At 33.4% G+C, this 56,471-nt stretch carries 38 protein-coding genes (1 of these 38 only partly in view); 28 read left to right on the top strand and 10 right to left on the bottom strand.

Features of this window, described 5'->3' with window-relative positions:
* Together BKM63_RS11570 and BKM63_RS11565 are read right to left on the bottom strand one after the other, a co-directional pair.
* Window positions 1–671, bottom strand: a 671-nt coding sequence (locus BKM63_RS11570; RefSeq protein WP_071636730.1) for a HEPN domain-containing protein, incomplete at its 3' end; no start/stop codon positions are given.
* Window positions 668–1,780, bottom strand: a complete 1,113-nt coding sequence (locus tag BKM63_RS11565) for a DUF262 domain-containing protein (RefSeq protein WP_071636729.1) — start codon at window positions 1,778–1,780, stop codon at window positions 668–670. The genes BKM63_RS11565 and BKM63_RS11570, both read right to left, overlap by 4 nt.
* Before the next feature lie 238 nt (window positions 1,781–2,018).
* Between BKM63_RS11565 and BKM63_RS11560 the strand changes: the two genes are divergently transcribed.
* From BKM63_RS11560 to BKM63_RS11550, 3 genes are read left to right on the top strand one after another with little or no spacing between them, the layout of a single operon-like run.
* Window positions 2,019–3,587 (top strand): Eco57I restriction-modification methylase domain-containing protein, encoded by a 1,569-nt coding sequence (locus BKM63_RS11560; RefSeq protein ID WP_071636728.1) that lies wholly within the window; start codon window positions 2,019–2,021, stop codon window positions 3,585–3,587.
* A gap of 6 nt (window positions 3,588–3,593) precedes the next feature.
* Window positions 3,594–4,715 carry a DUF262 domain-containing protein gene (locus BKM63_RS11555; protein WP_083572222.1) on the top strand — a complete coding sequence of 374 codons (1,122 nt, stop codon included), beginning with the start codon at window positions 3,594–3,596 and terminating at the stop codon, window positions 4,713–4,715.
* Window positions 4,712–5,503 (top strand): MAE_28990/MAE_18760 family HEPN-like nuclease, encoded by a 792-nt coding sequence (locus BKM63_RS11550; RefSeq protein ID WP_071636727.1) that lies wholly within the window; start codon window positions 4,712–4,714, stop codon window positions 5,501–5,503. The genes BKM63_RS11555 and BKM63_RS11550 overlap by 4 nt, the downstream gene beginning before the upstream one ends.
* Window positions 5,504–6,015: 512 nt before the next feature.
* Here BKM63_RS11550 and BKM63_RS11545 read toward each other — a convergent pair.
* From BKM63_RS11545 to BKM63_RS11510, 8 genes are all read right to left on the bottom strand, one after another.
* Window positions 6,016–7,818, bottom strand: a complete 1,803-nt coding sequence (locus BKM63_RS11545; RefSeq protein WP_071636726.1) for a glycoside hydrolase family 2 protein — start codon at window positions 7,816–7,818, stop codon at window positions 6,016–6,018.
* Between the two features lie 187 nt (window positions 7,819–8,005).
* Window positions 8,006–9,415, bottom strand: coding sequence for a hypothetical protein (locus tag BKM63_RS11540; RefSeq protein WP_071636725.1), 1,410 nt, complete (start codon window positions 9,413–9,415; stop codon window positions 8,006–8,008).
* A 91-nt stretch (window positions 9,416–9,506) separates the two neighbouring features.
* A complete protein-coding gene (locus BKM63_RS11535) occupies window positions 9,507–10,409 on the bottom strand; it encodes a PKD domain-containing protein (RefSeq protein WP_071636724.1) in 903 nt (300 codons plus the stop codon).
* A 201-nt stretch (window positions 10,410–10,610) separates the two neighbouring features.
* Complete coding sequence (locus BKM63_RS11530) at window positions 10,611–11,705, bottom strand: endo-1,4-beta-xylanase (protein WP_071636723.1); 1,095 nt, start codon at window positions 11,703–11,705, stop codon at window positions 10,611–10,613.
* 82 nt (window positions 11,706–11,787) lie between these two features.
* The gene (locus BKM63_RS11525) at window positions 11,788–13,380 is read right to left on the bottom strand and encodes a RagB/SusD family nutrient uptake outer membrane protein (RefSeq protein ID WP_071636722.1); all 1,593 of its coding nucleotides are present in this window, start codon (window positions 13,378–13,380) and stop codon (window positions 11,788–11,790) included.
* Between the two features lie 41 nt (window positions 13,381–13,421).
* Window positions 13,422–16,448 carry a SusC/RagA family TonB-linked outer membrane protein gene (locus BKM63_RS11520; protein WP_071636721.1) on the bottom strand — a complete coding sequence of 1,009 codons (3,027 nt, stop codon included), beginning with the start codon at window positions 16,446–16,448 and terminating at the stop codon, window positions 13,422–13,424.
* Window positions 16,449–16,932: 484 nt separating this feature from the next.
* Entirely contained in the window at window positions 16,933–21,063 is a 4,131-nt protein-coding gene (locus tag BKM63_RS11515; protein WP_071636720.1) for a hybrid sensor histidine kinase/response regulator transcription factor, read from the bottom strand.
* A gap of 231 nt (window positions 21,064–21,294) precedes the next feature.
* The gene (locus BKM63_RS11510; RefSeq protein WP_071636719.1) at window positions 21,295–21,978 is read right to left on the bottom strand and encodes a S24 family peptidase; all 684 of its coding nucleotides are present in this window, start codon (window positions 21,976–21,978) and stop codon (window positions 21,295–21,297) included.
* Between the two features lie 305 nt (window positions 21,979–22,283).
* Here BKM63_RS11510 and BKM63_RS23635 point away from each other — a divergent pair, with 305 nt between their 5' ends.
* The 25 genes from BKM63_RS23635 to BKM63_RS11390 form a co-directional block, all read left to right on the top strand.
* On the top strand, window positions 22,284–22,421 hold the full coding sequence (locus tag BKM63_RS23635) for a hypothetical protein (protein ID WP_159436657.1): 138 nt from the start codon (window positions 22,284–22,286) through the stop codon (window positions 22,419–22,421).
* Window positions 22,414–22,692, top strand: coding sequence for a hypothetical protein (locus BKM63_RS11505; protein WP_071636718.1), 279 nt, complete (start codon window positions 22,414–22,416; stop codon window positions 22,690–22,692). The genes BKM63_RS23635 and BKM63_RS11505 overlap by 8 nt, the downstream gene beginning before the upstream one ends.
* A 28-nt stretch (window positions 22,693–22,720) precedes the next feature.
* Window positions 22,721–23,437: a DUF3164 family protein gene (locus tag BKM63_RS11500; RefSeq protein WP_083572221.1), complete on the top strand. Its 717-nt coding sequence runs from the start codon at window positions 22,721–22,723 to the stop codon at window positions 23,435–23,437.
* Between the two features lie 122 nt (window positions 23,438–23,559).
* Window positions 23,560–23,760, top strand: a complete 201-nt coding sequence (locus tag BKM63_RS11495; RefSeq protein WP_053471136.1) for a hypothetical protein — start codon at window positions 23,560–23,562, stop codon at window positions 23,758–23,760.
* 429 nt (window positions 23,761–24,189) lie between these two features.
* Complete coding sequence (locus BKM63_RS11490) at window positions 24,190–24,435, top strand: hypothetical protein (RefSeq protein WP_071636717.1); 246 nt, start codon at window positions 24,190–24,192, stop codon at window positions 24,433–24,435.
* Between the two features lie 320 nt (window positions 24,436–24,755).
* Complete coding sequence (locus BKM63_RS11485; RefSeq protein ID WP_071636716.1) at window positions 24,756–25,043, top strand: methyl-accepting chemotaxis protein; 288 nt, start codon at window positions 24,756–24,758, stop codon at window positions 25,041–25,043.
* Entirely contained in the window at window positions 25,040–25,498 is a 459-nt protein-coding gene (locus tag BKM63_RS11480) for a CHAP domain-containing protein (protein WP_071636715.1), read from the top strand. Before BKM63_RS11485 ends, BKM63_RS11480 begins: the two co-directional genes overlap by 4 nt.
* Before the next feature lie 21 nt (window positions 25,499–25,519).
* A complete protein-coding gene (locus tag BKM63_RS11475) occupies window positions 25,520–26,020 on the top strand; it encodes a hypothetical protein (protein ID WP_071636714.1) in 501 nt (166 codons plus the stop codon).
* Between the two features lie 25 nt (window positions 26,021–26,045).
* Window positions 26,046–28,214, top strand: a complete 2,169-nt coding sequence (locus BKM63_RS11470) for a hypothetical protein (protein ID WP_071636713.1) — start codon at window positions 26,046–26,048, stop codon at window positions 28,212–28,214.
* Window position 28,215: 1 nt separating this feature from the next.
* Window positions 28,216–31,476: a hypothetical protein gene (locus BKM63_RS11465; protein WP_071636712.1), complete on the top strand. Its 3,261-nt coding sequence runs from the start codon at window positions 28,216–28,218 to the stop codon at window positions 31,474–31,476.
* A 5-nt stretch (window positions 31,477–31,481) separates the two neighbouring features.
* Window positions 31,482–31,943, top strand: coding sequence for a hypothetical protein (locus tag BKM63_RS11460; RefSeq protein WP_071636711.1), 462 nt, complete (start codon window positions 31,482–31,484; stop codon window positions 31,941–31,943).
* 283 nt (window positions 31,944–32,226) lie between these two features.
* Window positions 32,227–32,571: a hypothetical protein gene (locus BKM63_RS11455; RefSeq protein ID WP_071636710.1), complete on the top strand. Its 345-nt coding sequence runs from the start codon at window positions 32,227–32,229 to the stop codon at window positions 32,569–32,571.
* Window positions 32,572–32,920: 349 nt separating this feature from the next.
* Window positions 32,921–33,262 carry a hypothetical protein gene (locus BKM63_RS11450; RefSeq protein ID WP_071636709.1) on the top strand — a complete coding sequence of 114 codons (342 nt, stop codon included), beginning with the start codon at window positions 32,921–32,923 and terminating at the stop codon, window positions 33,260–33,262.
* A gap of 238 nt (window positions 33,263–33,500) precedes the next feature.
* The gene (locus BKM63_RS11445; protein ID WP_071636708.1) at window positions 33,501–33,977 is read left to right on the top strand and encodes a hypothetical protein; all 477 of its coding nucleotides are present in this window, start codon (window positions 33,501–33,503) and stop codon (window positions 33,975–33,977) included.
* Between the two features lie 469 nt (window positions 33,978–34,446).
* Window positions 34,447–35,589, top strand: coding sequence for a hypothetical protein (locus BKM63_RS11440; protein WP_071636707.1), 1,143 nt, complete (start codon window positions 34,447–34,449; stop codon window positions 35,587–35,589).
* A gap of 515 nt (window positions 35,590–36,104) precedes the next feature.
* Window positions 36,105–43,544, top strand: coding sequence for a hypothetical protein (locus BKM63_RS11435; protein WP_071636706.1), 7,440 nt, complete (start codon window positions 36,105–36,107; stop codon window positions 43,542–43,544).
* Window positions 43,545–43,558: 14 nt separating this feature from the next.
* On the top strand, window positions 43,559–50,290 hold the full coding sequence (locus BKM63_RS11430) for a VWA domain-containing protein (protein ID WP_071636705.1): 6,732 nt from the start codon (window positions 43,559–43,561) through the stop codon (window positions 50,288–50,290).
* Between the two features lie 88 nt (window positions 50,291–50,378).
* Entirely contained in the window at window positions 50,379–51,527 is a 1,149-nt protein-coding gene (locus BKM63_RS11425) for a gp53-like domain-containing protein (RefSeq protein WP_071636704.1), read from the top strand.
* A gap of 26 nt (window positions 51,528–51,553) precedes the next feature.
* Entirely contained in the window at window positions 51,554–51,922 is a 369-nt protein-coding gene (locus BKM63_RS23440; RefSeq protein ID WP_083572220.1) for a phage tail assembly chaperone, read from the top strand.
* A 78-nt stretch (window positions 51,923–52,000) separates the two neighbouring features.
* The gene (locus BKM63_RS11415) at window positions 52,001–52,861 is read left to right on the top strand and encodes a DUF5977 domain-containing protein (RefSeq protein ID WP_071636703.1); all 861 of its coding nucleotides are present in this window, start codon (window positions 52,001–52,003) and stop codon (window positions 52,859–52,861) included.
* A gap of 4 nt (window positions 52,862–52,865) precedes the next feature.
* Window positions 52,866–54,044: a DUF5977 domain-containing protein gene (locus BKM63_RS11410; protein ID WP_071636702.1), complete on the top strand. Its 1,179-nt coding sequence runs from the start codon at window positions 52,866–52,868 to the stop codon at window positions 54,042–54,044.
* A gap of 13 nt (window positions 54,045–54,057) precedes the next feature.
* Window positions 54,058–54,525 (top strand): hypothetical protein, encoded by a 468-nt coding sequence (locus BKM63_RS11405; RefSeq protein WP_071636701.1) that lies wholly within the window; start codon window positions 54,058–54,060, stop codon window positions 54,523–54,525.
* An 89-nt stretch (window positions 54,526–54,614) separates the two neighbouring features.
* A complete protein-coding gene (locus BKM63_RS11400; RefSeq protein ID WP_123907066.1) occupies window positions 54,615–55,334 on the top strand; it encodes a YncE family protein in 720 nt (239 codons plus the stop codon).
* 208 nt (window positions 55,335–55,542) lie between these two features.
* Entirely contained in the window at window positions 55,543–56,418 is an 876-nt protein-coding gene (locus tag BKM63_RS11395; RefSeq protein ID WP_071636699.1) for a hypothetical protein, read from the top strand.
* 2 nt (window positions 56,419–56,420) lie between these two features.
* Window positions 56,421–56,471 carry the 5' portion of a leucine-rich repeat protein gene (locus BKM63_RS11390; RefSeq protein WP_071636698.1) on the top strand. Its footprint extends 1,581 nt past the window's final position, so 51 of the gene's 1,632 nt are visible here — the first part of the coding sequence; it begins with the start codon at window positions 56,421–56,423; the stop codon falls past the right edge of the window.

Below are 56,471 nucleotides of genomic sequence, written 5' to 3'. Positions count from 1 at the left end.
CCATGAATTATATTATGTCTCTCCTTTAAAAAATTATTTATAAAATCTTCCCATAGAGTTCTCTTTTTTTCATTTGTTTTCGTCACCGGATTGTAAATGCTTACATCAACAGTATATGGAAACGTTTGAGTAGATTTTTTTGTGTACTTTAATAACTTATTCCTAATTTTTAACATTTTTGTTTTCTGATCCTCAAAAACAACATCTAATTCTGATCCATCTAGCGATGAAAAAAAATTTTTAATTCCAAATTTTTCTAAAATAGTTTCAAGTATTTGTGGTGTCGGATTTTTATTATCCACAAATAAAAAAGGAAGAGATACTAATTCACACTTATATTCCTTAAAAGCATCCCAAAGTCGATTCCTCAGAGTTTCAGACGACTTATCAGATTCATTTTGATGAATAAAATATCCACAATGAGTCCGAAATATTGCTTTTTTTATTTCATAAAATTTACAATTAGCATTTAAATCATCAATAACATCTTTAGCAATATCTTTATACAATCCTTCAAAATGACTTACAAGCATAACATGAGCTGAGCGACATAGAGATTGATACATTTCGATATCATCTTGATTAAGATAAGCTAATCTTAATAATCTTTCAACTTCATCAAACCTCCTTTCAATTTGCTCAAACCGCAAATTTATATATGTTTGGGTCATCTCAAGATTTCTTTAACTTTTTCAATTCTATATTTAAGTTTTGTTATATCTAGATAACTACCAGAAATAGATTCATAAAATTGTTCCTGCAAAAAAAGGTTTGCAAAATCTTCTTTATGAGAGCTAAATTCTTTGATATTTTCATTAAAAATAAGATCGTGACAACTAATTGCAAGAGCGTCAAAAACAGCAACATTATATTTGGATTGTAATTTTAATTTTCCTTGATCGTTTTTAAATTTCGCAAAAGCCGTTGGTCCAAAGTCGCGATTAATTATTTCAAAAGTTACTTCAAATTTTTCCTTAAGTATTGCCAATTCGATGTCATTAATAGTGGCATAATTTTTCATGGTTTCAGATAAGAAATCAGTAAAACCTCTATCTTTACTTTTCTTATAATTTTCATAGTTATTATTTATTAAAGTAAAAAATCGCAATACAATTTCAACATCTTCCATTTTTTTTACCCTATTATTTTCATCTGGATAAGCTGGATCAATCTGCAAAAGAGTTCTAAAATTGCTGTTGGTACAAAGTCTTTTGCAAAGTTCATTAAACTTTCCACTAAAAACAGCGTTACGTAGTTCTTGAGCTTCTAATTTAACGGATCCGGAATTTAGTCTTTCAAAAATATCAAATTTCACTTGCGAATCAATTGTTGAATCTATTCTCAAGCATTTAACACTTCTTTCCTCTAGTCTTCTAACTAAAAATGGAGGCAAATCTTTGTAATAACAACCATTAAGTTCCTCTAATGCTTCCAATCCAATTAATGCAAATTTATTTTTTAAATAATTAAACATTGCTGTGAGTCGTTGTTGACCATCAATTACAGAAAATCTAAATTCTTCTGTCTCTGAATCAACATCAACGTCTTGCGATATATATATTGTTGGAATTGGTATGTTTAAAATGAGACTCTCTATTAATCTTGATGAAGTTTTTTCATCCCATCTATGTCTTCTTTGATAATCAGGATCTAACTTTATGATTCCTCGCTCAATTTTTTTAATTAATGTTTCTATATCGTATTCAATACTTTGAGTCTTGACAGTACGTTCTTTTGCCTTTTCTTGCAATGAGCTAAGGCTATATTTTAAATTTTCCATAATCAAATATTTAAATTCAAAGATAATTTATTTCTGTAATCCTCGATGAACCAAAATTACAGTATTTAAATTACAACTGTTGGAAGTACATACTATTGTATATGATTCTTATTCTCCCAATCTACCAAGTATATTTTTACAGAATTTTGATATTTTTATAATGTGCTTAAAATCTAAACTATATCACGCCTTTTAGTTCTACATATACTATTTCCCAATTTTACTATATTTGCAAGTAATGAAAGAACACATAAGTACAGAAACTTTAAACCTGGAATCTCCAAGTGACTATTCCGATCGACTTGCAATTCAATATGCAAAATTTGTATCACTAAAGCATAAAAAAGAAAATGGTCAATTTTTTACACCTTCCTCCGTTGCAAATCTCATGGCATCATATTGTGATTACGACGAGAAAACTGTAACAGTATTAGATCCTGGATTTGGTTTGGGAATTTTAACCTGTGCGCTGATCGAAAATCTTATTGCAAAATGTAATCAGATTCGTAATATATCAGTAACTGCATACGAGACTGATTCCAATCTAATTTTCTACTCAGAGCTTGTCCTTAATTACCTAAAAATTTGGCTAAACAAAAAGAATATATCTTTTGAATATAAACTTTGTAATAATGACTTCATATTACATAATCTTACAATTATAAAAAATAATGATTACGAAAAATTCGATGTCATTATTTCCAATCCACCATACTTTAAATTGGGTAAAATGGATGAAAGAGCATTAGCTTCAAAGGGATTTATAAGTGGCGAATCCAATATATATTCGTTATTTATGTCTCTGTCTGTAAAATTATTAAAAAATAACGGAAAATTCATATCCATTACTCCAAGAAGCTTCGCTTCTGGAAAATATTTCAGAGGGTTTAGAGATAGTTTTTTTAATTCAGTCCAAATTGATAATATCCATTTATTTAAATCTCGCAGAGATACTTTTAATAGAGATAAAGTTTTGCAAGAAACTGTCATCATTAAAGCGACTAAAACCAACATATTATTGGATAAAAGAATATCGCTAACTTCAAGTAAGGGTATAAAAGACATTACAGAAAATAAAATAAAAAACTATTTTACTAAAGATTTAATTAACTTAGAATCTGCCGAAAAGATTCTTTATTTGCCAAGTAATAATTGTGAAATCTCCGTATTACAACTTGTAAATTCATGGACAAATCGATTATCTAACCACGATATTCAAATTTCAACAGGTCCTGTTGTATATTTCCGTAACCTAGATCATATCCGATATGAATCTAAAAAACAGACTGATGATATTGCACCTTTATTTTGGCTCCAGAATGTCGAAAAAATGAGTTTAAATTGGCCTAAAATTTTAAAAGAGAAAGGTCAATATATCATCGTCAATAAAGGTTCACAAGCTTCATTGTTGCAAAACAAAAATTATATACTTTTAAGAAGATTTAGCACCAAGGATGACAAAAGTAGATTGATAGCTGCTCCTTATTTTAGTAATTTTATCGAGACACAGTACATTGGAGTTGAAAACAGGGTAAATTACATATACCGGAAAGACGGACATTTAGAAGAAAACGAAGTTTCAGGTTTATGTGGTTTATTAAACAGTGAATTATTTGATACTTATTTTCAAATTTTTAATGGAAATGTAAATGTAAGTGCCACAGAACTTAGAGAAATGAAATTTCCAAGTTTATTTCAAATTAAAGAAATTGGGAACAAAATAATAGAATCGAATGATTATTCTATTTACAATATAAATACCATTGTAAATGAATTTTTTAAATTAGAAAACATATTTCAAAACTAAAAACTTATGCAAAATATTAATCTTTTAATAGAAGAATTGAATACAGGACGTAAAGAAATCAAAACAGATAGTTTTAGTATGTCGATTGGAGAAATTATCAATCTTTACAAAGATGGTGATTTAGAATTAGCACCGGCTTATCAACGCCTATTTAGATGGGATGACCAACAAAAATCGAAATTCATCGAATCTATTTTATTAGGTATACCGTTACCTCCTATTTTCGTTGCACAAAAAGAAAATAGTAAATGGAGTGTTGTCGATGGCCTTCAGCGATTGTCGACGATTTTGCAACTAACTGGAGAACTTCAATATAAAGACCAAGCAACAGGAGAAACTAAAAAAAAAGAACCTCTAAAATTAACCACGACCAAGAAGCTTCCTTCATTAGAAAACTTTACGTGGGAAACTTTAACAGACGATATAAAGAGAACATTAAAAAGAGCTAAGTTTAGTATCAATATAATCCTTACCGAAAATAGCATACAAGCACAGTACGAACTTTTTCAAAGATTAAACACTGGAGGATTACATCTTGAAGCGCAAGAAATTAGAAATTGCTTAATAATAATGCTAGATGAAGATTTCTACAATAAATTGGACGAACTAAAAAGCTATCCAGCATTTAAAAATTCTCTCAATTTACAAGAAGGAAAGTTCAACATTGAATACCATATGGAACTTATTTTACGTTTTTTTATTGCAAAACACAATAACATAGATTTTAGTACGTATCGAACATCCACTCTTCTACTAAGTGATTTTATTGATAATGAAACAATTAAGCTTATAAGTGATGATGATTTCAATCTTGATCAAGAAATACAAATTTTTAAAAGAACATTTGATTTTTTATATAAATCGTTAGGGCATGATGTTTTCAAAAAGTATAACACTGATAAAAACGAATTTGAGAGAGCATTTTCGAATTCAAGTTTTGAAGCAATAGCTTCCGGAGTAGCTCTAAACATAGACAAAATCGAAGACCAAAATGTAGAAGAATTTATCCAAAAGATTAAATCTATGTACTCTAATGATGATTTCTTAGAATTTTCGAAAAGAGGTAATAAAGCAATTTACAGAATGAAAAGTATGATCGATTTCTCAAAGGAATACTTTAAAATATGAAACTAAATAAACTTGAAGAATTACTAGAGGAAGACTTAGGTTGGAGAAAAAAGGAACTTTCTGACTTAATACTCATTGCTAAACAAACTGGTGAAGAAGTAGTGCTAAAATCTATAATCTTACTTCTATATGCTCATTGGGAAGGATATATAAAAAGAAGTAGTAAGTTATATTTAAATTATATTTCTGATTCAAAAAAATTTTTAAATGAACTAACAGAAAACTTTAGAGCAGTTATTCTTAAGGGAATAATAAATCAATGTATTGCATCCAAAGAAGCTTTAACTCTTCAGAATGAACTAATCGTTTTATCAAAATTATCCAATGCTGATAAGATTAAATTTAAAATTAAAACAGGATATAATAACGAAAGTAATGAGCTAGATGTTGAAAATGATTTCGACAATACGATAATAAATACCCATTCTAATCTTAATCCTAAAGTTTTTAAAAATATTTTGTCTGTAATTGGTCTCCAATACAAAACTCAAATTGAATCAAGAGAAAAATATATAGACTCCCATCTTTTGGCTAACAGGAACTCTATTGGGCATGGAAGCAGATTAAAGAAACAAATTAGTGAAGATTTCGCTCTTGAAATTAATGATATTGAAAAATTAAGAGATGTAATATTTTCAATAATTGATAATTTTAGTGATGAACTTGTTGAATATTGTAAAGAAGAATATTTTCTAATTTCGAATCAACACAAACTTACATCATATATCGAGTTAAAAGAGCTAGAATTATCAAATACATTTAAATATATTGATGAAAAATATTCTTAATATCAATGCTTATAAAATATGCAGACATAGCTAATTAAGGATTAAATCATTTACTTACGACTACTACAAAAAGACAATTAATAAAATTCTTTAAGAATAAAAATTTTATTAATCGTTAAAAAATATCAATTTTAGATCTCAAAAGTTCTGAAATTTAAAGTTGACATGTATTTTCTAGCTCTTTATATTATTTCAAATAAATTGATTAAAAATTCAAGGTACACTTTTTTTCTGTGCCTATTCTTAAATAATATATTAAGCCCATTATTTACTAGCGTATTTAATAATTCAATGCAGAACCTCTTCCTCCGCTGAACTTGAAACCTTTAACAAATGTTAGGGGTTTTCTTTTTTTTATTCTTTGCCTTTGACACCTTTTTGCCTTAGCAGAGAAAGAAGGATTCGAACCCGCAAAGAAACTTTAATTACTAAAAACACCAAATTCCTAATACAAAAAACCTCCAAAATCAAAACTGACTTTGAAGGCTTCTCCAACTTTATCTAAATTTCACTTATTTATATTCCTTTTCTTTCTGTGCATACCAGTCTTTCATTACATAAAATGCTTTCTTTTTGATTCCCTGATCTGAAATCAGACCTTTACGGTTAAAGAAATCCTGAATGTTGGGTAACTGTCTGCGTGGTGATCTAAAGTCGACTAAAATCCAGGGCGAAACTCCTGCCAGGCCTTCGATACGATTGAACATTTGCGTGTTTTGAACATATAATTCTTCCTGATATTCTTCGTTCCAGCGTTCTTTTTTATCGCCGTGTAATCCCTGCAAAGCTTCACCGCCAAATTCGCTGATAATTACAGGCTTGTTATACGGAATCACCCATTGCATGTCTTTGCAGGATTCGTTGGTTCCTCTGTACCAGCCGAGATATTGGTTAAAACTTACAATATCTACATATTCGTTCATATTATCATGAAGTGTATTTACATTATTCGGACTTTTGGTGACTTCCATCGCCATACTTATCAAACGGGAATTGTCCTGTGTACGGGCATATTTAGCCAGTTTACTCAGAAAAACATCTCTGTCGTCGCCATGCGGTGTTTCGTTTGCAATTGACCAGATTACGATGCCGCAACGGTTTTTATCCCTGTAAATCATGTCGTGTAATTGACGTTCGGCATTCGCGTATGTATCCGGATTTGTCCATGAAATCGTCCAGTATACCGGAACTTCAGACCAGATCATCAAACCCATTTTTTCGGCTTCTTTTACCATGTTCTCGTTATGCGGATAATGCGCCAGACGAACATAATTACATCCTAATTCTTTTGCCCAGGTCAGCAGGGTAACGGCATCTTCTGTAGACCATGCTCGTCCGGATCTAAAGGGTGCTTCTTCGTGAATACTGATTCCGCGCAAAAAGACTTTTTTTCCGTTCAACAGAATCTCTTTTCCTTTGGTTTCAATGGTTCTAAAACCTATTTTATCTGTAATATTTTCATCGGCTTTATTGATCGCAACCTCGTATAGTTTCGGATTTTCAGGTGTCCATAAAACTGGTTTACTTTTTATTTCAAAATAAGCCATTCCTTTGGCATCGGTAGTAACATTTTTCGTGATTTTCAATTCGGGAATGCTAATCGAAACAGATTGATTTGCAGTTTCGCTATTGAGCTTTACCCAGCCTGAAATTTTTGTTTTGTCTTTTTTATCCAGTTGAACCAGATAATCTTCAATATAAGTATTCGGAACTTGCGCTAAAGTCACATCTCTGGTGATTCCGCCGTAATTCCACCAATCCATGTTTACCGTTGGAACATTGTCTTTATGGCGTTTGTTGTCGACTTTTACTACCACAAAATTATTTCCGTCGATCAGTAAATTGGTTACATCAAAATTAAAAGGTGTATAACCTCCAACATGACTTCCTGCCAATTTTCCGTTTACATATACTTTTGCATCGTAATTGACTGCTCCAAAATGAAGAATACCTTTGGTTTGAGAACTCTTTTTATAATTGAAATCTTTCTGAAACCAAACTGTTCCTTCATAAAAAAACAATCTTTCGTCTTTACTGTTCCAGTCAGACGGAATATCCATCGTGGCCGAAGTTGCAAAATTATATTCGGTTAAATCTGTGGTGTTCCATTTTTTATTTTCGAAAAATCCATTGTTTTTAAACGGCAGTAAACGATAATCGTAATATCCGTTTTCGAGCGGATCTACGATGTAACTCCATTTTCCGTTTAAGGTGATGTTATTTCGAGATGAAATATTAGATAGTAACGGTATTTCCTGTGCCATTGCTTTCCCAAAAACCAGAAAAGTAAAACACAGCATTATTATTTTTCTCATATTCTAAATTGTTTTTTATTTTTAATTATAGTCTAATTAATAAACACATAGAAACATAGTTTTTGTTTGTGGTTAAAGGCGTTTCACTATTTTAAATTCACATAGCTTATCTATGTGTTAGAAACTGGTTTCTTTTTATACTCTTTTTCTATTCTAAAAATCTATGTTTCTATGTGTTTAAAAAAAATTACATCTTATCAAAATAACGCGTCAGTTCAAACGCATTATCGTTGATTATTTTCATCTCTTTTAATAAAGGTTGATAAGGCTCAAATGCACTGTTTACAATACCTTTATTTGAATCTCTGTTTGAATAATCAGTAGTTAAATCCTCGGGATCGTTATCCATATATTTGAACCAATGCCAGCCAACCGAATTTTTATTTTTAAGCAATTCCAACGTGAAATTCTGATAGAAAAGCCCTCTTTCCTTTTGCGTTCGAACCAGCCATCCGGCTCCGGTATTATTGGGCAAACCTGAATCTTCTCCTTTGGTGTACCATTCTGTAATTAAAAACGGTTTTCCTGACCATTCTCCCCAATTATTCATCAATTCCTGACTTGGCTCCCATTTTCTATAATGGTTTATCGAAATGATATCCATGTACTTTCCGGCCACCTTAAAAATCTCCGGATTGGTTAATTCCTGTTCTTTATCCTGATTAAAACGGCATCCTAAATAAAGATGGTTTGGATCTGCTTTTTTAAGCGCCGCCGTTACCTTTTTCATATAAGTTTCAAAATAAAAAGCGGTAAAGGCCATACGATCTTCCTGAGTAATATCTGAGGTTGAAGCGCTAAAACCTTTTCTTTGGTCTAACCATTCTTTCGCAGCAATATATCCCTGTTCATCTTTGGCCAATAAAGTTAAATGTTTATCTAATGCATCGTTATACCAAGGAAGCTCGTTATCAGTAAAATAACCCATCAAATACTTATCATTTTTATATTGAGAAACATCTCTGAACGATTTTTCGATGTAAGCATCAAACTCTTTATCAAAAACCATAACCAAATCAAAACGATAATTCTGCCAGCTGGCTTCTTTGTATTTTCCACCGTATTTTTTAATATGATCAGAATGATACATGCCCATTGGCGAAATAATTACCGTATAAACCAGCGGATTTTCTCCTTTTCTAACTAATTCTACATTTGACCACGCGCCTACTCCGTTAAATCCGTTATCGCGAAGTAATTTTGTTTCTTGTTTGAGCCAGTTTTCAGGACTTCCGAATTTTTTATCAAATGCTTTTTGCTGATTTACAGAACGTCCTGCATTAAAAACGGCAACTCCTTTATAAATAAACGGATAACCTTCGGGATCGATGATCCACCATCTGTTGTCTATTTTTTGGGTTCTAAAAAATCCTGTGGATTCTTTTTGCCAGGTTTTCCATCCTCCGTAAGTTGAAATATCAGGTTGTTTTTTAGGTTTAAATCCGGGTAGTTTGTCGACGGTTTTGGCTTCATAAGAAATCCATTTTGGATCCAGGGCATTTTGTCTGGCTTCGACTTTTTGATATTTAATACTGTTCTGTGCCTGCAAGGAAATCAGGCTGATGCAACAGAACAATACATAAAGGGAATGCTTCATTAAATTCGTTTTTAATTATTTTTTGAAAAACTTAGGAGGTGTTTTTGTAAAGCTTTGTCAAAGTTTTAAACTTTGACAAAGCTTTTTAGGTTTAGTTTTTAGATAAATAGATATGATCAAAATCGAAAACGTAATTATTTAAAGTTCTTATATCTTCGGGATCAACGCTTCTCAATACCAAAATATCTTTGATTTTTGTCAGGTCTAATGCCGGATTTTGTTTTTTGTATTCAGCAATTGGAATTTTAACCATGTTCCAGCTTCCATCTCTTTTTAGTCCGTATAAATTACTTGTGGCATCAAATTCTACATATCCTGTATTAGCGGCATCTTTCATTCTAAATCTGATTTTTCCCGTGCTCGTTGTTCTTACCGCCATATTGATATAAGTGTAAGATGAAATATCTGTGAAATTTACAAACGACAGAATTGCCATTGCCCATTTAGCTTCTGCTGCAGGTGGCGTGGCCGGAAGCGAAAAATTTCTATAAGCGCCTTCATAGCCATCAACTGCAACTTCTTTAATTACAAATTGATTGCTTGAAACCCAGTTTAAAACAGGAGCTATTTTAGTAAAATCAGGGTTTTCAGAATAAATTTTAAGGGCATCAGCCGGAATAACGATTGGTGGAGTTGCAGGCGCTTCAACCTCAACGGCAAAGGTTTTCTTTTCTATAGTATTATCAACAAAGGTGATTTCTAAAGTAGTCGTAAAAGTACCGCCTTTGGTATACTTTACCTCAACCTTTGGGTCTATTGATGAACCAGGCGATCCGCCCTGAAAGATCCATTTTATGGCACGTACTTTTGTCGACGAATCAGTATAAGTTACGGTTTCTCCCGCCTTAACAGAAGTATTGGTAGAAGTGGCTTCTAATTTTCCTTTGTTATAAAGATACACTTCACGTACATCGCTTTCGCAGGAAAACAAACCTATTGAAAGCATTGCAAACAAGTATTTTAATTTAGCTATATGATTTAGTTTTGTGGTCATGATTTCTTTTTTTTGTTATTTTTTTTTAAGAGAATAGAAGAAAGAGTAAAGAGAATAGACTTCTCAGCAAATCTTGATTCTTGTTTTTTTTAGAGAATAAAATAGAGAAGTATTCCTCACCTAATCTTGCTTCTTGTCTCTTACTTCTATTTTCTATTCTCTACGCTCTATATTCTATTCTCTATCTAAATTTTAAAAACTCTATTTCAACCCGTCTAAAAATCCCTGATAAGCCGGTTTTTTATTATAGTCAGCATCTAAAAGCAACGGATATTCTTTTGAATGCCAGAAGCTTGTCAGCCAGGTATATTTATCGGTTACGCCCCAGGTTGAGATCGCAAATTTTTGATTTTGGGGAAGTTCCTCATACATAGTCGTGATGAATTTATACGTTTCAGATTGTTTTTGCGCTTCGGCATCATTAAACACATACGAATCTGATTTTCCGGTATTTACTTTAATATCCAATTCTGAAATATGAATTAACAATCCTGTTGAAGCCAGATCTGTAAAACCGGTTTTCATGGTTTGTCGGTTGGTATCGGTTCCATAATGAAACTGATCTCCCACACCATCAATCGGTACTCCATTGGCTTTGAATCTCGTTACCATTTTTTTGATGGCTGCTCTTTTTCCTGCATCAATCACCACACTGTAGTCGTTGTAAAACAATTTAGCATCTGGATCTGCTGCTTTTGCGTATTTAAAACATCTTCCGTAAAAACCAATCGGATCTTTAAATAGTGGATTGATAACGGCTTCGTTTCGTAAAGCTCCTCCATCTGCAAAAACCTCGTTTACTACATCCCAGCTTTTTACTTTTCCTTTATAATGTCCTACGACATCGGTAATATAAACTTTGACTTTGGCTTCGAATGCAATTGAATCGTATTTGGCATTATTGAACCATTCCGGAAACGAATCGTACCAAACCAGTGTATGTCCGTGAATTTCCATATTATTGTCTTTGGCAAAAGCAGCCAGATAATCGCCTGCAGTATAATTGTATGCTGTGGCAGAAGTCCAAATGCTAGCCATTTTCATTTCATATTCGGCGGTGATTTGGCTGTAATGTTTTAAAACTGCATTTTTAAAATTAGCTTCGTTTTGCAGATCTTTCATTTTTACTGCCGCGCCAATTTTAAACTTTGCTTTTTCTTTTAATGTCTGAGTTGGAGTTGGATTCACCGGAGATCCATTATCATCAACGTTGATGAAAACTGTTTTTTCGTCGTTGCTGCAAGAGACAAACAACAAAGCGGTTAACAGGCCTAAAATATATTGTTTCTTTATCATCGTGTTATTTTTTATTTGATCCAGAAATCAAAACTAAATTCGATTTCCAGATCTATTGTTACTAACAAAAACTTGATTTTAATTAATTATACCCCACATTAAATCCTGCCGGTTTCCCCATTAAATCAATCTGAGTTTGAGGAATTGGCATATTGATCATTGCCGGAGTCATTTTAAGAGGTACCTCACCTGCAAGCGTACCCGAAGGACTTGAACGGAAATATAAGTTTTGTCTTTCTACTAAAAGTCCTAATCGTTTTAGCAAAAACCATCTGTTGTTTTCGAAAGCCAGTTCTCTGGCCGATTCATCTAAATAATTATTTAATGTCCAGGCTGTCAAATCAAAAGTCGTCACTGTACTTTCGGGATTTCCGGTATAACCTCTTCTTCTTACTTTGTTCAGGTAAGCCAAAGCTTTTGTATCGTTGCCCAGATTATGATGTGCTTCAGATGCCAATAAATAGGTTTCGGCTAATCTGTAATACATATAATCTTTGTAACTGTTTGAAGTCATAGGTAGTTTTTCTGTATCATGGTATTTTTTCAAACTCCAGTGCCAGGCTCTGTAATTTCCGTTTGGAGCCGCAATTGCCGGATTGGTAATAGGCTGGCCAAATTTTGGGTTACCCGGAACATTGATTTTATAATCCAGATAATTATCAGAATAATAATAGGTCTTGAATCTTAAATCATTGGCCTGATCGTAAAGTGATTTTAAATAATTGTTCGGATAAAACCACCCTAAAGACTGGCCTCCGTAAGCCACATCCTGAATTAGTTCGTTTGCATTTAACTCGTATGTTCTTTGTGTAAAAACACTTCCAAGCCAAAAACCGCCGCCACCTGCCAAATCATCACTCGGGCCTAATAGAAAATCTCTTTGATAGGTAAAAAGTGATTCTTTATGGTTGGCGTTTTGTCCCCAAACCTCAGCCAATGGCACTAAACCGTGAGTTCCGTCATTGATAATGGCATCAAATTGCGCTGCTGCTCCTGCCCAGTCTTGTTGCCATAAAGCACTTTTACCGCGAATGTGTCTTGCAACACCTTGTCCGTAACGACCTGCATCTACCTTATACGGAAGATTGGCAATAGCATAATCCAGATCGCCATCGATTAATTTGTAAACATCAGCATCGCTGGCTACTTTGTATTCGACTGCATCATTAATGTTTTCAGGAGTTGTTGGAATAGTATCGATTAAGATTCCGCCGTACATTTGCTTTAAATCCAAATACAGTTCACCCCTTATAACACGTGCCTGAGCTACCAATCTTTTCTTCGCATTTTCATCCATTTTAATAGATCTTGCCGAAGTGATTATGGCCGAACATCTGTCGATAATTTTATATCCCTGAATCCATTTTGATCCCGTAAAAGACTGCGGATTATGCCCTGTTCCGTAAGGTGTATTCCAGGTTCTGTGCAATCCTAAATCGGTGGCAACCATAAAGAATACATTGGCCCATAAATCATTATTATCTCCAGATGGCGAATTATAATACCTCATCTGGTTGTAAAGTGCGTTTACTCCAACTTCTAATCCTGCCGGAGAACTGTAGATATAATCTACTGAAATCTGATCTTTTACGTTTTCTTCCAGAAAATCTTCGCACGAAGTCAATCCTAAAGAAAGCCCGAATATCAAAACAAATAGAAAATTTATATTTTTCATGATCTTGTTATTTTTATTTTATTGATGTCTTAAATGTGCTGTTAGAAACCTACTTGCAAGCCTATAACACAAGTAACAGGTTCCGGATAATCGTTGATGTCTTTTTCAGGACTGTAGGATTGATAATCTGTAATGGTGATTAAATTACTTCCTGTTACATAAAGCCTCATATTACTTAATCCCAATGTTTTAAGCGTGCTTTCAGGAAACTTAAACCCAAGAGATACGTTTTGCAAACGCACATAAGAAGCATCTTGTAATCCTAAAGTATTGATATATGGCGGATCGTTTCCGTCTCTTGGTCTCGGCCAGTTTCCTCCTGGGTTTTCCGGTGTCCAGTAATCTTGTTTAACACCGTTTTTCACTCCACGTAAAGAACCTCCTTTTACATAATCATATAAAAATAAATTGTCTCTTGTAACACCCTGAACAGTATAAATATCTGCTGAGAAATCGAAACGTTTGTATTCTAAACTCACTGAAAAAGTTCCGAACCAGTCCGGCATTTTTGAAGTAATTACTCTATCCTGATCCGGATTTGGATTTGCTCCGTTTGACGGATCTGCATCGTATAATTTTATGTCTCCCGGATACAGAGTTGTTCCCGTAACAATTGGAATATTTTCGCCCTGCTGATAAATTCCAACGGCTTTGTAGCGGTAATACACATCAATTGGTTTCCCGATGAACCATAGATTTCCAACAGAATCATCTTCTTTTCCGTCTCCGTTGGCATCTTTACCATAAATGCTTACGATACTGTTTTTGTTTTTGGTAAAAGTAGCACCAAGACTCAGTCTAAAATCTTGTTTTTTGATTAAATCCCCATTCAAAGTAATCTCTAAACCTTTGTTATTTACTTTCCCCAGATTGGACAATTTGGTTGTATATCCTGTATTGGCATTTAAAGTTTCATAAATCAATAAATCTGAAGTGTCGGTATTATAAACCTCAACCGTTCCTGTTAATCTGTTTTTGAATAAACCAAAATCGGCCGCAAGGTTCAACTGTGTTGAAGTTTCCCAGCGCAAATCCGGATTAGACAATTGCGAACCCGGAACATAACCTGATACTTTTATTCCGTTTATAATATAATCTCTCTGATCTGCGACTGCCATACTTTGGTACGGATCTTTTGGCTGGTTCCCTACTTTACCATAACTGGCTCTTAATTTTAAATTGCTCAATACAGGAACGTGTTCTTTCATGAAATTTTCATTCGAAACATTCCAGGCCGCATTTACAGCAGGAAAAAATCCCCATTTATTATTTTTACCAAATACAGATGATCCATCGGCTCTGCCCGAAACAGTAAAATAATATCTGCTGTCAAAATCATATTCCAGTTTTCCGGCAAATGAAATTAAAGAACGCTCGTTACCGCCAATTTCCGGCGTGTTCAGAAAAGCACTTTCAAGACCATAAATTCCTAAAATATCACTCGGAATTCTATTTGCTGTATTCTTAAATTCATTGTATTCTGATGATGTTATTTCGTAAACTCCTGTTGCGCTGAAATGATTTTTTTCAGCCAGTTTAAAGTTATAATTCAAAATATTACTAAACTGATATTCTACATTATCTTTAAAAAGAATACTGCCGCTTCCTTGTCCGGAATTTGCAATTCCGGAAAGTGATCTCGAAGAATTAAAATTCATTGCTTTATAATTCCACGATCTTCTGCTGGCATTTAATTTATAAGTAAAACCTTTTAAGATGTTGATATCCAGAAATACATTCATAATGTCATTTCTGTTTAACTCATTTGTATTGGTTTCATAAATATCAATAAGCGGATTTGGCGTTTCCTGAATTCCACCCGGAAGATGACGGAACGAACCATCGTCGTTGTAAATTTTACCTAATGGCGAGGTATTAATGGCATTATTTAAAATGTTCCCCACATTTGGACGATTTGACTCCGAAAACTGAAGCGAAAGATTCATTCCCACTTTAAGCCAGTCGGTGATTCTTTGGTCAACATTAATTCTCATGGCTACTTTTTCGAAATCGGTATTGGGTACAACGCCCGAAGTATTAATGTAATTTAAACTCGTAAAAATGCTGGTTTTATCTGTACCCGATGAAACGCTTAAACTGTGGTTGTTGGTAACTCCGGTTCTTAAAGCGTATTTTTCCCAATCGATATATTTTCCGGATTGAACCGATTCTAATTCAAGCGGAGAAAAAACCTGATCGTCTGGTCTGTAAACACCATTGTTACTTGTTCTATAGGCTTCTCTTTTTAGCTGGGCAAACTCTTCGCCGCTATAGATATCAAAATTTCTATTGATTGTCTGTAATCCCGAGAAACCATTATAAGCAATTTTTGCCTTTCCTGTTTTTCCTCTTTTGGTTGTAATTAAAATAACCCCATTTGAAGCTCTTGCTCCATAAATAGACTGTGCAGCGGCATCTTTTAAAATTTCTAAAGAAGCAATATCATTGGCATTAATATCATTGATGTTTCCTATTACAATACCATCTGCAATTACGATAGGTTCGTTACTTCCGTTAATTGATTTTTTTCCTCTAATTTGTATAGATGAAGAACTTCCTGGTCCGCCATCAGCTAATGACACCTGAACCCCGGCTGCTTTACCTCTCAGCATTTCCCCCACGTCAGAAGTAGCAACTTTAGTCATATCACCCGGTTTAACCGAAGCTACAGAACTAATTACGTCACTTTTCTTTTTAGTTCCATAACCTACGACTATAATTTCGTCAAGTGCCTGAGAACTTGCTTTCATCACAACTTTTAAGTTCTTTTTATTTTCAGTTTCCACCGAAACCTCATCCATTCCTATAAAAGAAAAAACGAGTGTACTTTTTGGAGCTGTCGTTATAGTAAAGTTTCCGTCAAAATCTGTTTGGGTTCCTTTTGTTGTTCCTTTAACATGTACATTTACACCTGGCAAAGGCAGTCCTGCATTATCGACTACTTTTCCTGAAATCGAACTTTCCTGTGCATTCGTTGTGGTCGAAAGAATACACATAAACAGCAGTAAAATTAGTTTTAGATAATTTCCTTCAAGAAAAAACATCTTGTCATGTTTGTTTTTTTTCATAAGTTATTTTTTTGGTTAGTTAGTGTAAAATCAGTCATGATTTGATTGCAAATGTGATTAATAAATGACATTTTAAGGGGAGGAAGATATTCGTTTTTAGGGGGATTAATGTGCTTTTTTACGAATTTAATCCGTTATTAGACCTTTAAAAACGGTATTCGTAATAAAAAACTTAAAAAATTAAAGTTCACTTAATCCTCATGTTTTCCAATTTAGTTTAATCGCAATCCCGATAGCTATCGGTAGCAAAGAATAAAAACGCAAAGTCCGCAAAGCTTGAATTAAACTTTGCGGACTTTATTTATATTATTTTGAACGTATTAGTAATATATAAATAAACCAAACTCAAAATTAGACGCGGATTTTACTGATTTGCTATCGCAAAAACGCGGATTAAAACGGATTTAAATTATAGAATATCTGCGTCAATCAGTCTTTTCGCGATAGCGAATCTGTTTCATCCGTGTTCAATTAATCTTTGCGGTTAATTATTTAAATGTGAATTTTTATATTCACTAGGCGATAAATTATAAAACCTTTTAAACTCTTTGCTAAAGTGTTTTCGATCATTAAAACCTACCATATTGGTCACTTCTGATACTGAATAACTGGTATTTAGTAATAAACTGGCGGCTTTTTTTAATCGCATGTTTTTTATAAAACCGGCTACGGATTGATTGGTAAGGGTTTGTACTTTTTTATAAAGTACGGTTCTGCTCATTCCAATTTCGCGAACCAGATCATTAACATCAAAATCGGTATTATCGATATTGGCTTCGATGATTAGGGTTAGTTTTTTTACGAATAAACCTTCGGGCGTATTTATGTTTTCTTCCTCAGCATCTGTACTAAATCCCTCGCCGTATTTCTGACGCATTATTTCTTTTGCAGATAATAAATTGGCAATTGTCAGTTTTAATTCTTCAATGCTGAAAGGTTTTGAGATATAAGCATCAGCTCCTGTTGAAAGTCCTTCGATTCTATTTAAAGTCGAAGATTTTGCCGTTAATAAAATAACGGGAATATGATTGGTATTGAGGTTTGTTTTTAGGATTTTACACAATTCAAAACCATCCATTTCCGGCATCATGACATCGCTTACAATAAGATCCGGAATCTCTTTTTCCATGTATTCCAGTGCTTTTATTCCATCTGTAAATTTCAGGACCTTGTAATCGGTGTACAGAATATCGTAGACAAAAGACAAAACTTCTTCATTATCTTCTATCACCAGAATGGTCTTTTTAGAACTATTTTCCGGTTCTTCCAGATATTCGGCTTCATAGGTTTCAACTTCGGTTTTCACATCCGAAATTGGACTTGCATTTTCTTCTATTTTAATGGCATTTTCAACAATCTGTGACTTTTTAAAATGGTCTTTTCCTTTCTTTAAAGTAATCGTAAATATGGTGTTGAAATTGACATCCGCTTCTGTCTGTACTTTTATTTCTCCGTGATGCAGTTCTACAATACTTTTGCTTAAAGCAAGACCAATTCCGCTTCCTAAATTTGCACTTCCGCGGTCGTCTAATTGAAAAAAGTTTTTGAAGATTTTCTTTTTTCGGTTTTCCGGAATACCGATTCCGTTGTCTTTGACTTTTATTTCTATGGAATCTGAATCTTCTTTTTGTTCGACAGCCAACGTGATTCGGCCATTTTTACTGGTAAATTTAAAGGCATTCGAAAGCAGATTATAAATCACTTTCTCCATCTGGTTTTTATCAAAATAAATCAAAGCGGTATTGATGTTGAGAACGAATTTATAATCGATTTTTTTCTCAACAGCAAATCCGCGGAACGATTCGTAGATATCGAAACAGAAAGAAACAATATCCTGCTGTTCGCAGTAAATTTTCATACTGCCTTTTTCTGCTTTTCTAAAATCCATTAATTCATTGACCAGTTTCAATAATCGGTCTGAATTGTTTTTGATGACTTTGAGTTTGTGTTCAAGATTCGAATTCTTTTCGGCACTATTTAAAAGTTCTTCAACCGGCCCGCTAATCAAAGTTAACGGCGTTCTGATTTCGTGCGAAACATTGGTAAAGAAATCCAGTTTCATTTTATACAATTCTTCCTGTCTTTCTTTTTCGACCTGTTCCAGATAAAAGGCTTGTTTTAATAATTCTTTATTTCTGAAAAATCGGAACAATAAAACGGCGCCTGCAATTAAAATTCCAAAATAGAAAATATACGCCCACCACGTTTTCCACCACGGCGGCAACATGATTATTTTTAAGGTTTTAACGGCCGGATTCCACTTCCCTCCTCCATCTGAAGTTTTAATTTTTAAGAGATATGTTCCTGAATTTAAATTGGTCAGATTGATGTAATGCTGTGAACCAATGGTATGCCAATCGTCTTTATTAAAAGAACTTTCGAGTTTATAAGCATATTCATTTTTTTCCGGCGTTACAAAATTCATTGCGCTAAATTCAAGACCTATATATCCCTGATCGTGACTCAAAGTAATTTCCTGCGTTTCGCTTATATCTTCTTTTAAATCAACGGCATTATTTCCAGGTCTGATTTCTTCATTGTTTACAATCAGTTTGGTCAACACAATCTCGGCATTATCCGGAGTCTTTATGAGTTTTGACGGATTAAAAACGATCAGGCCATTGGAAGAACCAAAAAGCATTTCGTTGTCATTCAGTTTTAAACTGCTGTTATTCGAAAACTGTTTTACTTTTAAACCATCTTTTGAGGAATAAGATGTAATCTCAAAATCAGAAATATGCGGATTTGTTTTAAACTTTTTTGTTCTTATTTTATACAATAAATTATTGTCGCTCACCCAGATATTGCCTTCTCCATCTTCTGAAATACTCTTAATGGTTTCATCTGTAAAACCCAAAGCGCGGTTGATTTCGAAAAAATGTCCGGATTTTTCATTCAATAAATTGATTCCCCCGCTTTCAGAACCTACCCAAAATCTGTTTTTAGAATCGGTAAACATAACCGTAAGACTGTTATTTGGTAATCCGCTGGCTTTTCCTGATTTATAGATTTTGGTTACTCTTTTAAGCTTTTTATCGAAAAAATTCAAACCGTACTGAGTTGCGATCCACAAACCATTTTCGCGATTTGCTATGTCTGTAATAAAGTTATCGCTGAGCGCGTTTGAAGTTCCGTCGGCCATATAACTTTCGATGGTGCCGTCCGGGAGTATTTTTTTTAATCCGTTTCCGTTTGTTCCTACCCACAAATCATTATTATCTACTAATAAAGAAGTAATAGGCCGGTTGCGTTCTTTCGGGTTTGGAGAAAGCGGAATTTTACTGAATGTTCTGCTGTTTTTATTGAACTTAAACAAACCGTTGAAAGTTCCGCAAAACAAATTCTGCTGATTCTGACTGACTAAAGCGGTAATCATATTCACGCTTTTATCAAAATCATTAGAATCAATTAAATAAATCGCATTTCTGTTCGTTCTAAAATCCAGAAAGTTCAAACCACCGCCATTTGTTCCTACCCAGACAGAGCCGTTATTTTCTTTTGAAACCGCATTTACAAGTGCACTATTTAATCCGAAATTGGGTTTTATAACTTCTCTTACGTTGGTGAAATTGGTATTGGTTTTCTGGAAAAAGTTTACACCTCCGCCATTGGTGCCAATCCAGATATCGTCATGACGGTCTTTTAGAAAACATTTTACATCATCATCTGACAAGCTGTAACTCGTGAGCGGATTGTGCTGGTATTTTGTGAACTCGTTTTTGTCTTTTTTATAAACACATAATCCGTTTTTTGTGGCAAACCAAATCGTATTGGCATCGACTGCCACAATATCATTGACCCAATTTGACGATAAACTTTTGGCATTGCTGAAATTCTGCAGATAATTTTTTACGGAATTTTCGGCCACGTTATAATGGAAGACTCCATTTGCTTCTGTCGCAAACCATAAATCGCCATTTTTTTCTTTGATTATTTTCCAGATCTTCGAATGGATTAAAGCTTCATTTTCTTTTAAAGCTTTTGGAAGTTCTTTTTTTGAGCCATTTTTAGGATCAAAACATTCCAGTCCTTTGGCTGTTCCCACTAAAACGCCATAATTACGATCATAAAAAAGTGATAAAACCCTGCTTTTTCTAAAAGGGGAATTATGATCGTTTGAAATTTCCTCTAATAAATACTGCTTTTTATTTAAGCGTTTGACTCCTCCAAAAGTCCCAATCCAGATTCTATTTTGATCATCCTGAATGATTGATGAAATGTAGTTTCTTCCTCCTTTTACTTTTTGAACATCGACTCTTAAAAAATCACGTTCTCTTTTCTTAAAAAGATTCAAGCCATTATTGGTTCCTATCCAGAGTTCTCTTTCGTTATCTTCTAAAATAACATTAATGTGGTTGTTGCTTATGGTATTTAAGATGTCCTTATTATAAGCATATCTTAAAAAGGTATAACCATCATAACTAATTAATCCGTTTGCAGTTCCTATCCAGATAAATCCTTTTTTGGTTTGATGAATGCTCGAAATCATACTCTGCGAAAAACTCACATCGTAATCGATATGATCGAAATACAAATCCGAACTCTGGGCAAGAGAACAAAATGGAATGGAATACAGTAAAATGCAACTTAAAATATAGTTTTTAATGCTTTTCATACATGAAACAATAAGAGCTCAACAATTAAATTTGAATTAATTTGATACAAAAGAGGTGTCAAACGTCCTGCAAGGTAAATCTAATACAAAAAACAGAAGTCTTTATATTTTCTTTTTAAGGGGTGTATTTGTACTTATTGATAAAAGCAAAACTATTCATTAAAAAATAAAAACCTATAAATCAGCAATTTAAAGGTTTCCATTTTTTTTACAATTTGAAAGTATCAAAAGTTACATCATCGTATTAATACGAATACTGGCTTTTATAAGTGCCAATGCTGAGATTTTTGAAATATGGATATCTTTTGGCTGATGATGAGAATTCTGACTTACCAGTTTTACAAACTCCGTTCCCTGATCTGATTTCTGAACATATTTTACAGTAATGTATTCTTCCCAGTCGTTTAACTTAACACTCAACAGATACATTTCTCCAAAAAAGATATTTTCAAATTCCGTTTCCTTATACAGTACAATATCTCCTGATTTTAAAAGCGGATACATACTATCACCTGTTACAGAAATAGCTCCATCACATTTTGGCAGATTTGGAATTTTTATGGTATCCAGAACTCTCTGCGGTTTTCCGCTGTTAAATAATTCTCTTAAACCCGCCACAGCTTCTAAATCATATAATGGTATTTCCTGACTCACGTGTAGTGAATCGATTGTTTTTCGGTCATTATTCATAATTACAATATTAGCATTATCCTCTTTTATCATGGGTCCGTTTCCGGTTAAAAGCCACTCGGAATTAATTTCCGGATAGTAGTGTAAAATTTTACACGCCTTATCTGTTCCCATATTACTGCTGTTATCTAAAAACTTATTAGAAAACCCTAAATCATTACAGAACTTATATTTAGTAATCCCTTTATAATCAAGATATTCTCGCATTCTTTCAGTTGACCCCATAAAAAGATGTATTTTTTTACGTTAAAAATTTGCTTTAATGTATTATTTTACATTATATTTGCAAAGTAAAGAAAAATAAATATCAAAAACAAGACAATTGCGCATAAATTTATGCGATGCAGAAGTTTTACCAAAAACAAAACAGCTAATCAAATTCCTGAATACAAGTGACTTAAAACACATTTACAGCGCAAAAAAACAAAAATAAATGCACTACACCAAATAAGAATAAAACTACGAATGAATAGTAATATTAATCACTAATATATGCAAACATTATCACCATAACTTAAAAAATCATCTAAATGGAAACAAATCAAATCAAGGAAAAAATTCAGGAACTGGAAAATTGGCTGATAGAAAATCCAAATAGTCCCGAGAGAAACTTAATAGAATCTGACATTAAAAAATTACGAACCTTATTAGATAAAAATCATGAGTAAAAATCAAATCGAAGCAAGAATTGCACAATTGTATCTGGCACTTCAATACTGTTCTGAAAGATCGAGAACTTTTACACCGGGAGAAAGAATCTGCATTAATCAGGAGCGTTTTCAATGGATGCATATTCTGGAAGATGAAACCGCATTGCCGCGTCCGGTTTCCCAAACAATTGAAAACAAATTAAAAGAAGTCTGGAGACTTGCTGACCACTATAATTTTAAGCCTTATTACAGTGATCCTTTTAAAGAAGAAATCTTATTGCACATCTAAATTATCATAACCTAAAAGCCAATATACTATGAACACAGCCTTAACAAACACAATCAGCCCGTCTATGGATTTATCCCAATTTTCTGCTCAGCAATTAAAGGAAGCTTTAAACCGAATTGAAAATAAAAAAAATGAAGAAAGAGATGCTTATAAAAAGCTGGTAGCCGAAACTATTCCGAAAGCGCTTTCAAGATTGTACGAAACCTCTGAAATGATGAGAAATGCCAAAACAGAAACGTTTCAATTGTTTGAAACTATCCTGGATTTAAAAAATCAGGTTTATGGTTTTAAAGAAAAACAAATGTCACATACTTTTTCTAATGATAAAGAAGAAATTACGATTGGATATCGCATTAATGAAGGCTGGGATGACACGGTGACAATTGGTATTGAAAAGGTGCAAAATTACATTTCGTCGCTTTCTACAAGCAAAGAAACGGCATCGCTGGTTAAAATTGTTTTCAATTTACTAAAGAAAGATGCTAAAGGCAATTTAAAAGGTTCGCGAGTTCTTGAACTTCAAAAACTAACTAAAGAATTTAATAATGAAGAATTTACCGATGGTGTTGAAATTATTGCTTCTTCTTTTAAACCTATCCGATCAAGCTGGTTTATTGAGGCAAGCAGAATTGATGAAAATGGTGTAAGAACCAATATTCCTTTGTCTATGTCTTCTGTAGATTTTTTACAGGGATATGCTTTTAATTTCTTTAATCAGCAAAACGAACAAAGCCATGCAGCCTAATAATGACATTTACGCGTCGGCTCTTTTAGCCCTCCTGCTTATTGCAACCAACTTAAAACCAATTCTTTTATTTCGTGAATGGTTTTATTTCAGAATTAAAATAATTTTTAAACAATACTTAAATGAGCGTAAAAATAAAACCAATTACAGACCACGAAAGTTACAAGGTTAATGAGCATACCATTTTTAAAGACGGACTCGGAAACTGGAACTGCAAAAATGATTTATCCAATAAAGAACGGCAGGCTTTTAACCAATACGAAAGCATTGTGATCAAAAATCCTAGATTTAAAAAACATACAACAGCCACCTATAAAGGCTGAAAAGACCCCTTACTGCCTCTATTCTAAAAAACAGCAGCAGGCAAAAAAATGGTTCCTGTTTTTCGCTTCTTTTGAAGGAAAACAGGAACCGAAGATGGGCCGTTTTTACCCAAAAAAGCAGCCAAAAACCATTCTTTCTATGAGTTCCCAGTCTTTAGAGCTGTAGAACGAGATCATGGAAGTGTATTGACCTCAATTGTTAAAAAATAATCTTTAACAAATATCACCTCAGAACGAGGTTCTAAACAAAATGGCATTTGAAGGAGAAAACCATTAATTAAAAAACGATTAAATGGTTTGGCTGCTGTAAATCTTTATGTCATTACTTTATTATTCAAGTAATTTTATTTCACTACTAATTCTTCATTTTAAACTTCGTTCCCTTTTTTAATCTTTCTTATTTCTATCACTCCATAAATACTATATATCATGCCTATATCTTCAAACAGAAGCCTCGGAATTCAAAAAAATAAATTACTTCGTTACAAACTCGTTAAAGAATTATATCAAAAACATAAAACAGAAGATATTCCTACTACGGTAGTATGGCGTAAATATGTGTATCCGGTTTATCCAATATCACGAACTACTTTGTATGAGATTCTTTGTACGCCTATTACTTCAGAATTGAAAAAAATCGAAGAACTTATGAGTAATCAGGGAAAATCTTCGTAATTATTTATAAAAATGAAAAGCGAATCTTTTAACCTGTAGAAAACATTGTTTTTATGGTGCAAAGATGAGTCATTTACCTCTTTAAAAATGAGCTCTGTTCGCTTTCTTTACAACTATGTAAAGCCCTAGAATACAAATGTTCATACACCTTGCATTCGTTTTTTTTAGGGCTTTTTTCGCCCAATCTTTGCAATCTCAAAAGAAAGGAACCCGCCGTAATTTGACTGCAATTTTCAGGATTGTGGTTTCTCAAAAAAACAACATCCCGCTGTTGTTTCTCAAAAACATATTTAACCTAACATTCAACATTCACACACTCAATGGAACAATTTCTATACCCCTCTCTAACCGCATTTTTTGCCGCTTTTATTACCTGGTTTTTTTCGATGCGAAAATCACTGGCCGAAGACAGAGCCGCCGAACTTGACAATGCCGTAAGTGCCGTAAAATATTACCGTGATCTTCTGGATGATCTTACCGCCCGACTTACTGCCGCCACAGATACCATAAAAAAAATGGAGATACAACACAAAGAACTTATGCTTATCAACCAGCAATTGGTTGATGAATTACAAAAATTTAAACAGCTAAACGGAAAAAATTCATGACACTAACTCAAAAAACCCTGGAAATCGCTGCGGCACAAATTGGTGTCGAGGAAATCCCTAGAAACAGCAACTCCGGCCCTGAAGTCGAAATTTATTTAAGAAGCGTCGGCCTTTCAAAAGGCTATGCCTGGTGCATGGCCTTTGTATACTGGTGTACGCAAAAAGCATCACTGCAGATTAATGCCAAAAATCCTTTAAAGAAAACCGCAGGGGTTCTGGACCAATATAATTCGAGACCGCTTTTGGTAAAGAAGATTCCGCAGCCTGGAGATGTTTTTATTATGGATTTAAAAAATGGTTTGGGCCATACCGGATTTGTAGAAAAAGTAGCCGGAAGCACAATTTACACCATCGAAGGAAACACCAATGATACCGGCGGCCGTGAGGGTTATAAAGTAGCCAGAAGAAAACGAGATATAAAAAGCATAAAAGGCTTTTTGCGTCTGCAAAACTAAATTTAAAAACCAATTCTATTTATGACTAAAAAACTAAAATGTTTCGCTGTTTCATTATTTCTTGTCCTAATCGTGATTTCATGCCGAAGCCCGAAACCTGTGCAAAACGAAAATAAAGTACAAACCATCACTATTAGAGAAACTTTACACGATACTGTTTTTAAAATTGCCAAAGACAGCAGTTCCTACAACGCATTACTGGACTGTATTAACGGAAAAGTAGTTCTTAAAAATGTTATTCAGGCCGAACCAGGGCGTACATTAAAAAGCCCAAGGGTTCGACTTGATAACAATAAACTCAGCATAGACTGCGACCTGAAAGAACAAGAACTATACGCGTTCTGGAAATCAAAACAGGTAAAAGATGTACAGGAAAAAACAATCACGATTACCAAGTTTGTCAATCATTTAACCTTTTGGCAAAAAGTCCAGATCTGGATAGGAAGACTGCTTTTTCTTTTACTATTATTTCTAATTGCAAGATTCGTGTACAAAATCTATAAGCCTTTGTGGCTTAAATAATTCAACTTTTAAATAACACATAAATATGTCTGCACAGTCTCATTTTTTTATAGAGTCAGGAGGCCTTACGCAAAGTCAGGAGCAAGCCTTTGGTCCCGTCTCTAGTACTCAATTTAACCTGACCTCCAGCTTCTCTCTGGATGCTGCAAAAAAAGCCTATTCTATTTGTAAAGGTGTTGTATTAATACAGCCTCAAACTGGCAATCCTAACAAAGTAAATCTAATTCTTAGACCTTACAAACAGCCTTTTCCGGGATTAAACATCAAATATTTTATCTACAGAGGATTAAAAAAGAGTGACTTTTTTACTGGCGATACAGATCCTTTAGTTATTAAAAACGAGGGAACGTATTCCGATTTTATCGACAAGATCAATACAGACTTTAAAGCCTTTCATGAAGGGCGTAAAGTCAAAAACGGTGAAACTGTTACTGAAATTCCTGTTCCTCCGTTTAAGGCTTCTTATATTGGCTTTGATCTTACAACTCCAGATAGTACTTTACTTTCAAATGTCTTTTTTAAAGAATCTGAATTTGAAGATAAAAACGGCACAGTTGAAGAAAAAGATCCTTACGAACTTCCTATGATTGATATAGGCAAATCTTTAGGAGATTTTGATCAGGGCGAATGCGGAATAGATGTTGTCTTAAATTATGGCGACTATAAAAACAATTTGACCAATGACGAATTTGTTTTTGATTTAGGATATGCCCGTAAAACCGCCGCCAAAATTATTGCAGATGGTGCGACAGATTACAAGAAAAAACTACAACGCGAACAAACCACGCAATTTATTGATATCGCTGCTTTTTATGGTTTATTTGTTCCTGAAAATTCTGTAGACGTAGTTTCTGCCGGAACTAAAACCAGTAAAAAAGGCACTGAAATTTTCAACAGTATTATCAATAGTTTTTATACAAAAAACAACTGGTATGTTTACATTCAAAGTGATCGCACACGAAGTTATGATTTTTATGGAAAGTATAAATTAGGCGAAAGCGCTGAAAATCTCAAAACTGGTCTTTTAGAAGATCCTGCTACTAAAGTGGTTCCAATGACTGCTGAAACTTATGGCACTTTTGGATGGCCGGTTCTAATTAACAACCAGTCGCAAGCCAATACTGTTACCAAAAACAATCTTTACCTGCAATTTCCAACCGACAACAATAATAACACTGCTTTTTACGGACAAATTGCCAAAGTAGCCAATGCTCAAAAAGACAACTTCATTAATGCCGACGGTTTACGATTACCTCCGGATGAAACAGGAAATTATAGTAATCTAACTTCAACCATTCAGCTTACAACTCCTGCTGTTCAAGGTAAAAATATTGCTTCGCTTAGCATTTTGCTTTATCACGGAAAAGTAAATCAGTATACAGCGGGCACAACCCTGGATGAAAACGGAGATCTTGTTATTGTATACGGACAAGCCAACTTTTTTGATAATGTTTTCAGCTTAATAGATGCAAAGCCTTTATTAAAACTAAATACTGATGAAAGTTACTCCAGAATGACTTCTGAAAAACTGAATCTTATCAATGAGTTTTACGATAAAAAACAACAGGGAATTTCGATTGTACAAACGCTTACGGTAAACGATGTTATCGAAACCGGAATGGATGAACCTACAGTGGTTAAACGTGTTACTTACATTACCGAGCCTATTGATGTCATGAACAATGCGGTTTCTGCTACCGGAAGCACGACGCCTGACACCAAAACAACAGCTTCTGCAAGTGGTGCCGTTACCAAAAGCAAAACTTACGAATTACCGGAACCTTACTACTATAACCTTAAAATGTTTACAGACAGTACTCAAACCATTACCGGACTGGAATTAAAAACATTAGATGGTGCTGCACCAACTAAAATTATCCTGGGATTAACCCAAACAGAAAATAATACGATTAAAGGACTTATTACCGAAGACACAAAAAATCCGCGTTTGTTTTTGATTGATTTATTTGAAGATGAAAATGAGCTTATTTCTCCAGAAAACATCAAATATCAAAAATATAAGGTTGCGATCGTAGCTGAGAATGGTGAGGGCGAGAATATTTTATCTCAACCTGAAGAAGCTGTTTTTGTGTATTCGCTGGATAGGAGATATCATTTTAGTAAGGGATATAGTGAGTATATGCCTGACTTAGATATTAACATACCTTTTTTTAATATTAATACTGTTTTATAAAATGACCAATACAACTACTGCCATACTTAAAGATGGAACTCCAGTGAGAATACATCTTTTTGATAATCCAATTTTTGATGTTGATGGTTTTTTAGTTCAATTTACAAAACCCGGAATAGAACCAGAAAAGTATAGATATCATCAACACTCAGAATTTAAACGAGAGGATCGAAAAAAACCAGATTTATCCGGTTATTATAATGAAGACTTGTTTTTAAAATATATTCAAAACATTGAACCAGTTCCAACTTTGGATAAACTTACTAAGTATAATTTTAAAAACAATTTAGCAATTGAAGGAGAAGAAATTATTGTGAGTACAATCGATTTTGGTACTCCTTATAATTACTTCTATAACACTAAAAATTATACTTTTAATTTACAACTTGCACCAGACAAAAGAGGTGTTGCCAATTATCGCAAATTAATCATGGAGAACTATAGGATTGTTGACTCCAAAATTAATACTGATGGGCAAATTCCTGTTACCGTTCTTAATAATCAAAGCGCCACCCCAGGCGGATATTTTTTCAAAAAAAACCTTGGAGACTTTATCAATAATTGGGCAATAAGCAACGTACAAAAGAGTAATTTTAAAAGATTAATGACTCTTATTGTTTTTAAAATCAGAGAAATCAATAGAGATATACTACCTATTATAGCATCTAATACTCATTTCTTTGATAAGGAATTTAAAGTTGCAAATGGTATTATTGATTATGACAACTTTACAGATCTCGAAAAATTAGTATTTAATTTTAAGAAACATTGGGGCTACTACTATGATACTCCACTAAATGGGCTTCCCCGTCCACACAAAGATGATTTTGAAGCTCTTTTTTCTACTTCTTCCATTTATGAAGATTATCTTTCGTATTATTCCAGTTTAGAAAATTTTTATCAAATATGTTATAAAACTAAAAGTTTATCATATTACCCTTCTGATGATAAAATAGCATATTTATTAAAAATCTTATCTCCATCTGCGTTAGCTGTTATTCCTTATAGTTTGATTATTAAGTGCATTAAACAGTATCTAAAATTTAATTTATCTCAAGAAGATCAAAGAGTACTCGTTAAGCTTGTTATATCCATAACTCCATCCCATGCAAATGAGTTTTTAGACTTTTTACTTGAAAAAGAAAATGGTGCTGAGACTAATTTTCAAGTTATCTATGATACTCTTACAGATGCAAGATTAGAAAGATATCCTTTTGTAAACTGGTTTGTAGATGAACAAACTAATAGAAAATATTTTGCATTTGCTATTTACGAATTATGGAAAGTTTCTAAATATAATTTAGATTATATTCGTCCAGGTATTGTTATTCCTAATCCTTGGCCAAATTTCAAAGGTATAGATCCAGAAAACTATTTTTATATTAATTCTCAGGAATTTAACAAAAAGAATTTTCTAACATTCATACCTTCTTCCGACCAACAAATAATTACATCTCAACAGCGTTTTGAATCATCAATTAGTGATAAAAAAATTGATATAACAAAAATATACAAACAAGACACTTATGCAGGAGCTTTTAGTCAACATAAGATAGGTTCTGAATATTTTGGGTCTTTTCATTTATATCAACAAATTTCATTTTGTGGATATGAATCAAATTTCGATTTAAGAATTCCGAAATCGGCTACATTACCTGCTTTTCTATTTCATTTTATTGAAGAATATGATCGTTTGGTTGATTTTGATGCCGGAGTTGCATTAGCCGCAAATTTAACCGTTGATGCTTTATTAATTTATTTTACTGGAGGAACAAGTATTCTTAAAGACTTACAATATTTAAAATATACTACTAAGATAGGAAGAGCATTAGCTGGTGGAATTGAATCCACTGAAGCAATTGAAATTTGGCGAGGATTCAAAGGGGCATCCGATATTTTCGCACTTACAGCTGGCTCGTTAACACAAATTAATCACTATCTAATAACTACAGAAAATAATGAGGAGAAAAGAAAAATTTTAGAAGGATGCCAAAAAATATTTATATCCTTAACTTTTTTAGGAGTTGGTTTATCTTTAGCAGCACAGGCCCATGCTGTGAGTGAAGCAGGAAAAGTTTTAGATTTAATTGAAGCCTTACCCTCAGGTGTCGCTCATGGTCTTGCTCCAGAAATGATTAATTTATTGACAACATTAAAAGGTAATAAAGAAGTAACTTTAACCTTATTTGGAAACAAATTAAACACTTTAGATCTTGGGGATGCTACTAATTACATTCTTTTAAAATACAATTCTGTTTTTACTGATGCTCAAAGATTAAAGTTCATGACAGATTTTCAACATATTGATGATCTTGCATTTTGGAGATTATTAAACAATGGTAGAAATGCAAGTGGTATTCGTGATGGCAGTTATTTAGACAATTGGATTCTTTTAAGTGAGAAAGGCTTAGAAGAAGCTAAATTCACTACGTATATTTGTAATCAAAGAAGGACTGATGCGCTACTTCGTTTTACTGATCAATCAGTCCTTAAACCTGTTGTAAATCCTTTAAGTTTTGAAAGAAAAATTGCTTTTTTAGATACTTTTGGAGATGTAGATGGTGTTAATTTTTCTAAATTTGTTGACGAACCGCAATTAGTGACTTACTGGAAGCGATATTATGATGACGGAGTGTTCCGAACAGAGTTTAAGGCTTTTGGTAGGGATAAAATAATTATATTTTTAGAAAAACATGGTGATATTCCGTCTGAGGTATTTCAGAGTTTGAAAGTTGAAACAAATTTTAAATTTAACAGACTTTTAAAATTTCCCGAAGCAACTCATAACATTAGTTATTTTAACAAAAGAAGAGCTGAAATGCTAAAACCTTTTTTTGTCGATTCAAAAACTGGGAATTATATTAGATTACATGAAGTTGATAATTATATAGAACTTGAATTAAAATTAAATAAAAAACTTAGAGCTTCTTTGAAACATGAGGCTGGAGACTTAGTTGATGATATTACAGGTATTAGTTATGATACAATGGGAATACCTCAAGATGTAATTATTCCTTGGACAAAGAATGGAATAAATTCTGTGAACTATTGGTTTGAAGAATTTAAAAAGTCAATTACTGAGCACTTTAATAAGATTAATAAAACTCCGCCCTTAGATTATGTAGTAATAGATTATAAATATTTTGATCAAATTTCATTAGTAGTGAATTCTAATCCAAATTTTTTAAAAAATCAAATAGATCAGTTTATTATACAAAATCATAATCAATACATTAATAAATTAATAAAATTAAACTACTAAATAATATGGCATCAGCATTTATTCAATACCAAAATGGTAAAGGTTTCAACATTGCGGAAGATTTTATGCAATTAATGATATACTATATTCATGAAGAACTTAAAAACCCCCAGTACACTTTTATAAATAAAAATTTATTTGTTATCGGACACGAAGGTATTATCAATGGTGTTGCAAGTGGTTACTTAACTCTTCCTTGGAAGAGAATTTTAGTAAGTATAGAAGAAGAACAGACGATGGTTCAAATTTTGAAAAATGTTAAAATAGCTTTACAGAATAAAGGGGCTTTTATATCAGTTTCCGAATTACAATCAATTCAAACTGATGATAAAGATTTTAAGTATTTATACAGTAGAAATCCATTTCCGGTTACAGAATTAATTAGAATAATAGATGTTTTAATTCAAATGTTACAAGGTACTTGGGCTTCAAATAATTATGATATGGATATTAATTACAGGTATTAAAATATGAGTTCTCCCGCTGGCGCGAGCATCCCGCTCGTGAACGTAAAGTATTTCTTGTTCTGGACAAAAGTTTGAATACTTGCCTGAAAATGTTTTTTGAATTGATATGAATTGATCTTCTGCATGTGCACGAGCGGGATGCTCGCGCCAGCAGGGTTGGATTAGAGGACACTTATATTATGATGCAATAACGAATCAACGATTAGGAACTGCCACTCCATTAGAAATAAAAATATTAAATGATAGTCACTTTAAAGTAAAATAATATGCAAAAAATAGATTTTTGTATTCCGAATATACTGGTGAGCTAAGTATTGTTTTAAATGAAAAAACAAGTAATAACTTAGTAATATTTGAAGTTAAGATTCTTCAATTTCATTTTAATGAAGTTTTATCATTAATTCCATCGGCTCAATACAATAAAGAAAGTGTAATGCATAACTATTTCAAATGTGAAGGGTGGTATGATGGACAATGGGAATGCAAACGAAAAGAAGAATTTAAAAATCAACTTTTGTTAATAGAAAACAATGTTCCGCAAAATTTATTACCTGTTTATAATGCTATTAAACAAATTTGCGCTTCCAGCATTCAAAACAACAACCAATTGTTTATTGAATTAGAATAACTTTATTGCCACTGCTGGCGCGAGCATTCCTGAATATTTTGGGTCTTTTCATTTATATCAGCAAATTTTCCCCGATCGCGCAGATTTAGCTCCGCAACGATAGCGCAGATTTGCAATCTGTGCCCGCAAAGATTGGTTTGTTTTCTTTGTAAGGTATACAAAAGCATTAATTTGTGTGACTTTTGTTTTAATGATTTGTTGTTTATATTACTGTTGCGGGCACAGATTGCAAATCCGCGCTAACGATTGAGAGTAAATCTGCGCGATCGGGGTAACAGGAACACTACAGGTAAATCATTTATCTTTGATGACAATTGTTAAGCAGTATAATCCTTAAAACAATAATAATATGAAGAAACAAGAAGAGCTAAATTTAAAATTTTACAAGAAAATGGGGGCTTTTAATGAATTGGCATACATTTTAGATTCAAGCAATGCAAGTGGTAATTATACAAGGCTAAATATTATTCAATTTTTACCTAAAGCTGTTATTAATCATTTAATAGAAACACTTCAGTTAATACAAAATAATCAGCTTTACGATCCATCATTTCTTGATAGTGCGGAAGAATTATCAGTATTTGATGTCAATTTTATCACTCCTTACTTTTGGATTGACGGGCATAAAACAATCCACATGGATGACTTAAAATTATTATTGATTGAATGGCTTGAATTTAGATCCTCTTAAAGACACATACACTGCTGGCGAGACCATTCCTGAATATTTTGGGTCTTTTCATTTATATCAGCACATTTTCCCTCGCTATCACGAGCGTCCCGCTCGTAAATACAAAATTTGTACGATTATGAAAAATGTTTTTAGATATGGATATAATCGAATCTTCTGTAACCCGATCGCGCAAATATAGCTCCGCAACGATAGCGCGGATTTGCAACCAGTTGTCAGAATTAATAAAACAATAAATATGGAAATAAACTTTTTAAAATATTTAAGAGACAATCCTTCTGCATATCCGAACGATCAAGATTACAAAGGAACGTTAGAGCCAATTTCTATTGAAGAAATAGAAAATTTAGAACAATTTTATAATAATGGTAATTTATTTCCACAAGCACTTAGAGAATTATTGTTTCTTGCAGGTAAATATTGTTATGTTTTAGACTATTTGGGTGATCCTCAAGAAGTTTTACAAACAGAAGTTAGGGAATGGCTATCAGATTATAATAGAAATATAACAAGACCTTTTTTTGCTATTGATGCTCACAACCCAGGTGAACAATTTTTATATGTTTATTTAGATGAAGGTGATAACCCTACAGTTTACCAAGCTCATTTACCAACCAGAAATGATATTTTGCCTTTTACAAGTCTAAAAAGGACTTTATCAGATTTCATAAAGGTACATGTAGACATGGTAAAAAAAGGATACAATCCTTTCTAAATAAATATCTCCCACTGGTGCGAGCGTCCGCTCGTCAACGCAAAGCTGTTTTGTGTTGAAAAGCTTAATTGCACCAGCTCTACAAAGTGTTCAAAATTGCTGTGCGAAGCATCCCTACTTATTACTCGCTCGTGAAAAATATGTTTTAAATAAAGCAACTCAAAGACCAAAAAATCTTTGAGTTGTCTTAAAGCGAAAAAACAAAAAATCACATTTTAAAAACCTCAATTCGGAAACTTAATCCATAAGTTTCCCTGCTCTACTATTGGCTATATCTAAGCCAATATCCAAACCTTATTTCTTTGTTTTACAGCATTGGTAAAATAAAAACCTATTGTGACGCCACTAACACAATTTTTAAAACAATAATTTTTCAGGCTGTCTTTGTACATCCCGAATCAATTACGGTTTCCCCTAAAATAACTGAATACACGCCTGTAATTTTTAAACCCGTAATAATTAATTAAAAATGAGTACAAATCACAACAGAATTAAAGTGGCAGATTTAGAAACAAATCAACCTAACAAAATCTTAAAAACAAACCTGAATGGTGAATTAGAGTTTAGCGATGCAAACAATCTACAAACCGAAAACTACAATGCCCTTGACTGCACCTCCGAAGGTAAAACCCTCGACGCCAGACAAGGGAAAGTATTAAAAGATATGATTAATAATAAAACCGTAAATCTTGCGTCTGATGCAGAAACGCAGATTAACACTTCTATCTCTGAAGACAATAAAATAGTAAGCAGATCGAAATTATTTAATTGGTGGCAGTGGGTTAAGTCTCAAACCCAGACTATTTCCGGAGCCTGGAATTTTTCTAATAAAGTAACATTGAGATCTGGTACTAAAGATATTCCTCCATTGATTATTCCTAATGGTACTTTAACATCCCCATATCAAAATGGAGCTATTGAACGTGACGAAAATGGTCAGTTATGGGAAACAAATTTGGGGATTCGGTCACGAATACTTACAACTGCAGATCAAATAGTGTTAGTTCCGTATAAAACACCAGGCCTTATCCAAACAAATATAAGTGGACCAATATCAGCTACCAATCAATCCACTTCACTAAACACTAAGATTGGAAGTATTAAAAATTCTTCAGTTTTAAGATTAAATCTTATTAATGAAGTTTATTTTTCAACAACTAGTCCATCATTAGGAAATATTGAACCAACAGATGCTAAAACAGAAATTTACTTAAAAATAAATAATGGTCTTTTTTCATCCAACTATACTGGTATTTCTACAACTAATCAAGTCAAAATAATCGAATTTTCAGGATTAAAAAATAATGGATTAAAAAATTACCAGAGTGCCTTTATAACTCAAATACAAAATTCTAATTTAGCACTAGCCCAATGGTCAACTTTAAGTTTTTTTACACAAAACATAAAGGATGGCGTTACAACGAATGGAGAAGCTACATACTATTTACGTGATGAATTAAATACCAGAACATTTGGAGCATCTGAAGCTTCTTTTAGTTTTGTTTTTGTAAATACTGTTACATACGATGATTCAACTAATATAAAAGGACAAAATAAGTCAAAACTAATTCGTTTAAATAGTTTAGCTATTTATTTAGAAACTATAAGATAGAGATCTGTTCAATTTAACAATCAAGTCAAAAAAGAAACTCCTTCATTTGTTTCTTTTTTGATTTCTATTGTAATTCTTTAAATACTTCAAAGAATAAAAAATCTAAAAAAAACAGCATTCTTCACACAGGAAATTCTTATCTGGAATATATTTCGGAAACTAAAAAACACTAGTCTCCAGCTCTTTTACTTACTTTTTCAAAGTTAAAACTTAATTCCCCACCCACTTACTTTACAACTCTGTAAAGTCCCAGAACACCCGTGTTAAACCACTAAGCACCTGCTTTTTAAACCCCTTATTTAGGCTGATCTTTACACTATCAAAAGGAATAAACAGTGCTAAAAATCCTAAAAAAAAACTTTTATAAAGTGTTATCAACCTTGGATAAATCAACGCAGATTAACTACACAACTAACCAAAAAAATTATGCCTTTAAATGCTAAGATTGGTTTGATGCAACTACAATTTAATCATTCAGAATATGAACAAAATTAAAGTCAAAAACACATTAGAATATGCCAACTAATCCTATTCCTGCGGTGCCGATTCCTGCAGCAAGATATTATCCGAGACTATCGGAGATAATTACTGTAGACGATTTACCTGAATTTTTATCGTTTGTCGAAAATGGTTTAAATGCCATCTTTGATAAAATTCACTACAAAAACTTACAATATTCTAAAGGATACCGCGGTGACTCGGCTTTTTACAGCCTTGATATCGTTACCAGCGAAAGACTGGCTCTTCCACTGCCATTTGGTTTAGGACTTGTTCTTAATCCAGATCCTGATGGAGATTCTACGATTTCCTCATTCCCTATTACTTTAGAATATCAGTGGGAAATTTTAGCTTTCCTCAAGACTTTCAGTTCCAGCAATTTCTCCTTTTCGGTAAAAGATTTTTATTCTGTAGGCTTGCAGGTTTTCCGCATCAGCGAAGAACAGGTCGTAGCCCACATGCTGAACATTTTTGTTGAAGCCGAAGATGGAAAAACAAAATATGAAACGCTTTTAGATGATATTAACGGGCTTTTGAATTTTCCTGAAGAACAAAAACTAAAACTACCTGAAGGTGTTGAACAATCTATTAATAGCATAATCACGCTTATCAACACCAATACGGTTATTACAGAGACAATTCCGTTATTGCTGTTTGCGACTTACATTTTAAATGAAGATTTAAACACAACGAAGCAAAAACTGCAGGAGTTCTATAATATCATTGCTCCAGATGGTATCGAAGCTCATATTAAAAGAATCATTACTCCAAAAGCCAAAGCTACATTAGCCTTGAGTGCAGGTATTGAGTTTCCTCAAAATGTATTAAGACCAATAAATGGAGACGGTAGTCCTTACATAGATCCCAGTGCTAAATCAATGTTTGTATTTGGTAAAGCACAATTATATGCTGATACTGAAGCCGGAATTGGTTATCAGCTGGAATTAGGAGGAAGTTTAAGTCCTTCTACATTTGCGATGATTGGTAATACCGGTTTAATTCTTCAATTAGATACTTTAAAAGTCGATTTAAGTAAGAAAACCAATATTCCTGAAGCAGATGCTGATGGGCGTCCTAATGATTTCGTTGGAGTTTATGCCCGCGCCGTTTCGGTTACACTGCCTTCAAAATGGTTTCATGATCCTAAAACAAGTCCTGAAAATGAAAACAAAACACTACGAATTGGTGCTTCAGATTTATTAGTAGGTTCTGGCGGTCTTTCGGGAAATATTTACCTGGAGACCGTTCGAAGTATGGGCAGTACATTTAATTACTTTAATGACAAGTTCAATTTCAATTATCCAATCTCTATGTTCGATAGAGATGAAGATGGTGTTGTAAATAAAGAAGAAATCACTGATTATGACTCTTTAATTGTCTTTTTACAAGAATTAAACAGCAAAGGAAAACCTTATGCTTTTGATTATCCCCTATCTCTGACAACACTTTCTAACTTAGCTTCTACCACTATTAAGTCCTCAACAACTTATAATTTTGGTAATGCTAAGGAATATCAAAGTTTTTTATCAGAATTAAATTTAGATAATACACTTTGGAAAACCATTGGCTCTCCGGAAAAAGGTTTCAAAATTGGTTTCAACAAATTTGATATTTCATTTAAACAAAACAAAGTAATTGGTTCTAATATTAAAGGAAAATTACTTTTTGAAAAACTTAAGATAATACGAGAAGGTGAACCCGAAAGGCCTTTTAGTGCCATTCTTGAAGGACATTTATACGATGACGGCGATTTTAATCTTACAGCTTCTTTTCCTAAAGAAACAGCTCCTCGTGCCAATTTACTTAAGCTTGTTGATTTTGAATTTTACAGTTTTGAACTAGGTAAAGAAGATAAAGATTACTATGTAGGAACTTCATGTTATGTTTCGTTCCCTAGCGTTGTCATGCAGCGATTAATGAAAGGACAAGGAATTAACATTGAAAAACTTCGAATTTACAGCGACGGAAGTATTGAGGTCGAAGGAGGTTCGATCCCAATTCCTATCAACTTTTCATTAGAGCTTGGTCCGGTTAAAATGTCGGTTACAAACGTAAACTTTGGTTCTACCCAAATTAACGGACGTAAATATAATTTCTTTGGTTTTGACGGTGCTATCAGCATTAATCCGCTTGGAGTTGATGCTCGTGGTGAAGGTGTCAAATACTATTACTGTACAGAGGAAGGCCACGAAGACTCGTTTATCAGAATTCAAACCATAAAAGTTGATTTAATCATTCCGGGAACGGCTACAGAAGCATCTGCAATGGCCATCATCAACGGTATGGTTTCGCTTCCTGAACCTGGAAAATCTCAAGAATTTAAAGGCCAGGTTTCTTTAAAACTGCCTAAAGCAAAAATTGCCGGTGGTGTTGCCATGCGTTTTATGCCTAAGTATCCTGCATTTTTAGTCAATGCTTATATCGAACTGCCTACACCTATTCCGTTAGGATTTCTTGCTATTTCTGCTTTTAGAGGTTTGTTAGGATATAGATACGTAGCAACCAAAGAGGCTGCAGGATTAAATAAAGATAATTCCTGGTATGAGTTTTACAAACATCCAAAGCCTGGAATTAATACCGATAAGTTTAGCGGCCCGCCTGACTCTATGCAGTATAAATCGCCATTCTCTATTGGAGCCGGAGCTACTTTTGGAACCATTGCCGATGGCGGGCATGTATTGTCTTTAAGAGCCATGCTGTTATTGTCTCTTCCTACCCTATTTTATATCGAAGCAGGATTAAATGTTATTGCCGGACGATTAGGTCTTATTGAAGATGACCCTAGCAATCCTCCTTTCTTTGCTATGGTTGCATTTGGAGATGATTCGTTAGAACTGGCAGCCGGAGCAGATTTTAGTATTCCTAAAGACAGCGGGGAAATCTTCCAGCTTCATGCTTTACTAGAGGCAGGATTCTTCTTTAAAAACCAAAAACCCTGGTATGTAAATATTGGATCCAGAAAAGACCCAATCATGGCCAGAATCCTTACTTTATTTTCTGCTAAGGCTTTTATCATGCTTTCGGCTCAGGGAATCGAGGCTGGTGCCAGATTAGACTTTAAACTCGAAAAAAGCTTTGGTCCGGCTAAAGTAAAATTGTGGGCATATTTAGAATTAGGCGGAAAAATTTCGTTCAAACGTCCGCAAATGGGGGGTTATATTAGTGCTGGCGGCGGTATTCAAATTAAACTTTGGATTATTAATGTCGAAATTGCCCTGGATACCATTTTCTCAGTTGAGTCATTTAGGCCATTCCTAATTTATGCAAAACTGGAATTAAGTGTTCGTGTAAAAATTGCTTTTGTAAGAGTTCGAAAAAACTTTGTGGTAGAACTTCAATGGGATATTAACCGAATTGTGGATCGTACCCCATACAGCCCGCTTCCTAAAGGAACATTTGGAGACGATCAGGATAACAGAACATTAGAAAATGTAAAAGGTGTTCATATGCTTACCAACCAGGCTTTTGCTCTTGATTATTTCAAAACGTCAGAAGAGAAAGGCTATAATGAAGCTCAATTTTATAACGGAATGCCAAAAGCAGAGTTAATTACAAATACAATTCCGCTGGATACTTATATCGATATTAAAATGGCTAAAGGTTTATTACCAGATCCATCATTATTTAACAAAATTGGAGGATATACCGGGGATGCTAAAAACTATACAGATATGATGCCACCGGTTGAAAAAATTGCCGGAAGACCAATTCGTCAGGTTAAACATAGATATGAAATTAAATCGATTGATTTAAAATCATGGAATGGTTCTAATTGGGAAGATTATCATCCTTTTGAAGCTGTTGTAGAACAAAAAGAACGAAGTAAAGTCACAAATTTACCTTGGGCACAATGGCAGAAAGCAATTGACCAATACGACAGTATTCGTGTTTTAGCCACAGATCCTTTTTCATTTTTAAGCTCAGGAGAACCAGGATGGCATGTACCGGAACAATTCGGAATTACACCTTCAAAATTGTTCTGTCCATCTGATAAAATTAAAAAAGAACATACAGATTTCCTTAGAAAAAAAATTGGACAACGTTATTATGTTCCAACACAATACACGGCTGATAAAATTGACGGATTGTTTTTTAAATTAATTGGAGAAGTTCCGGAAGTCCTGGAAAATAACCAAGTTATAGAAGGCGATTTCATGAGTATTACCGGAGAAAAAAATCCTCATAAATTCATTAAATCACTAGCATTCAAAAACTATAATGAATTAGAGATTATTTTTCCTCAATCGGCTATTGAACCAGTATTTAAACTTACGACGCAGGCCAAAGAAGTAAAAATAAAGGCTTATACTTCAGTTATTAAAGAAGGAGCTAAACTGCCTGTTTACGAAATTGTAGATATAAGAAAAACTGCTGCCGGAGATGTTTCTCAAGAATTAACCTATACAAAAGCGGAGTTATTAAAAGAAATAACTTTATACAATAATGAAATTGATGTTGTTTCTAAAACCAAAATCGACAAAATTGTAATTACGCCAATTGCAGCAAAAGCAGCAGAAATTAAAGATATCAGAAACCAAATTGCAGCATTGTTTGACACTACTTATACAAGCGCAAATGGAGATTTCGAAATGTCTGGACCTCGTGATCTTGAAAAGTATGATTTGCTAATTGCAAAATTGAACGAATTAAAAGCTAATGCCGGAAATGATAATATCCAGGAAGAAACACCAAACGCATTGACTTTTACACGTTATTACGGATACAAAGGAAGAGATTTGTATGCATTTGATAAAGTGGTTAAATACAACGATACTTATATTATTTCTTTCCATCCGCAGGCCAATACAACAGTGCTTTTGCAAATTAACTCAAATGGAGCTATTTTAAGAGAACGTTTGTTAAACGGAGTTATTACCTCAATGCAGGTTGTAAATGGAAAATTACTCATAACACAGGCACTAAAAGCAGCTCAATGCAAAGGAATTGGAGAAGCAATTATTGATCTTGATTTTATTATTGGGTGTGAATCTTCTATCGATGCAATGGCTCTTATTGAACTGGATGACGAACTGAGTTTAATTACCGGTGTACAATATCTAAACAGTTATTCTTTAGGGTTTAACAAAGTATTGCCTTTAGCTAATAATGAATTGCTTTGGATAAATACTTTAGAAAATGAAATACAAATTAATTGGATTAACGGAAGTGATCGTGCTCTTATGCAGCGTGTAAAAATAAATGGAACAGCAATTAAAGTTCTTCAGCATAATGATACTGAATTTAGTCTGATTACGAAAGACAAAAAAATCATTCGTTTCAATCTTAACACAAATACGAAAGCAATTTCTGTAACCGATACAAAAGTACTTTCTGATGCATCTGTATCTGAAATTATCGATGCGATTATTACAGACGGAAAAACTCTGGTAACTGTTCAATTTTCAAACGGAAAATTTGGTTTGGCTCAAATTACAGGAAACTCATTAGATATTGTAAAACAAGATACCATTTTCGATTCGGCAATTTACTTATCTAACAAGACTTTGGCTGACAACTCGATTATAGCCTATAACAAAGATTACTTATTTGTATTTGGTTCAGCATTAGAACTTATCAGATTAATTAAAAGAGGAACCACGATTGAAAATGCATCGATTATTCATATCCAAAATGAACCTTCCGCAAATGAAATCCTGATGCTTTCCTCTAAACCAAAAGAAAAAGGAGTTTATTTCTCATTGTTTAATAATCAGTTTGATAACTGTTCTTTATATGCCGCAGAAAATGTTACGCTGAGTACTTCTGTATCAGCACTAACAACTGGAGCAACAAGTTTAACAGCACTTTCTTTAACTGCCAATGTTGCTTATAACAAAGGGACTAAAAATTCTAAATTAATTACGGTTAATGATACAATTTGTTCAAACGGATATGCTGATGAAGATCCTGAATTAGACTATACAACCAGCGTTCAAAGTATCGAATGGTTAAGTAAAGAAAGTTATTTCCATAACACGACAATTCCTTCAATCGAGGCTGTACAAGAAAATCGAGAAGCAATGGAAGCTGCAGTAAGAAATACTGTTCAGCCCATCTGGAGACCTAATACGACATATTGCTTAGAATTTAAACTAACTGATACAGTAGATGAGAAAAAGGCAACAGATTTTAATTATTTCTATGGATTTAAAACATTAGGCCCTATTGGACACTTTCCTGTACCAGATCCTATTCCTGAACCGGTATTGCCAGGTGAGCTGCCACCAGCAAAGAATGAATTGACAGATTTGTCAAAATCACCATTGACATCGTTAAGACAATATCTGGATTACAACCGTTCTTATCCAAACGCTGATGGAAGTTTATTGCAATCAAAACCTGTATTCTATGGTAATGAGCAATGTAAGATCTCGATGTTTTTTACAAGTCCTTATGTTTATCATATGTTTAAAGGCTGGTCAGATTATGGTGAAAAGAGAGGTGAAATCCAGGGATCATTGAATCTTATTATCAAAGACCCTCTAAATGATACACTTATTCCTTATCCTCTTCCAGAAGAAGGAACAGTAACAGTGAACTATCCAAGAGCAATAGAAAAAAATGCAAAATGGGTAAGCGATAACGACCCTAGAATTCCATTAGGAATTCAATTGGTCAATAACTTTATCAATGCTCATCCGGAAATGAAGTGCAAACTGCTGGGCGATCCTTTACAACCAAAATCTCTTGGCTACGAAGTTAAACTAACTGATTTACAACCTTCAAAATTATATACCGTTTTAGCTAATAATTATTTTGATGTTAACCAAAACAAAGAAGTAGATGAAAAAGAAAATGTTTTAGTACATCAATACGGATTCCAGACTTCTCGTTACAAAAATTTTGAAGAACAAATTCAGAGTTACAACATTGATACAGCTACAGAACGTAAAGCCCTGTTTGATGTAAATGTAAATGTTAATCAGGAACAAATTGACGCCTTATATCATTTAGTTGCTGCAAAAACTGAAGTAAACGCATTAAGTGATGCAATGATTTTAAAATATCAGCATTCATTTGACCGTGCCATTGAGGGAGTATTAAAACTGTCTCCTCTTGATCCGGCTCAAAATACCGAGGTAAATAAAATTATTGATACCAATACAGGTAAGATCATAGCACTTTTAATTCGTAATCCGGAGCCATTTAATATTCCGAAAATACCATTGAAAGAAATTCAGGATACTATTTCTGTGGTAACAATCACAGAAGGCGAAAAGAAAGAATACACTAAAAAAGATGCTTACAAAGTATTGCATTCAAAAGATTATGCACAGGTATTAATAATGCATGATGACAAATTCATTGTAGAGCCTAATCTGTCTATCATGTTTGATTACAGAATGTGGAATAACGAAGTAATCGCTTTAAATGAAACCAGAGTATTGACTTCATCAATTGATAAGCAAGATATACAAGTACAACTACAAGCAGAATCAGAAAATATAAATCTTTAAAAAAACAATAAAAAATGAGTTCTATAAATCTTCAAGCCAGCCAGACTTCAGGCTGCGAAACTTATATAGCAATTGTAGTAGATGATTCAGCATCAATTGATTCAGCCGAAGCACAGCAAATTCGCCAGGGTTTAACGTCATTTATCACCTCTCAAGCTCAAAGCAATCTTACACTTTCCTTAATTGGAATGTCTCATACTGATGCGAATTTAAGATCTGATCATGTTATTGAAAAAAGAATTTCAAACAACAGTACTGAGTTTTTAAACTGGATTCGTGATTTCAGAGCTCCAACTATAGATGCCCAATCTGATTATTGGGCATCAGGCTTAGACGTTGTAAATAATTTAAATACAACACCTGATATTGTAATTGTAATAACTGATGGTTTACAAGTCAATGAATTAAATACTCTTTCAAATCGTTATAAAAATCTAAATCAAAAATCTCATATCTTTATTTATGGTGTTAGTGGTCTTCAATATGGTATTGCTCCCTACAAATTCGTAAATTTACAATCTGCTCTAGAAAGTATTTTAGGTAAGAAGCCAATCCTAAAAACAAACCAAAATTCTTTACTTTCAGCCGACTATATTGAATTATCCAATTTTACAACATTAAACAATGAATTAACTCAACTTACAGCAGATTTAGCTTCTGCCAATATTGGTTGTATGGCTAATGTTGATATTATTGAAAATAAAATTCAATATCCAAAATTAGAAGCTGGAAGTTATGTCAATAGTGATTCCGGAAGTTTGGTACTCAAAAATAAAAGCCGCATTGATCTTACGCTTACTGCTGATACAAAAATTCACAGCGAAGCATCTCTGCAGGGATTAAGTTTTGTTATCAAAAATACGGTAATTATAACTGCGGGTTCAACATTAGAAGTTCCACTTTCTGTAAAAGGAACTCCATTGAATATTGGTAATCTTTCGAGGTTAATTGCTATTAATAATGTTAATAATACCAATGGGTTTAAAATTAATTTCAATGTAGAAAATCAATCTTCAGGCTGCGAGAAATATATCGCAATTGTTGTTGACGAATCTGGTTCTATAAACCCAGATGAGGCTCAGCAAATTAAAGATGGACTTACTGCCTTTATTACTTCCCAGGCTCAAAGTAAAATCACACTTTCATTAATCGGAATGTCTGACAGCGATACAGCTGTCAGAACCGATAATGTTATTCAGAAAAAAATTGCCGGTAACGAGCAAGATTTTTTAAGCTGGATTAATCTATATGGCAATGGTAAAGTTACTATCCAGTCTGATTATTGGGCATCTGGTTTGCAAACCGCCAAGAATTTGACTGTAGCTCCTGATATTGTTTTCGTTATAACCGATGGTATTCAGGTAAATAATTCTGAATTTTTAAAAGGCTTATTCACTGATTTAAATCTAAAATCACAGGTTTTTGTTTACGGTGTGACCAGTACTGCAGAGGATATTAAGGAATTAACCACACCTTTAAATACCTTTTTAGGAAGAACACCTAAATTAAAAGAGAATAAACTTTCGGCTCTGGATTCAGATTATATTAGGGTTCCTGATTTTGGCACTTTAGGAACAGAATTAAATAAACTTGCTGCTGATTTAACTACTGCTCAAATAGGCTGTATTTCGAACGTAAGTATTGTTAAAAACAAAATTGATTATCCTGCTTTAAAGAAAGATCAAAAAATAAGTAAGCAAGCCGGAACTTTGGTTCTTAGAAACAAAAGCCGAATTCCTCTTTCTTTAAGTGCCGGAACAAGAATACACAGCGAGGGCAGCTTAAATGGTTTAACCTTTAAACTTCAAAATGCTGTTACAATTCCAGGTTCGGCAGAAATTGAAGCAGCGATTCTAATTGAAGGAAAACCTGCATCACTTGGAAATTTTTCTGCTCCAATTATTTTAAACAATGTTAAAAATCCTTACGGTTTTAGCATCAGTTTTAGAGTTGGTAAAGAATCATCTGTAATTGATATTACTTCAGGAAAAACAAATCTGCAGTCTACTTATTTGCAAATTGCAGCGGCAGGTTCGAAAGGGGTTGACAGTACAATGGGAATTCATCTTAGATGGCTTCTGGCTGGTAAATTAGGAAAAAACCATCTCCCAAAGGGAGGCCTATACACTGGTGAAAAGATTAATTTTAATAAACCGGAAGACTTTGTAAAAGTGTACAGGGCTCCGTACAGCAAAGTAAGCCATACTTTAGATTTAAGCCAGAGGCCAAATGTTGTGGACAACAAAAAAGCGTTGTGGATTTACAAAACAACAGATTCAAAGAGATCGATTTATGTTACATTTCAAAATAAAGAAAAATATAAACTGGTTAAATTTGGTATAGATCCATTAGTTAATCCTGTTGCTTTTTTACAAGCGTATGGGAACAATTTGATTGAAATTGAAAATAAAACCGAACTGTTTTTTGCTGCTGAATTAAACTTTTCATCTATAACCTCTTTAAGCAATGTTAGGTTAGAAACTTTATCTGTTGCCGAGAATACTATTATTGCTGCCAAAAGAGTCACAAATCGTAAAACCTATTCTTCAACACAAGTAAACAATATTCGTTTACTTGCTGAAAATGGAAGAAGTATTCGATTAAAAGCTAATAACTGTCTTTTGAGTTCTATCAATTTTGAGTATTACTCTGACTTTATTACTCATGCCAATATTAACGGAGATTGGAACCTAAAAGGACAATATGGTTTAAGCAAAAATGATATTCAGGTTTTTGAACAATTAGAACCAAAAATCAACTCAGTGCACGGAAAATGGTTAAAATACAATGATAACGAATATGTAAATATTGCCAATTATAAAGAAAAATGGAACAGACCAACCGTTCCAGGTGATAAAAGCGACAAAAACATTAAGTCAATCGTTGAACGTTATATCGAATTAAGTGAAAATCCAAATGATCCAACTGCTTTAGATTCTATCAATTTTGGAGATCTTGAGGCAAACAAAGAACAAGAACCAGGAGAAGAACAAGATGATGCAACGAAAATATCAAACCTTGATTTATTAAATATCGCTGCAAACGACTATCATGTCGCACGTATGTTAGGTTTAGGTTTCATTGATATTGACGATGAAGTTCTTTCGGGAGAGTACGTTTATCTAACAGAATATACCACTTTTGGTGATTTAGAAGATGGCGCGGGAGCGCGTGAAGTACAGCATCTTTCTATGAGCATCCCAACTTCTATAGCCACAGAACGTTTTTCTCTGCCAGTTCAATTAAATAAAATTGAGCCAGGTTTAAACCTAGGCTCCGATGAAACTCAAAATGCTCCAATTACAGATTCAAATGGATATAGTTTTGATGGAAAGAAAAGATATGTAAGTTTATTTATGGATGATGTGATGGATTATGATATTACATCTAAGAATGGTGATGACTTTTTTAAATCTTCATTAGAGTATGATGGAAGTACATTTACATTTCCAGTTTATCTAGGTGTCGACTTTAAAATTGATGGTGAAACAGACTGGAGAAAACCAGAGTTATCCTTTGATTTAGAATACTATAATGTCGACAATGATCTTAACAAATCAAGTTATGAACCTGTTCCAATTATTATTCCTGACTCTGGTAAATCCATTTTAAATGTCCGCCAGGAAGAAGTAGGTAAAAAAACATATATCTATCAAGGATATGGTATTAATATTTTCTCAAGAGCAACAGCCGGAAGACAAATCAGTATTGAATCTGAAATTAAACCTGCAAACAATTTAATGCCTCCAACTGGTATTAACACATTGTTAGTTACTGAAGAAAACCCATTGATGTTTACCTCTCAAACAGAACAAGAACGTCTTGGTAAGATTATAGGAGACGATCAAACATTAATTAGAATTTTGTTCGACTATTATTCGGCTCAGGAATTAGTAAGTTATACTGTTCCTTCAGAAATGTCTGTTCAAGAAGCAGAGCAAAATAAAGACAGTATTTTTCCTGATAGTGAAGAAATATTCGCAGATCATTTTAAATTATACTATAAAGACGGACTTCCTGAGGTAGAATATGGCGAAATTGAAAAAATTGATAATTCTAATGAACTTACTTCAATTATTAAAATTAAAGGATATAAAGTTCTTAGCAGCGGTGAAGAAGTTAAAGTAACATTAACCGAAAACAACAAAACAAGATTTACCGGAGGAATTTTAACCGTTGGTGATCAAAACTATGTGATTCAGGATATTAATGTTGTTATTAAACCAAAACAAAAGCCTCAGGATCCTGACGAATTTGATTATGCGAACATAACAGTACTTAAAAAAGAAGTAAGTGACAGTGCTCATGCTGATGGAGATGCTACAATAGACTCTGACAAAATTAGAGATATAGAGATGCCTGAAAGTAAATTGTGTACTCTGGTTCAAAACATGTTAACAGACACTAACTGGCACAAACCGGAAATTAATTTTAAAGTTCAATATCCTGCAAGTTTAAATGAGATTCATCGTGAAGTCATTCAGCCTGAAAGCGAAAACACTAAAGAGCTGCAAGTAGAAAAAACCAGAGGAATCTGGGAAACTGCCAAGATCGAAAGGGTCCTGGAAGATACATACAAAATGGATAAAGACGGACAATATGAATTAGAAGATGAAAAACCAATCAAATTGGCTGAGAAAAAACACTTGGGTTTATATCAAATCACTTTTTCTAATTTTAATTTACCTCAGCATCCTCAGTTTATATCAGAAAACGAAAACTCAGTAGAATGGTCGAATGGTATTGTTCGTTTGTTTACGAAAAGCTCTGTTAAGCAAGGAGTTTCGGTTCCGGTAAAAACCAGAAAAGAGTTTAAAGTTGTTCGAACCGAAAATATTGGTAAAACTGGAAATTTAGTTTTATATGTAAACGATACCGATTTCAAATTAGGAGATTATGTAAATCAAATAATGGATGAAAACCATGACGAAATCATTGTTGGAGATCGAGAAGTAAACTATTATCCTAGCTATAAAGTATATCTGTATAAAGATCAAGCTGCTGGAATTACTAAAGAAAATATTCAGCCAAGAGCAGACGAAAGTACGCACTACTCTATTTTCGGAATTAGTTCGCGTGCTGTTCGACCAACTTTCGAATACAAATCAAAAATTAGTATTCCTAGTCCGATGTATGCGGTTAAAATTGAAAAAGCCGAAAAACCTGTAATTACAGAAGGTTATAATTTATATGCCACAAGACCTGATTTTTACAATCGTTCGACTTTTACTTTTACTACTCAATACAAAATAGGACGTAAACCTTATGGAGTATTACATTATAGAGCTAATGAACAAGATTTTCTGAATCTTTTGTATGAAACAGAAACTGTTAATACGATTCGTGAAGAACTAAATAAATTTGGAGGAAATGAAGCCCCTGATTTTGAGCAAAGATGGAAAAACTTTCTAGACTTTAATTACCTTGAAACTAATAGTAATTACAAAACCTTTCCTGAAAATGGATCTGGCCCAAAATACAGATTTCCATTACCGGATAATAAAGAATTTATAGGTTTAATTAACGATTTTATAGAATGGCATAATAAGGCACAAACCAATCCAGATCTTAAAGAGCCTAAAATTACTTCATTAACAGCGCTTAATAAGGCAATAATTTCAAAAGGAGTTGAAAAACCTGTATTAGCATCTTATTTCATTGAAGAAGCGATAAAATCAGCCTATGTTCCGTTAACAGAAGTACCTGTTGTGTATGAATACATTAAAGACAAAAATTATGTTCCAAACAATAAAAAGCAGACTATTAAAGATAAAAACGGTCATGCCTTAAAACCAACCGATCCGGATTTTGACATTGCACCCATGATGAAAATCGTTAATGAAGCTGAGAACATAACACAGTTTACTGATTTTAATTTGGATGGAAATTCGCAAAGTATTTATTTCTATGCGGTTCGCGAAATGGATATTAAGATGAATTTCAGTGAACTTAGTGATCCTATAGGACCTGTAAAACTGGTAGCTTCAAATCCGCCTCAAACACCGGAAATTAAGAGAATAATGCCAATTCTTGAGAATCAGGTTTTAGGAATTAAGCCTTCGATTCAGTTTGAAATAAATGCTTATCAGCCAGAATATAAAATTGGAAAAATCAATATTTATCGTGCCTCTACAATGCTGGATGCACAATCGATAAGAACGATGACACTGGTTAAAGAAATTTTAATTGATGAAGATACTTTATCTAAAGATTTTGACAATGTCTGGACGGTTTATGACGAATTTGAAGGTTTAGAATTTGTTCCGTTTGGCGATGGTCTTTTCTACCGAATTACGGTTTCAAGAAAAATCGAATATGCAGATCCTGCTTCGACTAAAGAAAATCCTATCATTACTATTGACTATGCGCCTTCACAGCCTTCAAAAATTACAGCTACAGTAATTGCTGATACTATTTCGCCAGAATCGCCTCAATTAGAAGCATCAGGAACAGTAAGCGGCGCAAATGCAGAGGTTTTAAAACCAGTGATTTTCAATTGGAAGAAAACAGTTCATAATGGTAAATATCATTTATATAAAATGACCCGTTCCGGAAACTGGGAAAAGATTCATGAGATTTCTTCTAACTTAAAAGATGTCATTCTTCCGCTGGAAAGTGTAAATTCTTTTACAGATGAATTAATTATTAAAAATGAAAATGGTGAAAGAATTTATCATCATTTCAAATTAATTTCTGAAAACTCATCAGGAATGTTCAGCAGTGAAGAAAAAATCTTAACTCTTTAAAATTCTACTTAGTACCAATGAAGTTATTTCATTGGTACTAAATCAAGCTAAACAATAAAATTTAAAGCAAGAAATAAAATTAAACAACATGGCAACAACACGCAGAAATGATATTCGCACTAAATTCCAGGACAAGGATATACCAACGCAAAGTGACTTTGATCTGATCTTTGACAGTTTCGTTCATAAAGACGAAGACAAAGCTAATTTTCAAATCGTCGAAGCTGGTACATCAAACGAACATTATATTACTCCGGCACTTTTAAAAGCTGTTTTTCAAAATTCAGGAATTCTTTCCGGAAACTGCTATGCTCCTTACAAAGAGTTTATAGACGATTTTACGGGTTTATCAATAGAATTAGAGCATCAGCCTATAGAAAACAGCGTTAAAGTATTTAAAAATGGGCAGCTATTAGAAGAAAAAAAAGATTATGCATTAAATCATAATACTGGAGTAATTGCTTTTTCTGGAATAATTACCAGCCGAAACATAGAAGTAAATTATTGGTTTAAGAATATCAATCCAACATCTGGTGATTCTGATTCAATGTTTGGTAAGGCATCCATTCCTTACAAAGAAAATTTTAGTGAACTAACTTTTAATAGTGACACTATTACGTTAAAAGAAACACCTCTAACATACAGCGCGAGAATATATAAAAACGGTCAGCTGCTTAGAGAAAACAAAGACTATTCTATCGTTGACGGCAGTAAAATTGTTAAATTTTCTGCACCAATAAGCAATCGTAATATTGAAGTCGATTATTGGTATGCTGGTCCAATTTCTTTAACAGATCCTGAATTGAATACCAAATATGTCGACTTAACTACAAATCAATCGATTAAAGGAAATAAAACCTTTACAGAAACTGTTGAGAGTAACGCTTTTATTAAAACTGGCGGAGCTTCTAATCAATATTTAATGGCAGATGGTTCTGTTACGACATCTACAGGTTCTGATTATGATGCCGGGCATGCTCCTTTTGCTATCCCGCTAACGGGAGGATATCAAAAATTTAGTAACGGCTTAATATTACAATGGGATTATATAATGAATGGTTCTACTAATTATACTTTCCCTATTGCGTTTCCAAATAGAGTAGGCAGTATCGTTCTCTCTACGTATAGAAATTCGTCAGGAAATAAAGGTTTTAATCATGTTTATAATGTTACAGGTACATCCTATAATGCAATTATTGATGGCAGTACTGGATACATGTTTGCAATTGGTTATTAATTAATAAAAACTTTAAAATAAAAACAATGTACAAAGGAACATACAACGAAAACGGAGAATATACAGGCTTTTATGTAGAAGAAATTCATGAAAATATTCCGCAGCCCAATATTGAACTAAGCGAAGAAGAATGGCAGCAGGCTTTATCTAAAAATTACAAAGTAATCAATGGTAAACATGCCTACTCTGCTTTCGTTCAGAACCAAAATGATATTCTGGAAAATTTAAGAACCACCAGAAATATATTATTAACTGAAAGCGACTGGACACAAGTAGAAGATTCTCCTCTTTCTGAAGAGAAAAAAACAGAGTGGAAAAATTACAGACAGGCACTAAGAGACTTAACTGATCTCGATGACTTAACAACTATTGCTTGGCCTTCAAAACCATTGTAATAAGAATAATTGCTCAATATTTTTTTAATGGTTTTAGAAAACAAAAAAACAACATTATTACTTACTAAAACATAATGTATGGAAGAAAACACAACATATAAACCCTTTGTATATTTAGACAGTTATACTCCGGTAGAAGGTGAACAGGTTTATTACAATACCGAAAAAACTTTAACGGTTAACAAAAATGATTGTTTGAAAGGAACAACCGGAAATCCTGTCACTTTAAATGCCGGTGCCAATAAATTTGTGTCGCCAATAAGTATTGACGATGCTAATGAACAAGCTCAATCATGGCTTCAGGCAAATGTTCAGGCTTATGCCAACAATCTTGGAACCTGCACTATTAGACCTACTGCATGGCGTGGAGCAAATCCTTCATGTGTATTAGAACCGCCAACAACATTATTGCCTTTTGATTATATGGTAATTAAATACAAATGGGCTCCTGGCGCTGGTATTGATCTAGATACTTTTACAGGTTTTATAAATACAGGTATTACCACATTAGATAATATATGGGTAGGGTTTGGACTCGAAAACGGACTTCCGGCTAATGCGACGGCACAAGATTCTTACATTATGTGGGGCGGAGATAAAAGAGATGTAACTGGGGCGGAAACTTGTTTAATAAACTTTAAAAAAGTGAAAGAAGTGTATTCTAATTTGAATGATGTTCAGATTAGAATGGCTGGAGTTTGGAGGGATTTAAAAGCCACAGGAAATATTGATGTAGAAATTACCACATTCCTTGGTGGTACAATGACAAAAGTCGATAAAGACATTATAAATGATGAAGGCCAGCAAGTACAGCAGTTAAATTTTTCAAAAAATATTTCAGTACAGGGTAAACAACTCTCAATAGATCAAGTTACTCCTATTGGCTACATTAATTATTCTAATAACCAATCAACTGCAAAGGTTGTAATAACTTATTAAAAATATGGAAAACACAGGATACATGTCTTTTGCTTTTTTAGAAAAGTACTATACTGATGACAATACTCCAACTGGAGAAATAAAACCTAATGTAACCACAGATCCAGATTATCTCGCACCGTCCTTAAACACAACAATTTGCCCCCCTGCCGTTCGATATTATAATACACAACAAACTAAAACTGTTGCAAAAAATAATTGCTTTGCGGGAGAAACAGGTACTGAAGTTGAACTTATTGCTTATGCTAATCAATTTGTATCATCTGAAAGTATAATTGATGCAAATAATCAAGCCATTGTCTGGCTGGAAAATAATGCTCAAATTTATGCGAATAATTTAGGAACCTGTATTGCTGATTCGACCCCTCCTACAAGTCCAGTTTTAAGTGTGTCTTCGATTACTCCAGATTCACTACTATTATCATGGACTGCATCAACAGACAATGGAATAGTTGCGGGTTACGACATTTACAAAAATGGAGTTTTACTAAGCTCAGCTTCAGCTGATCTACTTAGTTATACTATCACAGGTTTGTCAGGATCTACTGCATACGATTTTTATATAAAAGCGAAGGATGCATCAGGAAATTCAAGTGATAGTAATGTTTTAACTGTCACAACACTTCCTTCTGTTCTATCTCTAGCTGCTGTAAAATCTGTAATTTTTGAAAAAAGAGCCACATCATGGAGCGAATCTAGAGACGCACCTGCTGCAGATTTACAACATATCGATAATACGTTTATTGGGGCAGGTGCAGATAGTTTGTTATATTACGTAAATAGATATAGGGGTATTATTGATACTTCTTCAATTACCATCAAGCCAAAATCTGCTCAAATAAAATTTAAGTTTGCCGAAAATACAGTTGGTAACGCATTGACTTTTAATTTATTTGCTGCAAATATTTTGATCCCATTAAATCAAGCTTTTCAACTTCAGGATTGGAACGATTGGGATTCAACTACATTCATTAATAGTGTTTCTGTTCCAATTAATTCTACAGCATACAACGAAATAAATCTGACTCCTTCTCAATTAGACTTACTAGTTTCAGGACAATCCTATAACTTTTTCTTAATTTCTAATGGTGATAAAGACTCTTCCACACCTGGTTCAAATAACAGGCCTGTACTATCGATAACCGCTGAAACTGGCGAGATATATTTAGAATGTAAATTTTAACTAAAAATAACTTATGAGTGCAAACCATAACAGAATAAAAGTGGCTGATTTAGAAACGAATCAGCAAAATAAAGTTTTAATAACTAATGAAAATGGCGAATTAGAGTTTAATGATATAACCTCTTCTTTAGATTTTAAAACTATTAATGGAGAATCTATTCTTGGAGATGGAAATATCGATTTATCAAACAAACAAGATATTGCAAATCAAATCAATGTAACATTACCTGCAATTGTTCAAGATACATGGCACGGAAAAACAGTAAAGTTTAATGGTACAGGAACGCTTTCAATTCCTAATTCATTTACTAATTCAGGAATGTGCTTTGAGGGAATCACAAAAATAGGAACATCATTAAGCTGGTCTATTACGTCTCCTAAAACATTTGAATTTGGAGCACCTCCTACAGTAGGAGAGAAACAGATTTTTACATTCATGCAAAACGAGGGTCAGCATTCAATAATGATTTTAGGTTTATAATTATGGGATTACGAAAAACAATATTTGGAAGGTCTAAAGTAATTACAATATACTACCGAGGAAAAAATAGAACAAATTTATCTACTCAGATGTATAGTTCTTTCAATCCAACTGGAACAAGATTATACCTTACGCTGCATAATGGTCCTGACTCAGTAGCTCAATATTCTTTGTCTACACCATGGGACATTAGTACTGCTGTATACTTGAACCGCTCTTTGGCAATAAATCAAAATGGAGAAAGTCAGCCAAGAGGACATTATATATCACCTGATGGTACCAGATTATTTGTATCTGGTACAACTTCTAGGTCTGTTTTAAGTTACCTTTTATCTACTCCTTGGGATGTTAGCACTGCAAGTTATTTAGGGTTTAAGAGTTTTGGAATTATTACTAATACAATTGCCTTTACACCAGATGGAATGAGTTTTTTTAATCATACAGGAAGTTCATTAACAAAATACTTATTGACTACACCCTGGGATTTGAATACTGCTGTATCTTCACAAAGCATCAATTTTTCAGCTAATTCATTTGTTTTTACTCCTGATGGCAAAACAATATTTCACCCAAAATTAGTTGGGGAAAGATCCGTTATGAAAATTTCATTAAAAGCTCCTTATGAATTAGCTGGAGCAAATACTTCTGCTTCAATTAATTTGTCGACGGTCATTCCAGCAGCTAACTTTTATGCTGTTAATTTTAGTCTTGACGGTTTAAAAATGTTTTGGAGCTCTTACACCAGCAGTATTTACGAGTTTGATTTATCAAAACCATACGATATAAATGGTAAACTCATAATAGTATAAAGAAGTAAATAATTGAAGTAGAACTTGACAAACCGTTAAAGATGTAAAGCCGAATATGCTAAATAGTTTTTCTATCATATTCTGAATCAATCATAAAAATGTTTTATAAAGTTCAATAATCAGCTAAAATTATTCAATCAAAGTATTAAAAACAGACAGCAATCGGTAATTCCGAAAGCATTTATTATAAAATTCTAATTAAAAAAAAATGGAGACAACAAATCACAATAGAATAAAAGTATCTGATTTAGAGACAGGTGCACCTAATAAAACTTTAATAACAAACCAAAATGGAGAATTGGAATTCAGCGAAGCCATAGCAAGCAAGCAGGATCTACAATCTGTTCTTGAAACAGGCAATTCTGCCACAAAAAACATGTGGATTGGCGATGAAGGCAAGCAGATTTTTATTGGTGCCGAAAGCGAAGATGCTGTTCAGGTAGGATCTGGCGGAATGGCAGGTCTAAGTCGTAAATCTACCTTTATTGGGAAAAATGCAGGTAATGGAACGATACAAGAAATGGTTACTGCTTTGGGTTACTATGCAGGAGCCGGAAACCAGCATCCAAGAGCCATCATATTAGGTGCTTGTGGATCAACTGTATACACCACTGCACCTAATCAATTAGCGATTGGAACAAATGATGCTTACAAGACCATTCGTTTTAATACGGATGTACAAACCGATTTAGATCTAAATTTTCCTTCAACAAGCGGAACTTTAGTTACCTCTGATAATTTTAAAACAGTAAATGGAGAATCAATTGTTGGAAACGGAAATATTGATTTATCAAATAAGCAAGATATTGCAAATCAATTAGAAGTAGGTACAAGTCAGACTATCCAATCAAACTGGCATGGAAAAACAGTTTTATTTACAACTAGTTGTACTATTACTGTACCTGCTTCATTACCTCAAAGTTTCATCTTTAATGGCATTACATTACCGGGAGTAAATGTAACGTGGGCTATTACTGCTCCGCACACCTGGTTGTTTGGAACACCTGCTGTAACTGCCGAAAAACAAATTTTCACATTTACAAAAAGAGGCAATACAAATAGTGTTTTATTATTAGGAGTATAAGTATGGGAAGCTTATTGCAAAATACCATTTTTGGTAATAATAAATATAGGGCA

It is taken from the genome of Flavobacterium johnsoniae, assembly GCF_001879205.1.
Classification (GTDB): Bacteria; Bacteroidota; Bacteroidia; order Flavobacteriales; family Flavobacteriaceae; genus Flavobacterium; species Flavobacterium johnsoniae_A.
Note: the sequence above shows the minus strand (reverse complement) of the source record. Positions and strands in the feature narration are given on the sequence as shown.

Bases quoted from the DNA above. Each gene is read 5' to 3' on its own strand.
- BKM63_RS11565 (WP_071636729.1), bottom strand. From the start codon at position 1,780: ATGGAAAATTTAAAATATAGCCTTAGCTCATTGCAAGAAAAGGCAAAA.
- BKM63_RS11560 (WP_071636728.1), top strand. From the start codon at position 2,019: ATGAAAGAACACATAAGTACAGAAACTTTAAACCTGGAATCTCCAAGT.
- BKM63_RS11555 (WP_083572222.1), top strand. From the start codon at position 3,594: ATGCAAAATATTAATCTTTTAATAGAAGAATTGAATACAGGACGTAAA.
- BKM63_RS11550 (WP_071636727.1), top strand. From the start codon at position 4,712: ATGAAACTAAATAAACTTGAAGAATTACTAGAGGAAGACTTAGGTTGG.
- BKM63_RS11545 (WP_071636726.1), bottom strand. From the start codon at position 7,818: ATGAGAAAAATAATAATGCTGTGTTTTACTTTTCTGGTTTTTGGGAAA.
- BKM63_RS11540 (WP_071636725.1), bottom strand. From the start codon at position 9,415: ATGAAGCATTCCCTTTATGTATTGTTCTGTTGCATCAGCCTGATTTCC.
- BKM63_RS11535 (WP_071636724.1), bottom strand. From the start codon at position 10,409: ATGACCACAAAACTAAATCATATAGCTAAATTAAAATACTTGTTTGCA.
- BKM63_RS11530 (WP_071636723.1), bottom strand. From the start codon at position 11,705: ATGATAAAGAAACAATATATTTTAGGCCTGTTAACCGCTTTGTTGTTT.
- BKM63_RS11525 (WP_071636722.1), bottom strand. From the start codon at position 13,380: ATGAAAAATATAAATTTTCTATTTGTTTTGATATTCGGGCTTTCTTTA.
- BKM63_RS11520 (WP_071636721.1), bottom strand. From the start codon at position 16,448: ATGAAAAAAAACAAACATGACAAGATGTTTTTTCTTGAAGGAAATTAT.
- BKM63_RS11515 (WP_071636720.1), bottom strand. From the start codon at position 21,063: ATGAAAAGCATTAAAAACTATATTTTAAGTTGCATTTTACTGTATTCC.
- BKM63_RS11510 (WP_071636719.1), bottom strand. From the start codon at position 21,978: ATGGGGTCAACTGAAAGAATGCGAGAATATCTTGATTATAAAGGGATT.
- BKM63_RS23635 (WP_159436657.1), top strand. From the start codon at position 22,284: ATGGAAACAAATCAAATCAAGGAAAAAATTCAGGAACTGGAAAATTGG.
- BKM63_RS11505 (WP_071636718.1), top strand. From the start codon at position 22,414: ATGAGTAAAAATCAAATCGAAGCAAGAATTGCACAATTGTATCTGGCA.
- BKM63_RS11500 (WP_083572221.1), top strand. From the start codon at position 22,721: ATGAACACAGCCTTAACAAACACAATCAGCCCGTCTATGGATTTATCC.
- BKM63_RS11495 (WP_053471136.1), top strand. From the start codon at position 23,560: ATGAGCGTAAAAATAAAACCAATTACAGACCACGAAAGTTACAAGGTT.
- BKM63_RS11490 (WP_071636717.1), top strand. From the start codon at position 24,190: ATGCCTATATCTTCAAACAGAAGCCTCGGAATTCAAAAAAATAAATTA.
- BKM63_RS11485 (WP_071636716.1), top strand. From the start codon at position 24,756: ATGGAACAATTTCTATACCCCTCTCTAACCGCATTTTTTGCCGCTTTT.
- BKM63_RS11480 (WP_071636715.1), top strand. From the start codon at position 25,040: ATGACACTAACTCAAAAAACCCTGGAAATCGCTGCGGCACAAATTGGT.
- BKM63_RS11475 (WP_071636714.1), top strand. From the start codon at position 25,520: ATGACTAAAAAACTAAAATGTTTCGCTGTTTCATTATTTCTTGTCCTA.
- BKM63_RS11470 (WP_071636713.1), top strand. From the start codon at position 26,046: ATGTCTGCACAGTCTCATTTTTTTATAGAGTCAGGAGGCCTTACGCAA.
- BKM63_RS11465 (WP_071636712.1), top strand. From the start codon at position 28,216: ATGACCAATACAACTACTGCCATACTTAAAGATGGAACTCCAGTGAGA.
- BKM63_RS11460 (WP_071636711.1), top strand. From the start codon at position 31,482: ATGGCATCAGCATTTATTCAATACCAAAATGGTAAAGGTTTCAACATT.
- BKM63_RS11450 (WP_071636709.1), top strand. From the start codon at position 32,921: ATGAAGAAACAAGAAGAGCTAAATTTAAAATTTTACAAGAAAATGGGG.
- BKM63_RS11445 (WP_071636708.1), top strand. From the start codon at position 33,501: ATGGAAATAAACTTTTTAAAATATTTAAGAGACAATCCTTCTGCATAT.
- BKM63_RS11440 (WP_071636707.1), top strand. From the start codon at position 34,447: ATGAGTACAAATCACAACAGAATTAAAGTGGCAGATTTAGAAACAAAT.
- BKM63_RS11435 (WP_071636706.1), top strand. From the start codon at position 36,105: ATGCCAACTAATCCTATTCCTGCGGTGCCGATTCCTGCAGCAAGATAT.
- BKM63_RS11430 (WP_071636705.1), top strand. From the start codon at position 43,559: ATGAGTTCTATAAATCTTCAAGCCAGCCAGACTTCAGGCTGCGAAACT.
- BKM63_RS11425 (WP_071636704.1), top strand. From the start codon at position 50,379: ATGGCAACAACACGCAGAAATGATATTCGCACTAAATTCCAGGACAAG.
- BKM63_RS23440 (WP_083572220.1), top strand. From the start codon at position 51,554: ATGTACAAAGGAACATACAACGAAAACGGAGAATATACAGGCTTTTAT.
- BKM63_RS11415 (WP_071636703.1), top strand. From the start codon at position 52,001: ATGGAAGAAAACACAACATATAAACCCTTTGTATATTTAGACAGTTAT.
- BKM63_RS11410 (WP_071636702.1), top strand. From the start codon at position 52,866: ATGGAAAACACAGGATACATGTCTTTTGCTTTTTTAGAAAAGTACTAT.
- BKM63_RS11405 (WP_071636701.1), top strand. From the start codon at position 54,058: ATGAGTGCAAACCATAACAGAATAAAAGTGGCTGATTTAGAAACGAAT.
- BKM63_RS11400 (WP_123907066.1), top strand. From the start codon at position 54,615: ATGTATAGTTCTTTCAATCCAACTGGAACAAGATTATACCTTACGCTG.
- BKM63_RS11395 (WP_071636699.1), top strand. From the start codon at position 55,543: ATGGAGACAACAAATCACAATAGAATAAAAGTATCTGATTTAGAGACA.